The organism is Pseudomonas sp. 50_B (assembly GCF_017491625.1).
Lineage (GTDB): Bacteria > Pseudomonadota > Gammaproteobacteria > Pseudomonadales > Pseudomonadaceae > Aquipseudomonas > Aquipseudomonas danubii.
In genome coordinates, this window is sequence record NZ_JAFGYX010000007.1 from 1 (window position 1) to 56,491 (window position 56,491).

At 61.2% G+C, this 56,491-nt stretch carries 52 protein-coding genes, 1 tRNA gene and 2 pseudogenes; 19 read left to right on the top strand and 36 right to left on the bottom strand.

Annotation, left to right across the window (positions count from 1 at the left end; genetic code table 11):
• A partial coding sequence (locus J5M73_RS11620) for an alpha/beta fold hydrolase (protein WP_207815715.1) occupies nt 1-470 on the bottom strand: 470 nt, incomplete at its 3' end.
• A 102-nt stretch (nt 471-572) separates the two neighbouring features.
• Nucleotides 573-2,948, bottom strand: a complete 2,376-nt coding sequence (ppsA, locus tag J5M73_RS11625) for a phosphoenolpyruvate synthase (protein ID WP_102863850.1) — start codon at nt 2,946-2,948, stop codon at nt 573-575.
• Between the two features lie 174 nt (nt 2,949-3,122).
• Between ppsA and J5M73_RS11630 the strand changes: the two genes are divergently transcribed.
• Nucleotides 3,123-3,941: a pyruvate, water dikinase regulatory protein gene (locus tag J5M73_RS11630; RefSeq protein WP_102863851.1), complete on the top strand. Its 819-nt coding sequence runs from the start codon at nt 3,123-3,125 to the stop codon at nt 3,939-3,941.
• 73 nt (nt 3,942-4,014) lie between these two features.
• Here the strand turns inward: J5M73_RS11630 and J5M73_RS11635 are convergent, their stop codons facing one another.
• The gene (locus J5M73_RS11635) at nt 4,015-5,439 is read right to left on the bottom strand and encodes a PLP-dependent aminotransferase family protein (protein ID WP_102864104.1); all 1,425 of its coding nucleotides are present in this window, start codon (nt 5,437-5,439) and stop codon (nt 4,015-4,017) included.
• A 93-nt stretch (nt 5,440-5,532) separates the two neighbouring features.
• Between J5M73_RS11635 and J5M73_RS11640 the strand changes: the two genes are divergently transcribed.
• The gene (locus J5M73_RS11640) at nt 5,533-6,486 is read left to right on the top strand and encodes a DMT family transporter (protein ID WP_102863852.1); all 954 of its coding nucleotides are present in this window, start codon (nt 5,533-5,535) and stop codon (nt 6,484-6,486) included.
• Nucleotides 6,487-6,610: 124 nt separating this feature from the next.
• Here J5M73_RS11640 and prpD read toward each other — a convergent pair whose 3' ends face one another.
• The 6 genes from prpD to J5M73_RS11670 form a co-directional block, all read right to left on the bottom strand.
• Nucleotides 6,611-8,095, bottom strand: coding sequence for a 2-methylcitrate dehydratase (prpD, locus tag J5M73_RS11645; protein ID WP_102863853.1), 1,485 nt, complete (start codon nt 8,093-8,095; stop codon nt 6,611-6,613).
• A gap of 164 nt (nt 8,096-8,259) precedes the next feature.
• Complete coding sequence (prpF, locus tag J5M73_RS11650; protein WP_102863854.1) at nt 8,260-9,450, bottom strand: 2-methylaconitate cis-trans isomerase PrpF; 1,191 nt, start codon at nt 9,448-9,450, stop codon at nt 8,260-8,262.
• A gap of 61 nt (nt 9,451-9,511) precedes the next feature.
• A complete protein-coding gene (gene acnD / locus J5M73_RS11655) occupies nt 9,512-12,106 on the bottom strand; it encodes a Fe/S-dependent 2-methylisocitrate dehydratase AcnD (RefSeq protein WP_102863855.1) in 2,595 nt (864 codons plus the stop codon).
• A 202-nt stretch (nt 12,107-12,308) separates the two neighbouring features.
• Entirely contained in the window at nt 12,309-13,436 is a 1,128-nt protein-coding gene (prpC, locus tag J5M73_RS11660; protein WP_207815717.1) for a 2-methylcitrate synthase, read from the bottom strand.
• 69 nt (nt 13,437-13,505) lie between these two features.
• Nucleotides 13,506-14,399, bottom strand: coding sequence for a methylisocitrate lyase (prpB, locus tag J5M73_RS11665; protein ID WP_102863857.1), 894 nt, complete (start codon nt 14,397-14,399; stop codon nt 13,506-13,508).
• The gene (locus J5M73_RS11670) at nt 14,396-15,118 is read right to left on the bottom strand and encodes a GntR family transcriptional regulator (protein WP_102863858.1); all 723 of its coding nucleotides are present in this window, start codon (nt 15,116-15,118) and stop codon (nt 14,396-14,398) included. Before J5M73_RS11670 ends, prpB begins: the two co-directional genes overlap by 4 nt.
• A gap of 267 nt (nt 15,119-15,385) precedes the next feature.
• On the opposite strand from J5M73_RS11670, the gene J5M73_RS11675 reads away from it, so the two are divergent.
• The 4 genes from J5M73_RS11675 to pabB all read left to right on the top strand — a co-directional run bounded on the left by J5M73_RS11675 (nt 15,386) and on the right by pabB (nt 19,953).
• Nucleotides 15,386-15,922: an ATP-dependent zinc protease gene (locus J5M73_RS11675; protein ID WP_102863859.1), complete on the top strand. Its 537-nt coding sequence runs from the start codon at nt 15,386-15,388 to the stop codon at nt 15,920-15,922.
• A gap of 5 nt (nt 15,923-15,927) precedes the next feature.
• Nucleotides 15,928-17,460 carry an inactive transglutaminase family protein gene (locus J5M73_RS11680; RefSeq protein ID WP_102863860.1) on the top strand — a complete coding sequence of 511 codons (1,533 nt, stop codon included), beginning with the start codon at nt 15,928-15,930 and terminating at the stop codon, nt 17,458-17,460.
• Entirely contained in the window at nt 17,460-18,446 is a 987-nt protein-coding gene (locus J5M73_RS11685; protein ID WP_102863861.1) for an alpha-L-glutamate ligase-like protein, read from the top strand. Before J5M73_RS11680 ends, J5M73_RS11685 begins: the two co-directional genes overlap by 1 nt.
• A gap of 163 nt (nt 18,447-18,609) precedes the next feature.
• Complete coding sequence (gene pabB / locus J5M73_RS11690) at nt 18,610-19,953, top strand: aminodeoxychorismate synthase component I (RefSeq protein ID WP_102864105.1); 1,344 nt, start codon at nt 18,610-18,612, stop codon at nt 19,951-19,953.
• A gap of 114 nt (nt 19,954-20,067) precedes the next feature.
• Here the strand turns inward: pabB and thrH are convergent, their stop codons facing one another.
• On the bottom strand, nt 20,068-20,685 hold the full coding sequence (gene thrH / locus J5M73_RS11695; protein WP_102863862.1) for a bifunctional phosphoserine phosphatase/homoserine phosphotransferase ThrH: 618 nt from the start codon (nt 20,683-20,685) through the stop codon (nt 20,068-20,070).
• Nucleotides 20,686-20,860: 175 nt separating this feature from the next.
• Here thrH and J5M73_RS11700 point away from each other — a divergent pair, with 175 nt between their 5' ends.
• From J5M73_RS11700 to J5M73_RS11710, 3 genes are all read left to right on the top strand, one after another.
• Nucleotides 20,861-21,595, top strand: coding sequence for a phosphoadenylyl-sulfate reductase (locus tag J5M73_RS11700; RefSeq protein ID WP_102863863.1), 735 nt, complete (start codon nt 20,861-20,863; stop codon nt 21,593-21,595).
• A gap of 526 nt (nt 21,596-22,121) precedes the next feature.
• The gene (locus J5M73_RS11705; RefSeq protein ID WP_102863864.1) at nt 22,122-23,669 is read left to right on the top strand and encodes an NCS1 family nucleobase:cation symporter-1; all 1,548 of its coding nucleotides are present in this window, start codon (nt 22,122-22,124) and stop codon (nt 23,667-23,669) included.
• A 55-nt stretch (nt 23,670-23,724) separates the two neighbouring features.
• Complete coding sequence (locus J5M73_RS11710; RefSeq protein ID WP_102863865.1) at nt 23,725-24,453, top strand: aspartate/glutamate racemase family protein; 729 nt, start codon at nt 23,725-23,727, stop codon at nt 24,451-24,453.
• Between the two features lie 36 nt (nt 24,454-24,489).
• On the opposite strand, the gene J5M73_RS11715 is transcribed toward J5M73_RS11710, so the two are convergent.
• Nucleotides 24,490-25,413: a LysR family transcriptional regulator gene (locus J5M73_RS11715; RefSeq protein WP_102863866.1), complete on the bottom strand. Its 924-nt coding sequence runs from the start codon at nt 25,411-25,413 to the stop codon at nt 24,490-24,492.
• Between the two features lie 126 nt (nt 25,414-25,539).
• Here J5M73_RS11715 and J5M73_RS11720 point away from each other — a divergent pair, with 126 nt between their 5' ends.
• Nucleotides 25,540-26,286, top strand: coding sequence for a 3-oxoacyl-ACP reductase family protein (locus J5M73_RS11720; RefSeq protein ID WP_102863867.1), 747 nt, complete (start codon nt 25,540-25,542; stop codon nt 26,284-26,286).
• 133 nt (nt 26,287-26,419) lie between these two features.
• On the opposite strand, the gene J5M73_RS11725 is transcribed toward J5M73_RS11720, so the two are convergent.
• The 4 genes from J5M73_RS11725 to J5M73_RS11740 all read right to left on the bottom strand — a co-directional run bounded on the left by J5M73_RS11725 (nt 26,420) and on the right by J5M73_RS11740 (nt 28,750).
• Complete coding sequence (locus J5M73_RS11725; RefSeq protein ID WP_102863868.1) at nt 26,420-27,115, bottom strand: HAD-IA family hydrolase; 696 nt, start codon at nt 27,113-27,115, stop codon at nt 26,420-26,422.
• Nucleotides 27,116-27,274: 159 nt separating this feature from the next.
• A complete protein-coding gene (locus J5M73_RS11730) occupies nt 27,275-27,436 on the bottom strand; it encodes a hypothetical protein (protein WP_180988586.1) in 162 nt (53 codons plus the stop codon).
• A 110-nt stretch (nt 27,437-27,546) separates the two neighbouring features.
• Entirely contained in the window at nt 27,547-27,912 is a 366-nt protein-coding gene (locus tag J5M73_RS11735; protein ID WP_102863869.1) for a glycine zipper domain-containing protein, read from the bottom strand.
• A 397-nt stretch (nt 27,913-28,309) separates the two neighbouring features.
• A complete protein-coding gene (locus J5M73_RS11740; RefSeq protein WP_102863870.1) occupies nt 28,310-28,750 on the bottom strand; it encodes a hypothetical protein in 441 nt (146 codons plus the stop codon).
• A 1,209-nt stretch (nt 28,751-29,959) separates the two neighbouring features.
• Between J5M73_RS11740 and J5M73_RS11745 the strand changes: the two genes are divergently transcribed.
• The gene (locus J5M73_RS11745; RefSeq protein WP_102863872.1) at nt 29,960-30,229 is read left to right on the top strand and encodes a hypothetical protein; all 270 of its coding nucleotides are present in this window, start codon (nt 29,960-29,962) and stop codon (nt 30,227-30,229) included.
• 436 nt (nt 30,230-30,665) lie between these two features.
• Here the strand turns inward: J5M73_RS11745 and J5M73_RS11750 are convergent.
• A tRNA-Ser gene (locus tag J5M73_RS11750) sits at nt 30,666-30,755 on the bottom strand.
• Nucleotides 30,756-31,074: 319 nt separating this feature from the next.
• Between J5M73_RS11750 and J5M73_RS11755 the strand changes: the two genes are divergently transcribed.
• From J5M73_RS11755 to J5M73_RS11765, 3 genes are all read left to right on the top strand, one after another.
• Nucleotides 31,075-31,764, top strand: coding sequence for a crotonase/enoyl-CoA hydratase family protein (locus J5M73_RS11755; RefSeq protein WP_102863873.1), 690 nt, complete (start codon nt 31,075-31,077; stop codon nt 31,762-31,764).
• Between the two features lie 212 nt (nt 31,765-31,976).
• Complete coding sequence (locus tag J5M73_RS11760; protein WP_102863874.1) at nt 31,977-32,699, top strand: 1-acylglycerol-3-phosphate O-acyltransferase; 723 nt, start codon at nt 31,977-31,979, stop codon at nt 32,697-32,699.
• A 158-nt stretch (nt 32,700-32,857) separates the two neighbouring features.
• A complete protein-coding gene (locus J5M73_RS11765) occupies nt 32,858-33,829 on the top strand; it encodes a magnesium and cobalt transport protein CorA (RefSeq protein ID WP_102863875.1) in 972 nt (323 codons plus the stop codon).
• A 41-nt stretch (nt 33,830-33,870) separates the two neighbouring features.
• On the opposite strand, the gene J5M73_RS11770 is transcribed toward J5M73_RS11765, so the two are convergent.
• From J5M73_RS11770 to J5M73_RS11780, 3 genes are all read right to left on the bottom strand, one after another.
• Nucleotides 33,871-34,593, bottom strand: coding sequence for an amidotransferase (locus J5M73_RS11770; protein WP_102863876.1), 723 nt, complete (start codon nt 34,591-34,593; stop codon nt 33,871-33,873).
• A 105-nt stretch (nt 34,594-34,698) separates the two neighbouring features.
• Nucleotides 34,699-36,843, bottom strand: coding sequence for a 3-hydroxyacyl-CoA dehydrogenase NAD-binding domain-containing protein (locus J5M73_RS11775; RefSeq protein ID WP_102863877.1), 2,145 nt, complete (start codon nt 36,841-36,843; stop codon nt 34,699-34,701).
• Between the two features lie 25 nt (nt 36,844-36,868).
• Nucleotides 36,869-38,074 (bottom strand): acetyl-CoA C-acetyltransferase, encoded by a 1,206-nt coding sequence (locus J5M73_RS11780; protein ID WP_102863878.1) that lies wholly within the window; start codon nt 38,072-38,074, stop codon nt 36,869-36,871.
• An 855-nt stretch (nt 38,075-38,929) separates the two neighbouring features.
• Here J5M73_RS11780 and J5M73_RS11790 point away from each other — a divergent pair.
• Complete coding sequence (locus J5M73_RS11790) at nt 38,930-39,736, top strand: cytochrome c (RefSeq protein WP_102863879.1); 807 nt, start codon at nt 38,930-38,932, stop codon at nt 39,734-39,736.
• 82 nt (nt 39,737-39,818) lie between these two features.
• Here the strand turns inward: J5M73_RS11790 and J5M73_RS31855 are convergent.
• The 15 genes and pseudogenes from J5M73_RS31855 to J5M73_RS11865 all read right to left on the bottom strand — a co-directional run.
• Nucleotides 39,819-40,101: pseudogene (locus J5M73_RS31855) on the bottom strand (transglutaminase N-terminal domain-containing protein); the annotation flags it as partial.
• Entirely contained in the window at nt 40,098-41,048 is a 951-nt protein-coding gene (locus J5M73_RS11800) for an alpha-E domain-containing protein (RefSeq protein ID WP_207815719.1), read from the bottom strand. The gene J5M73_RS11800 and the pseudogene J5M73_RS31855, both read right to left, overlap by 4 nt.
• A gap of 11 nt (nt 41,049-41,059) precedes the next feature.
• A pseudogene (locus tag J5M73_RS11805) lies at nt 41,060-41,209 on the bottom strand (circularly permuted type 2 ATP-grasp protein); the annotation flags it as partial.
• Nucleotides 41,210-41,552: 343 nt separating this feature from the next.
• Entirely contained in the window at nt 41,553-41,894 is a 342-nt protein-coding gene (locus tag J5M73_RS11810) for a ribonuclease E inhibitor RraB (RefSeq protein ID WP_102863882.1), read from the bottom strand.
• Nucleotides 41,895-42,108: 214 nt separating this feature from the next.
• Nucleotides 42,109-42,342, bottom strand: coding sequence for a hypothetical protein (locus J5M73_RS11815; RefSeq protein WP_102863883.1), 234 nt, complete (start codon nt 42,340-42,342; stop codon nt 42,109-42,111).
• A 145-nt stretch (nt 42,343-42,487) separates the two neighbouring features.
• Complete coding sequence (locus J5M73_RS11820; protein ID WP_102863884.1) at nt 42,488-43,096, bottom strand: START domain-containing protein; 609 nt, start codon at nt 43,094-43,096, stop codon at nt 42,488-42,490.
• 38 nt (nt 43,097-43,134) lie between these two features.
• The gene (locus tag J5M73_RS11825) at nt 43,135-43,389 is read right to left on the bottom strand and encodes a YkgJ family cysteine cluster protein (RefSeq protein ID WP_102863885.1); all 255 of its coding nucleotides are present in this window, start codon (nt 43,387-43,389) and stop codon (nt 43,135-43,137) included.
• 169 nt (nt 43,390-43,558) lie between these two features.
• Nucleotides 43,559-44,062, bottom strand: a complete 504-nt coding sequence (locus tag J5M73_RS11830) for a translation initiation factor 2 (protein ID WP_102863886.1) — start codon at nt 44,060-44,062, stop codon at nt 43,559-43,561.
• A 76-nt stretch (nt 44,063-44,138) separates the two neighbouring features.
• Nucleotides 44,139-45,578, bottom strand: coding sequence for a PLP-dependent aminotransferase family protein (locus J5M73_RS11835; protein ID WP_102863887.1), 1,440 nt, complete (start codon nt 45,576-45,578; stop codon nt 44,139-44,141).
• Between the two features lie 205 nt (nt 45,579-45,783).
• Nucleotides 45,784-46,596, bottom strand: coding sequence for an OmpA family protein (locus tag J5M73_RS11840; RefSeq protein ID WP_102863888.1), 813 nt, complete (start codon nt 46,594-46,596; stop codon nt 45,784-45,786).
• The gene (locus J5M73_RS11845) at nt 46,593-46,949 is read right to left on the bottom strand and encodes a DUF4398 domain-containing protein (RefSeq protein ID WP_102863889.1); all 357 of its coding nucleotides are present in this window, start codon (nt 46,947-46,949) and stop codon (nt 46,593-46,595) included. Before J5M73_RS11845 ends, J5M73_RS11840 begins: the two co-directional genes overlap by 4 nt.
• A 9-nt stretch (nt 46,950-46,958) precedes the next feature.
• Nucleotides 46,959-47,783, bottom strand: coding sequence for a transporter substrate-binding domain-containing protein (locus tag J5M73_RS11850; protein ID WP_102863890.1), 825 nt, complete (start codon nt 47,781-47,783; stop codon nt 46,959-46,961).
• An 80-nt stretch (nt 47,784-47,863) separates the two neighbouring features.
• Nucleotides 47,864-48,793: an FAD-binding protein gene (locus tag J5M73_RS11855; protein ID WP_102863891.1), complete on the bottom strand. Its 930-nt coding sequence runs from the start codon at nt 48,791-48,793 to the stop codon at nt 47,864-47,866.
• A gap of 2 nt (nt 48,794-48,795) precedes the next feature.
• The gene (locus J5M73_RS11860; protein ID WP_015634720.1) at nt 48,796-49,545 is read right to left on the bottom strand and encodes an electron transfer flavoprotein subunit beta/FixA family protein; all 750 of its coding nucleotides are present in this window, start codon (nt 49,543-49,545) and stop codon (nt 48,796-48,798) included.
• Nucleotides 49,546-49,802: 257 nt separating this feature from the next.
• Nucleotides 49,803-49,994, bottom strand: a complete 192-nt coding sequence (locus J5M73_RS11865; protein WP_102863892.1) for a hypothetical protein — start codon at nt 49,992-49,994, stop codon at nt 49,803-49,805.
• Between the two features lie 99 nt (nt 49,995-50,093).
• Between J5M73_RS11865 and J5M73_RS11870 the strand changes: the two genes are divergently transcribed.
• Nucleotides 50,094-51,758, top strand: coding sequence for an electron transfer flavoprotein-ubiquinone oxidoreductase (locus J5M73_RS11870; protein ID WP_102863893.1), 1,665 nt, complete (start codon nt 50,094-50,096; stop codon nt 51,756-51,758).
• A gap of 163 nt (nt 51,759-51,921) precedes the next feature.
• Here J5M73_RS11870 and J5M73_RS11875 read toward each other — a convergent pair whose 3' ends face one another.
• On the bottom strand, nt 51,922-52,818 hold the full coding sequence (locus J5M73_RS11875; RefSeq protein WP_102863894.1) for an AraC family transcriptional regulator: 897 nt from the start codon (nt 52,816-52,818) through the stop codon (nt 51,922-51,924).
• A 180-nt stretch (nt 52,819-52,998) separates the two neighbouring features.
• Here J5M73_RS11875 and J5M73_RS11880 point away from each other — a divergent pair, with 180 nt between their 5' ends.
• Nucleotides 52,999-54,051 (top strand): NAD(P)-dependent alcohol dehydrogenase, encoded by a 1,053-nt coding sequence (locus J5M73_RS11880; RefSeq protein ID WP_102863895.1) that lies wholly within the window; start codon nt 52,999-53,001, stop codon nt 54,049-54,051.
• A 114-nt stretch (nt 54,052-54,165) separates the two neighbouring features.
• Here the strand turns inward: J5M73_RS11880 and J5M73_RS11885 are convergent, their stop codons facing one another.
• Nucleotides 54,166-54,645 carry a GNAT family N-acetyltransferase gene (locus J5M73_RS11885; protein WP_102863896.1) on the bottom strand — a complete coding sequence of 160 codons (480 nt, stop codon included), beginning with the start codon at nt 54,643-54,645 and terminating at the stop codon, nt 54,166-54,168.
• Nucleotides 54,646-54,849: 204 nt separating this feature from the next.
• Here J5M73_RS11885 and J5M73_RS11890 point away from each other — a divergent pair, with 204 nt between their 5' ends.
• Together J5M73_RS11890 and J5M73_RS11895 are read left to right on the top strand one after the other, a co-directional pair.
• Nucleotides 54,850-56,067, top strand: a complete 1,218-nt coding sequence (locus tag J5M73_RS11890) for an MFS transporter (protein WP_243433775.1) — start codon at nt 54,850-54,852, stop codon at nt 56,065-56,067.
• 83 nt (nt 56,068-56,150) lie between these two features.
• On the top strand, nt 56,151-56,477 hold the full coding sequence (locus J5M73_RS11895; protein ID WP_102863898.1) for a hypothetical protein: 327 nt from the start codon (nt 56,151-56,153) through the stop codon (nt 56,475-56,477).
• Nucleotides 56,478-56,491 lie beyond the last annotated feature (14 nt).

Here is a 56,491-nt window from a genome sequence, read left to right on the forward strand (position 1 = left end):
CCCAGATACTGCCCACCCAAAGCCGCCGCCAGGGTGGTCCCCCCCAGGGAATGGCCAATCCAGTGGGGTATTTGCGCACTTTGCTCACGAACGAAGGCAGCAATCGCCGGCAGATCGTAACGCGCGTAGTCAGCCACCCGATTCTTGCGGTAATCGGCATTGCGTCGCGACAGACCGTGACCGCGCATCTCGGGAATCCACACATCAAAGCCCGCTCGGGCCAGATAGGCCCCGAGGCCAATGCCCTTGGGCGAGTACCAGAAACGCCGGTTGGAAAAACTGCCGTGAAGCAAGACCACAGGCACACCCCGGGCCTCGGGCTCATCGGCCAGCCCCAGGCGGGTCACCGCCAGCTCTACGGAGCTGTCCGGACTGTTGCCGGGTTTCAAGCGATAGACATCTTCGCTGAGGTCGCCTCGACGCTCGGCACTGATCAAGGCGACGGGAAATAGATTGCTGCTGCTTTGCATATTCTTCTTGCACAAAAAAGGGCGGCATCCAGAAGAAGCACGCCCTGCTTGAATCTTCAAGAGCCGGCCAGCCTCACGAGCGACCGGCTCTTCGTTCACCGATTACGCCGCGCCCTGGCCTTCAGCCAGGAAGAACCAGGTTTCCAGCACCGAGTCCGGGTTCAACGAAACGCTTTCAATGCCCTGCTCCATCAGCCACTTGGCCAGATCCGGATGGTCCGAAGGCCCCTGGCCGCAAATGCCGATGTACTTGCCAGCCTTGTTACAGGCGGCAATGGCATTGGCCAGCAGTTTCTTGACCGCAGGATTACGCTCGTCGAACAGGTGGGCGATGATCCCGGAGTCGCGGTCCAGGCCCAGGGTCAGCTGGGTCAGGTCGTTGGAACCGATGGAGAAACCATCGAAGTACTCGAGGAACTCGTCAGCCAGGATGGCGTTGGATGGCAGTTCGCACATCATGATCACGCGCAGGCCGTTTTCGCCACGCTTGAGGCCGTTTTCAGCCAGCAGATCAACCACTTGGCTGGCTTCGCCCAAGGTACGCACGAACGGCACCATGATTTCGACGTTGGTCAGGCCCATCTCGTTGCGCACGCGTTTCAGCGCGCGGCACTCGAGCTCGAAGCAGTCACGGAAGGATTCGCTGATGTAACGCGAAGCACCGCGGAAGCCCAGCATCGGGTTTTCTTCTTCCGGCTCGTAGAGCTTGCCGCCGATCAGGTTCGCGTACTCGTTGGACTTGAAGTCCGACAGACGCACGATGACCTTCTTCGGCGTGAACGCTGCCGCCAGGGTGCTGATACCCTCGACCAGCTTGTCGACATAGAAGTCCACCGGATCGTGGTAACCGGCGATGCGCTTGTCGACGCTGTCCTTGATCTCCTGCGGCAGCCCGGCGTAATTCAACAGCGCCTTGGGGTGCACGCCGATCATGCGGTTGATGATGAATTCCAGGCGAGCCAGGCCCACGCCGGCATTGGGCAGTTGGGCGAAGTCGAAGGCGCGATCCGGGTTACCGACGTTCATCATGATCTTGAACGGCAGCTCCGGCATGGCATCCACAGAGTTCTTCTTGATGTCGAAGCCCAGTTCGCCTTCGAAGATGAAACCGGTGTCGCCCTCGGCGCAGGAAACGGTCACGCCCTGGCCATCTTTCAGCAGCTCGGTGGCGTTGCCGCAACCGACCACCGCAGGAATACCCAGCTCGCGAGCGATGATCGCCGCGTGGCAGGTACGGCCGCCACGGTTGGTGACAATGGCGCTGGCGCGCTTCATCACCGGCTCCCAGTCCGGGTCGGTCATGTCGGAGACCAGCACGTCGCCCGGCTGGACCTTGTCCATCTCGGAAACGTCCTTGATGATCCGCACCTTGCCAGCGCCGATGCGCTGGCCGATGGCACGACCTTCCACCAGCACGGTGCCGGTTTCCTTGAGCAGGTAGCGCTCCATGACATTGGCCTGGGTGCGGCTCTTCACGGTTTCCGGACGGGCCTGGACGATGTACAGCTTGCCGTCGTCGCCGTCCTTGGCCCATTCGATGTCCATCGGGCACTGGTAGTGCTTCTCGATGATCATCGCCTGCTTGGCCAGCTCGCTGACTTCCGCATCGGTCAGGCAGAAACGCGCGCGATCGGCCGCGTCCACGTCGACGGTCTTCACCGAACGCCCGGCCTTGGCTTCATCGCCGTAAATCATCTTGATCGCCTTGCTGCCCAGGTTGCGGCGCAGAATGGCCGGACGACCGGCTGCAAGGGTGTTCTTGTGGACGTAGAACTCGTCCGGATTGACCGCACCCTGAACCACGGTTTCACCCAGGCCGTAGGCGCCGGTAATGAATACCACGTCACGGAAGCCCGACTCGGTGTCGAGGGTGAACATCACGCCGGCGGTGCCGGTTTCCGAACGGACCATGCGCTGCACACCCGCAGACAAGGCCACCAGCTTGTGGTCGAAACCCTGGTGCACGCGATAGGAAATGGCGCGATCGTTGAACAGAGAAGCAAACACTTCCTTGGCCGCGCGAATCACGTTATCCACGCCACGGATGTTGAGGAAGGTTTCCTGCTGGCCGGCGAAGGAGGCGTCCGGCAAGTCTTCAGCGGTAGCCGAGGAACGTACGGCTACGGCGATGTCCGGGTTGCCCGCCGACAAAGCGGCGAAAGCGGTGCGGATTTCGGTGTTCAGGCGCTCGGGAAACTCGGCTTCCATGATCCATTGACGGATCTGCGCGCCGGTCTTGGCCAGCGCATTCACGTCATCGACATCCAGCGCATCGAGGGCGGCATGGATCTGGTCGTTCAGACCGCTCAACTCAAGAAAATCACGATAAGCCTGAGCTGTCGTGGCGAAGCCACCAGGGACCGATACGCCCGCACCTGCGAGGTTGCTGATCATCTCGCCCAGGGATGCGTTCTTGCCCCCCACATGCTCAACATCGTGTTTGCCGAGCTTATCGAGGGAAACTACGTACTCTACCAAGGTGATCTCTCCACTAACTGTGTTGGAAAAGCTCAGAAGCCGGCTGCTCTTTGGAGCGTTTGCCCGCTATATGGCCTGGACCTGGAAAATAAGTGAGAATGCGGGCCATTCCCGGCCGACAAATCGCGCCTATCATATCCAAGAATCGTCACTAGCTTAAGGCCCAAGCCGCAAATGAAACGATCTGCTTTCTTTATCTCCGACGGTACCGGCATCACAGCGGAAACCCTCGGCCAGAGCCTGTTGGCGCAGTTCGAAAACGTTACCTTCAGCAAATTCACGCGGCCGTATATCGACAGCATGGAAAAAGCGCGGGCCATGGTACAACAAATCAATATAGCCGCCGAAAAAGACGGCTATCGGCCGATTATCTTCGACACCATCGTCAATCAGGACATTCGTGAGATCCTCGCCACCTCCAATGGTTTCATGATCGACATCTTCTCGACCTTCCTCGCTCCCCTGGAACAGGAACTCAGCGAGCACTCCTCCTACTCCGTCGGCAAGTCCCATTCCATTGGCCATAACTCCAACTACATGGAACGGATCGAGGCGGTGAACTTCGCCCTGGACAACGACGACGGTGCCCGCACTCACTATTACGACAAGGCCGACCTGATCCTGGTGGGCGTGTCGCGCTGCGGCAAGACCCCGACCTGCCTGTACATGGCCATGCAATTCGGCATCCGTGCGGCCAACTACCCGCTGACCGAAGAAGACATGGAGCGCCTGCAACTGCCCAACGCCCTGCGCGCCCACAAGCACAAGCTGTTCGGCCTGACCATCGACCCGGACCGGCTCACCGCGATCCGCAACGAGCGTAAGCCCAACAGTCGCTATTCCAGCTACGCCCAGTGCGAGTTCGAAGTGCGTGAAGTGGAAAATCTGTTCCGCCGCGAAAACATTCCCCACATCAACTCCACGCATTTCTCGGTGGAGGAGATCTCGGCCAAGATCCTCGTGGAAAAAGGCGTGGAGCGGCGCTTCAAGTAAGCATCGACGCCACTTCAGCCGATCCGATGTGGCAAGGACGCACCCTTGCCACATCCACACCGCCTTCAGCGTCTCACCACCCCGGCAATCCAGGCTCCTGGCTTAACGCCGCAGCCAGCGCAGCAAAGCCCTCAGTCAGTTTCCGATCATCGGCCGTGGTATTGCAGACACTGGCACGAATGAACTGTGGCACCCCTGCCTGGCCTACGGCAAAGGCCTCGGCCGTGGCCACCAGATAGTGCTGCTGCTTCAGATGCGCTTCGATCTCCGAGGCCCGCCAGGGCTCGGGAACCTGAATCCAGAAATGCGGGCATGCCTGCGGACTGCGCCATTCCAACCCTTGCAGCAAACCCGCCACCAGCCCCTTGCGGCGAGTGATCTCGGCCATTTGCTGCTGACGCAGGCGTTCGGCAATACCGTCGTCGATCCACCCGGCAGCCAGCTCCAGGACCAACGGCGTGGCCATCCAGCAGGTTGCCCGCAGCGCTGCGGCCAATCGTCCCACCAGTGGCGGCGGCCCGCACAGGAAACCGACCCGCAACCCAGCCGCCACAGCCTTGCTCAGGCTGCTGATCAACACCGTGCGCTCCGGGGCAAAATGCGCTAACGGCGCCGGGCGCCGATCCATCAGCACGGCATGGGTTTCGTCTTCAAGAATCAACAGATTGTGTCGCCGACAGACCTCGGCAATGGCCTCCCGCCGCGTCGGGGACTGCACCGCCGTGCTGGGATTCTGCAAGGTCGGCGTGCAATACAGGGCCGCCAGCCGGTGATGCCGGCACGCCTCCTCCAGCGCCTCGGGCAACAGCCCCTGCTCATCCATGGGCAACCCCAGCAGCTTGATCCCCAGCATCCGTGCAGTGCTGATCAGACCCGGATAGGTCAGGTGTTCGGTAGCCAGGGTATCCCCGGCCTTGAGCAGCGCCAGCAAGGCGACATGCAAGCCGTGCTGAGCCCCGTTGACGCAAATGACCTGCTGGGGATCAACCTGCAATCCCTCTTGGCTCAGCCAGCGGGCGCCGGCCTCGCGATAGCGCGCCAGCCCGGCTTCCGGACTGTAGCGAGCCACCTCCAGCAACCCCTGAGGATCGTCAGCCAAAGCCCGCAGACTCTGGGCGATGAAACGGCTCTCCGGCCCGGGGATATGGGTGTTGCGGCTCATGTCGAACAGCTCGGGCGACTCCGCACCCACATGACGAAAGCCGGTGTCGCGCTGACGCTGCAAACCGTCCTGACGTACGTACGTACCATCACCGACCCGCGCCACCACCTGCCCCAGGCGCTCCAGTTCGGCATAGGCACGGCTGATGGTGCCGATGGTCACGCCCAGTTGATCGGCCAGCAGCCGGTGGGGAGACAGTTTGCTACCGGGCGCCAGCAGGCCTTGCTCGATGCCCTGGTCCAGGGCCTCTGCCAGCCGCTTGTACTTGGGCCCCGAGCCCTCCTGCAACGCGGAACGCAACATTGACACCATGTCAATACTTACTTTGACAGCCATCATTTACCCCAATAACGTGCTTTACAGGTTCAATCACCGGAAATGACTCGCCAAATATAGGGGTCAATTGCCAATCACGAAAGGAATGTCAGTGTGAACACCCTCACGGCAGCACCTAACACGCCTGTGTCATCGCGCCAGTGGCTCGCCACGCTGGTGACCTGCACCCTGTTCCTGATTGTCTGCCTGAGCTGGGGCACCACCTGGCTGGGCATCAAGATTGCCGTGGAGAGCGTGCCGCCGCTGACCGCCGCCGGGCTGCGCTTTCTGATCGCCTTCCCGCTGTTCGCCTGCTTTGCCTGGCTGCGCCGCGAACCACTGATGTTTCCCAAAGGCAGCCGCGGTTTCTTGCTGTTCGTCACCCTGTGCTACTTCAGCCTGCCCTACACCTTGCTCAACTACGGCGAGGTCCACGTCTCCTCGGGCCTGACCGCGCTGCTGTTCAGCTGCATGCCGGTGTTCATCCTGATTTTTTCCGCCTTGCTGTTGCGCGAGAAGATTCATCTGGCACAACTGCTGGGCATCGCTGTCGGCTTCGCCAGCCTGTTCCAGATCATCCGCGGCCAGGGCCTGCTCAGCGATCACAACGAACTGTCGGGGGTACTGGCGATTCTCGGCGCGGCGCTGCTGCATGCACTGTGCTACGTGGTCACCAAGAAACACGGTAGCGCCATCAGTGTCATCACCTACAACACCTTGCCAATCGGCATCGCCGGTTTACTGCTGTGCCTGGCGGGGCTGGGGATTGAGCAACCGGACTTTGCCGCCATCAGCCCGCGTTCCTGGGGCGCCTTGCTGTATCTGGGGCTGGCCGCTTCGGTGGGCGGGTTCATTGTCTACTTCTTCCTGCTCAAGCGACTGAACCCGGTGATCCTGTCCTTCGTGTTCATCATTTTCCCGGTGTTCGCGGTGATCATCGGCGCCTGGTACGAAGGACAGAGCCTGTCCCGGGACTTGCTGCTGTACTCCGCCACCCTGCTCGGCGGCTTTGCCATCACCAAATTGCCATTGGATAAATGGCTGTCCAGAACACCTGCCCAAGACTAAAGGAACTCAGTAGCGGCGAGTTTGCTCACCAACCCCATCGGAACGCCGGGTCCGCCCGGCGAACCGGTGTCATCACTGACATTCATCGCGAGCAAGCTCGTCCCTACAAAGGGAGAAGGTTGCCTCAGATCACCAGCAGATCGACGAACCTATGCACCGGTGTTGCCTCCAGGCGTGCCGGGTCCTTGCACAGTTGGAAAATCTGCGTCGAACGCTGGGCGGTGAAGCGCGTGGCCAGGTTGGCCTTGAACTTGTCCTCCAGCAATGGAATGCCTTCGGCGCGGCGACGACGGTGACCGATGGGATATTCCACCGCCACCTGCTCGGTACTGGAGCCGTCCTTGAAGAACACCTGCACGGCATTGGCGATGGAGCGCTTGTCGGCCTCCAGGTATTCCCGGGTGTAACGCGGGTCTTCGACGATCTCCATCTTGCCCCGCAACTGATCGATGATCGGATGCGCAGCGTGAAAATCATCTTCATAGTGCTCGGCCACCAAGTTACCGAACGCCAGGGGCACGGCGGTCATGTATTGCAGGCAATGATCACGATCGGCGGCATTGGCCAAGGGGCCGACCTTGGAAATGATGCGGATCGCCGATTCATGGGTGGTGATGACGATCCGGTCGATCTCGGGCAAGCGATTGCGCACCAGGGGATGCAGAGTCACCGCCGCTTCACAGGCGGTCTGAGCGTGGAACTCCGCTGGGAAGCTGATCTTGAACAGTACGTTTTCCATCACGTAACTGGTGTACTTCTGCGGCAGGCTGAAACAGCGCTGCGCCTCGGGCTTCAACGCCAGGTCCTTGTTGGTGTGACTGAACAGCACGTCATAGAAGCCCCATTGCGGCGCCGTCAGGACACCGGGAATCCCCATCTCGCCACGCAGGGCGATGTCCGCCAGGCGCACCCCACGGCTTGAAGCATCGCCCGCCGCCCAGGATTTGCGCGAACCGGCATTGGGGGCATGACGATAGGTCCGCAACGCCTGGCCGTCGACAAAGGCATGGGACAGCGCCGCCAGCAACTGCTCGCGGTTGGCGCCCATCAACTTGGCGCAGACCGCTGTGGAGGCCACCTTTACCAACAGCACATGATCGAGACCGACCCGGTTGAAGGAGTTTTCCAGGGCCATCCCCCCCTGGATCTCATGGGCCATGACCATCGCTCGCAACACATCGCCCATGGTCAACGGCGCTTCACCATTGGCCACACGCTTTTGCGAGAGATGGTCGGCCACCGCGAGAATGCCGCCGAGGTTGTCCGAAGGATGCCCCCATTCGGCCGCGAGCCAGGTGTCGTTGTAATCCAGCCAACGCACGATGCAGCCGATGTCCCAGGCCGCCTTCACCGGGTCCAGACGATAGCTGGTGCCGGGAACCCGGGCACCGAAGGGCACCACCGTGCCTTCGACAATCGGTCCCAGGTGCTTGGTGCATTCAGGGAAACGCAGGGCCAGCAAGCCGCAGCCCAAGGTATCCATCAGGCAATTGCGGGCGGTATCGAGGGCTTCCCGGGAGTCGATGACGTAGTCCAGGACATAGTCGGCAATGTCCTGCAAAACCGGGTCGTAATCGGGACGGTTGTTCAGGTCAACGTTGGCGCTCATGAGTGCTTCACTCCTGTTGCAAGGTTGTGGGTGGCGGTGATTCCTCAGGTACAGGTCAATAACGGCATGGCAGGTCTGCGCCTGCTCAGCGATTCAATAACAACATCACGACTGGCGGTGGTGGCGAGGGAGCAAGCCCCACCGCCACGCCAGCGTGGCTCTGCTTAGAAACTGTCGCCAGGCACTCGCACCCAGCCTTCCATCAGCACTCGGGCGCTGCGGCTCATGATGGCCTTGACCACCGTCCAGTCAGCGCCGCTTTGAGTGGCTTCGGCGCCGACACGCAAGGTGCCCGAAGGGTGACCAAAACGCACCGCGCTGCGCGCACCGCCACCGGCCGCCAGATTGACCAGGGTCCCGGGAATTGCCGCCGCGGTGCCAATGGCCACCGCGGCGGTGCCCATCATCGCGTGATGCAGCTTGCCCATGGACATGGCCCGCACCAGCAGGTCGACGTCCCCGGCCTTGATCGCCTTGCCGCTGGAAGCCTGGTAATCCGCCGGCGGCGCCACAAAGGCCACTTTCGGCGTGTGCTGACGCTGGGCGGCTTGGTCCAGGTGCTGAATCAGGCCCATACGCAGGGCGCCGTGGGCGCGGATGGTCTCGAACATCGCCAGGGCCTTGGGGTCGCCATTGATGTCGCCCTGCAGTTCGGTGCCGCGATAACCGATGTCCGCCGCGTTGACGAAGATCGTCGGAATCCCGGCATTGATCAGAGTCGCCTTGAAGGTGCCGACACCGGGGACTTCCAAGTCGTCCACCAGGTTGCCAGTGGGGAACATCGAACCACCGGCGCCCTCTTCCTCGGCCGCCGGATCGAGGAATTCCAGCTGCACTTCGGCCGCCGGGAAGGTCACCCCATCCAGCTCGAAATCACCGGTTTCCTGAACCTCGCCATTGGTGATCGGCACGTGGGCGATGATGCTCTTGCCGATATTCGCTTGCCAGATGCGCACCACCGCCACGCCGTTCTGCGGAATGCGCGCCGGGTCCACCAGGCCGCTGCTGATGGCGAAGGAGCCCACCGCCGCCGAGAGGTTGCCGCAGTTGCCGCTCCAGTCGACGAAGGCCTTGTCGATGGCCACCTGGCCGAACAGGTAGTCGACGTCGTGATCGGCCTTGATGCTCTTGGACAGGATCACCGTCTTGCTGGTGCTGGAGGTGGCACCGCCCATGCCGTCGATCTGCTTGTCATAGGGATCGGGGCTGCCGATCACCCGCAGCAGCAGGGCATCGCGGGCCGCGCCCGGCAACTGCGCGGCCTCGGGCAGGTCCTGCAGGTTGAAGAACACACCCTTGCTGGTGCCGCCACGCATGTAGGTGGCGGGAATCTTGATCTGCGCTACAAATGCCATGAATTTCAGGTCCCGATAATGACCGGGGGCGGTGCCTTGCGACCCGCCCCCGGTACGTTGCTTAGCTGGCTACGGCCGATTCCAGGAAGTCCTGGGCGAAGCGTTGCAGCACCCCACCCGCCTCGTAGATCGACACCTCTTCGGCGGTGTCGAGGCGGCAGGTGACCGGCACCTCCAACCGCTCGCCGTTGCGGCGGTTGATCACCAGGGTCAACTGCGCCCGTGGCGTGCGTTCGCCGATCACGTCGTAGGTTTCGGTGCCGTCGATGCCCAGGGTCTTGCGGTCGGTGCCCGCCAGGAACTCCAGGGGCAGCACCCCCATGCCCACCAGGTTGGTGCGGTGGATGCGCTCGAAGCCTTCGGCGACGATCGCCTCCACACCCGCCAGGCGCACGCCCTTGGCCGCCCAGTCGCGGGACGAGCCCTGGCCATAGTCGGCGCCGGCAATGATGATCAGCGGCTGCTTGCGCTGCATGTAGGTTTCGATGGCTTCCCACATCCGCGTCACTTTGCCTTCCGGCTCGATGCGCGCCAGGGAACCCTGCTTGACCTTGCCGTTTTCCTCGACCATTTCGTTGAACAGTTTCGGGTTGGCAAAGGTCGCGCGCTGAGCGGTCAGGTGGTCGCCACGGTGGGTCGCGTAGGAGTTGAAGTCCTCTTCCGGCAGGCCCATTTTCGCCAGGTACTCACCCGCCGCGCTGTCGAGCATGATGGCGTTGGACGGCGACAGGTGGTCGGTGGTGATGTTGTCCGGCAGCACTGCCAGCGGGCGCATGCCCTTGAGGCTGCGCTCGCCGGCCAGGGCCCCTTCCCAATACGGCGGACGGCGAATGTAGGTGCTCTGCGGGCGCCAGTCGTACAGCGGCTCGACTTTCGGACCGGTGTCTTCGTGGATGGCGAACATCGGAATGTAGACCTTGCGGAACTGCTCCGGCTTCACCGCGGCCTTGACCACGGCGTCGATTTCTTCGTCGCTCGGCCAGATGTCCTTGAGGCGGATTTCCCGGCCGTTGGCGTCCAGGCCCAGCACGTCCTTCTCGATATCGAAGCGGATGGTGCCGGCAATCGCGTAGGCCACCACCAGCGGCGGCGAAGCCAGGAACGCCTGCTTGGCATAGGGGTGGATACGCCCGTCGAAGTTGCGGTTGCCCGACAGCACGGCGGTGGCGTACAGGTCGCGATCGATGATCTCTTTCTGGATCACCGGGTCCAGGGCGCCGGACATGCCGTTGCAAGTGGTGCAGGCAAAAGCCACCACGCCAAAGCCCAGCTGTTCCAGTTCATGGCCCAGGCCGGCTTCTTCCAGGTACATGGCCACGGTTTTCGAACCTGGAGCCAGGGACGACTTGACCCACGGCTTGCGGGTCAACCCCAGCTTGTTGGCGTTGCGCGCCAGCAGGCCGGCGGCGATCACGTTGCGCGGGTTGCTGGTGTTGGTGCAGCTGGTGATGGCGGCGATGATCACCGCGCCGTCGGGCATCTGCCCCGGCACTTCGGACCACTGCCCGGCAATGCCCTTGGCCGCCAGGTCGCGGGTGGCGACCCGGGCGTGGGGGTTGCTCGGCCCGGCCATGTTGCGCACCACCGACGACAGGTCGAACTGCAGGCCGCGCTCGTAACGCGCGCTCTTCAGGCTGTCGGCCCACAGGCCGGTGTGCTTGGCGTAGCTCTCCACCAGGCGCACTTGTTCGTCTTCACGACCGGTGAGCTTGAGGTAGTCGATGGTCTGCTGGTCGATGTAGAACATCGCTGCAGTGGCACCGTATTCCGGGGCCATGTTGGAGATGGTGGCGCGGTCGCCCAGGGTCAGGGCCGCGGCGCCTGCGCCGAAGAACTCCAGCCAGGCCCCCACCACTTTCTGTTTGCGCAGGAACTCGGTCAGCGCCAGCACCATGTCGGTGGCGGTGATCCCCGGTTGCAGCTTGCCGGTGAGCTCGACACCGATGATTTCCGGCAAGCGCATCCACGAAGCGCGACCGAGCATGACGTTCTCGGCTTCCAGGCCGCCGACGCCGATGGCGATCACACCCAGGGCATCCACGTGCGGGGTATGGCTGTCGGTGCCGACGCAGGTATCCGGGAAGGCCACGCCGTCGCGCACCTGGATCACCGGGGACATTTTCTCCAGGTTGATCTGGTGCATGATGCCGTTGCCCGGCGGGATCACGTCGACGTTCTTGAAGGCTTTCTTGGTCCAGTTGATGAAGTGGAAACGGTCTTCGTTGCGCCGGTCTTCGATGGCGCGGTTCTTGTCGAAGGCGTCCGGATCGAAGCCGCCGCACTCCACGGCCAGGGAGTGGTCGACGATCAACTGGGTCGGCACCACCGGGTTGACCAGCGCTGGATCACCGCCCTGGTCGGCGATGGCGTCGCGCAGGCCGGCCAGGTCCACCAACGCAGTCTGGCCAAGGATGTCATGGCACACCACGCGGGCTGGGAACCACGGGAAGTCCAGGTCGTCACGACGTTCGATCAACTGGCCCAGGGACGCCTTGAGGGTCGCCGGATCACAGCGACGCACCAGGTTCTCCGCCAGCACGCGGGAGGTATAGGGCAGGCTGTCGTAAGCGCCTGGCTGAAGCGCATCGACCGCCGCACGGGCGTCGAAGTAGTCCAGCTGGCTGCCGGGCAGCGTCTTGCGAAATTCAGTGTTCATGGTCAGGGGACTCGATCACGGTAGTTTCAAAGGGAGCGCCTGGCACCGTGTTGAATGGACTTCTATCCCTTGTCGGAGCGAGCTTGCTCGCGATGACTGAATCAGATCCGACATTGCTGTCGGCTGATCCATCGCTATCGCGAGCAAGGTCGCTCCTACAGGTTTGTGGTTCATTCAAGCCACAGTGCCGGCGCCCTCCCGGTCAGCGGCGTTCGATTGGCACGAACTTGCGCTGGTCAACGCCGATGTACTCGGCGCTTGGACGGATGATGCGGTTGTTGCCACGCTGTTCGAACACATGAGCAGCCCAGCCGGTCAGGCGCGAACACACGAAGATCGGCGTGAACAACTTGGTGGGAATGCCCATGAAGTGGTACGCCGAGGCGTGGTAGAAGTCGGCGTTGGGGAAGAGTTTCTTCTGCTCCCACATGGTCTTGTCGATGGCTTCGGATACCGGGAACAGCACCTTGTCGCCCACTTCGTCGGCGAGCTTCTTCGACCAGCCCTTGATCACCTCGTTGCGCGGGTCGTTGTCTTTGTAGATCGCGTGACCAAAGCCCATGATCTTGTCCTTGCGCTCCAGCATCCGCAGCAACTCGGCAGTCGCCTCCTCGGGGCTCTGGAAGCGCTCGATCAGCTCCATGGCTGCCTCGTTGGCACCACCGTGCAGCGGGCCGCGCAGCGAACCGATGGCTGCAGTAATGCACGAGTACAGGTCCGACAGGGTCGAGGCACAGACCCGGGCGGTGAAGGTGGAAGCGTTGAATTCGTGCTCGGCGTAAAGGATCAGCGAGACGTTCATCACCTTGACGTGCAAGTCGCTGGGCTTCTTGCCGTGCAGCAAGTGCAGGAAGTGGCCACCGATGGTCTGCTCGTCGCTGACACAGCTGATGCGCACGCCTTCGTGGCTGAAGCGGTACCAGTAGCACATGATCGCCGGGAAGGCCGCCAGCAGGCGGTCGGTGACGTCATGCTGTTGGGAGAAGTCCTTCTCCGGCTCGATGTTGCCGAGGAACGAGCAACCGGTGCGCATCACGTCCATCGGATGGGCCTGGGCCGGAATCCGCTCCAGCACTTCCTTGAGCGCCTGAGGCAGGTCCCGCAGCTTGCTCAGCTTGGCGCTGTAGGCGGCCAAATGTTCCTGGGTCGGCAGATCGCCGTACAACAGCAGGTAGGCCACTTCCTCGAACTGCGCATCGGCCGCCAGTTCGCGCACGTCATAGCCGCGATAGGTCAACCCGGCACCGGCCTGGCCCACGGTGGACAGCGCGGTTTGCCCGGCCACCTGGCCGCGCAGACCTGCGCCACTCAATACTTTTGCTTCGGCCATTGCTCTCTCCAATCTTGAATTTGTTAGGGACTTGGCAACTTCATCAACGGTTTGTTCGTGGTTCGCGAATCAACCTTTCTTCTGCGCGAACAGCGCGTCGAGCTTCTGCTCGAAGCTGTGGTAGTCGATGCGCTCGTAGAGCTCCATGCGGGTCTGCATGGTGTCGATCACGTTCTGCTGGGTGCCGTCGCGACGGATCGCGGTATAGACGTTTTCCGCCGCCTTGTTCATGGCGCGGAACGCCGACAGCGGGTACAGCACCAGGGAAACATCCACGGATTTCAGTTGTTCGGTGGTGTACAGCGGGGTCGCGCCGAATTCGGTGATGTTGGCCAGGATCGGCGCCTTCACCCGGTCGGCGAAGATCTTGTACATCTCAAGCTCGGTGATGGCTTCCGGGAACACCATGTCGGCACCGGCCTCGATGCACGCCGCGGCGCGCTCCAGGGCCGACTCCAGGCCTTCCACCGCCAAAGCATCGGTACGCGCCATGATCACGAAACTGTCGTCGGTGCGAGCATCCACCGCAGCCTTGATGCGGTCGACCATTTCCTGCTGGGACACGATCTCTTTATTAGGACGGTGACCGCAGCGCTTGGCGCCGACCTGGTCCTCGATGTGGATCGCCGCCGCGCCGAACTTGATCATCGACTTGACAGTGCGGGCCACGTTGAAGGCCGAGGACCCGAAGCCGGTGTCCACGTCCACCAGCAGCGGCAGGTCGCAGACGTCGGTGATGCGGCGCACGTCGGTGAGGACGTCGTCGAGGCCGGTGATGCCCAGGTCAGGCACGCCGAGGGAACCGGCGGCGACCCCGCCGCCAGACAGGTAGATCGCCTTGAAGCCGGCGCGCTTGGCCAGCAGGGCGTGGTTGGCGTTGATCGTGCCCACCACTTGCAATGGCTGTTCGCTGGCGACCGCATCGCGGAAACGCTGGCCTGGAGTGCTCTTGTTGGAACTCATGACTCACCTCGTGGAGTGGCTGTCTGATGGGCGCTGTCCTGGTAGTGACGCGCGATGTTGCGTTTCGAGGCGCCGATGTGGCGGCGCATCAGTAGCTCGGCCAGTTCGCCGTCGCGATCGGCAATGGCGTCGAGAATCCGGTGGTGTTCGGCAAAGGCCTGGTGCGGGCGGTTGGGGGTCGCGGAGAACTGGATGCGATACATGCGCACCAACTGATACAGCTCGCCACAGAGCATTTGCGTGAGGGTGCGGTTGCCCGCGCCCTGGATGATCCGGTAGTGGAAGTCGAAATCCCCTTCCTGCTGGTAGTAGCCGACCCCGGCCTGGAACGCCGCATCGCGCTCATGGGTATCGAGCACCCGGCGCAATTCGTCGATTTCCTCGCTGGTCATGCGCTCCGCCGCCAGGCGACAGGCCATGCCCTCCAGGGATTCGCGGATTTCGTAGAGTTCGATCAGCTCGGCGTGGCTCAGGGATACCACCCGGGCCCCGACATGAGGCACACGCACCAACAGGCGCTGGCCTTCCAGGCGGTGGATGGCTTCGCGCAGCGGGCCGCGACTGATGCCGTAGGTTCGGGCCAGCTCAGGCTCGGAGATCTTGCTGCCCGGGGCGATCTCGCCCTTGACGATGGCGGCCTGGATGCGCCGGAAGACGTTTTCGGACAGGGTCTCAGAATCGTCCTGTGTCGGCAGCGGATGTTCCAGTTGATCCAACATATTGTCGACACCTTTAAAATCAATGAGGCAAAAACTAGCCAATACCCCCAAAACAGTCAAAGGAAAAATTGAGATTGTCGACAATCGTCTAATAACCCTTTGCACCCAAACGAGACAAAAGGCCCGCCCCCGACGCTGGCGCCATAAAACCAGCATGCTAGAATGCTGCCCGCATTGGCCTGTCATCTTTTTATGACACGCATACGAGGGAGCTTGCGCAGCAATGCCGGTCGCCTTGAACTGAAGAACCCAAGCCCATCAGGATCTATGAGACTCAAGGCCCTTCCCCTACTCCTCTGTCTGCCTGCCCTGCCCGGTCTCAGTGCCGCCGCCGGCAAGACGGTCTACGGTTTGAACGAGTACGCGCATCTATCAGGTATCGACCTGGAAGTTGCTGCCAAGCTCGACACCGGCGCCAAGACTGCGTCCTTAAGTGCCCGCGACATCAAGCGCTTCAAGCGCAATGGCGAGTCCTGGGTGCGTTTCTACCTGGCCATCGACACCGCCCATTCCCACCCCATCGAACGGCCACTGGCCCGGGTCAGCAAGATCAAGCGCCGCGCCGGCGACTATGATCCCGATGAGGACAAGAACTACACCGCGCGCCCGGTGATCGCTCTGGATGTCTGCATGGGCAGTGCCTTGCGCAGCATCGAAGTGAACCTGACCGACCGCAGCACTTTCCAATACCCGCTGCTGATTGGCTCCGAAGCGCTGAAACGCTTCGATGCGCTGGTCGACCCCAGTCTTAAATACGCTGCTGGCAAACCCGCCTGCGCCACCGACGCTCATACCGCAGAGTAATTCCAATGCGCTCTCTTACCCTTCATCTGAAAGTCCTGATCGCCATCCTGGTGGTGCTGGGCATTTCGATCACGGCCTATCAGATCTTCGTGCTCGGCATTCCGGTGACCGAAGACGCCACCGACGATCTGTGGAACATCGACGCCAAGGTCGAGTTCGTCGCCAACGGCAAGGACCCGATCAAGATCCAGATGTTCGTGCCGCCCCTGAGCCGCGACTACGTGAGCCTCAACGAGAGCTTCATTTCCAACAACTACGGGGTGGCGGTCAACCGCGTCGACGGCAACCGCAAGGTCACCTGGTCGGCACGCCGGGCCAAGGGCAACCAGACCCTGTACTACCGCCTGGTGCTGACCAAGCGCTACAGCGCCGAGAAGTCCAAGGTCAAGGGCCCGACCTTCCGCGACAGCATGGCCGTGGAAGGCGCGGAAAAGATCGCCGCCGAAGCCCTGCTGGCGCCAATCCGCCAGCACTCGGCGGACGTCGAGACCTTCATCAGCGAAGCCATCAAGCGCGTCAACAACGCCAATGACGACAACGCCAAGTTGCTGCTGGCCGGCGACCCCTCCAGCGCCAACAAGGCCAGGATCGTCGAGCTGCTGCTGTCCATCGCCCACGTGCCGATGGAGAAGGTCCACACCATCCGCCTGGTGGCCGATCAGCCGCAGACCCCGGAACTCTGGCTGCGCAGCTTCAACGGCACCGACTGGCTGTACTTCAACCCGGAAACCGGCGAACAGGGCATGCCCAGCGACCGCCTGCTGTGGTGGACCGGCGATGACAACCTGATCACCGTCGATGGCGGCAAGAAGGCCAACGTCACCTTCAGCCTCAACAACAGCGAAATGAACGCCATTCGCCTGGCCAAGCTGACCGACGAGAACACCGACGCCAACTTCCTCGAATACTCGCTGTACGGCCTGCCGCTGCAGACCCAGCAGACCTTCATGATCATGGTGATGATCCCCATCGGCGTGCTGGTGATCCTGGTGTTGCGCAACCTGATCGGCCTGCAGACCCTGGGCACCTTCACCCCGGTGCTGATCGCCCTGGCATTCCGCGAGACCCAGTTGGGCTTCGGTATCGTACTGTTCACGGTGATTACCGCCCTGGGCCTGTCCTTGCGCTCGTACCTGGAACACTTGAAGTTGCAGATGCTGCCGCGGCTGTCGGTGGTGCTGACCTTCGTCGTGGTGCTGATCGCCGCCATCAGCCTGTTCAGCCACAAGCTGGGCCTGGAGCGCGGGCTGTCGGTGGCGCTGTTCCCGATGGTGATCCTGACCATGACCATCGAACGCCTGTCCATCACCTGGGAAGAACGTGGCGGCGGCCACGCGATGAAAGTCGCCATTGGCACCCTGTTTGCCGCGTCCCTGGCGCACCTGATCATGAGCGTGCCGGAGCTGACGTACTTCGTCTTCACCTTCCCGGCAATGCTGCTGATCCTGGTGGGCTTCATGCTGGCGATGGGTCGCTACCGCGGCTACCGCCTGACGGAGCTCGTGCGTTTCAAAGCCTTCGTCAAGGCTGACTCCTGATGTTCGGCCTGTGGAAGACCTGGAAAGCCCTGGAAGCGCGGGGAATCATGGGCATCAACCGGCGTAATGCCGACTACGTGCTCAAGTACAACAAGCGCAGCCTGTACCCCATCGTCGATGACAAGATCATCACCAAGGAGCGGGCGATCAAGGCCGGCATCCATGTGCCGGAACTGTACGGGGTAATCTCCACCGAGAAGGAAATCGACAAGCTCGACGAGATCATCGGTGGGCGCAACGACTTCGTGATCAAGCCGGCGCAAGGCGCCGGTGGTGACGGCATCCTGGTGATCGCCGACCGCTTCGAAGGCCGCTATCGCACGGTGTCCGGGAAGATCATCAGCCATGAGGAGATCGAGCATCAGATCTCCAGCATCCTCACCGGCCTGTATTCCCTGGGCGGCCACCGCGACCGGGCACTGATCGAATACCGGGTGACCCCCGACCAGATCTTCAAGAGCATCAGCTACGAAGGCGTGCCGGACATCCGCATCATCGTGCTCATGGGCTACCCGGTGATGGCCATGCTGCGCCTGCCAACCCGCCAGTCCGGGGGCAAGGCCAACCTGCACCAGGGCGCCATTGGCGTCGGTGTCGATCTGGCCACCGGCCTGACTCTGCGCGGCACCTGGCTGAACAACATCATCACCAAGCACCCGGACACCACCAACGCCGTGGACGGCGTGCAACTGCCCTACTGGGACGGTTTCATGAAGCTGGCAGCCGGCTGCTACGAGCTCTGTGGCCTGGGTTACATCGGCGTGGACATGGTGCTGGACCAGGACAAGGGCCCGCTGATTCTCGAGCTCAACGCCCGGCCAGGGCTGAATATCCAGATCGCCAACGACTGCGGCCTGACCCAGCGTACCCACGCGATTGAAGCCCACCTTGAGCAACTCAAGGCCCGGGGCATCAAGGAAACCGTCGAAGAGCGAGTGCGCTTCGCCCAGGAGCTGTTCGGCCACATTCCGCCGGTGGAAGGCTGATAACGGCTGCCGCGGGGTGCGAAGGCAATTTTCGCAGCCTGCGGCAGCGGCTACAGGTCGGTGAATGCGCCCTGAATCAGGCAATCGCCGACATACCCTCTAGGAGCAATTCCTGCACAGGCATACAATCGCCAACCGCGCTCCGATGGCTGATTTGCCCCGCATGTTGACCTGTTCCGTACACCCGCTTCCTTATCGCGCCAACCCCGCCGAGTATTTCGCGGCAATCGAACACGCCCCCGGTGCCGTGCTGCTGGACAGCGGCCGGCCCAGTGCCGAGCGCGGTCGCTATGACCTGCTCAGTGCCTGGCCACTGGCCGAGCTGACAGTGGCCGACGACGAACGTGGCGGCGACTTCCTCCAGCGTCTGCGGCACAACCTGCAGCAGCTGGGCCCGGCCGAGGTCCCGGCGCCCTATGAACTGCCCTTCGCCGGCGGCCTGATCGGCTACCTCAGCTACGACTTCGGTCGGCATCTGGAGCGCCTGCCGAGCCAGGCCCGGGATGACCTGCACCTGCCGGACGCGCGCTTTGGCCTGTATGGCTGGGCGCTGATCAATGACCACCAGACGGGTACCAGCCAACTGCTGTTCCACCCCAGCCTGGACGCCGCCGAACGCCAGCGCCTGATCCAGCTGTTCAACCAGCCACTGCCCGCGTCGCAGTCGGCATTCAAGCTGACCAGCGCCATGCAGCCTGATCTGAGCGCCGAGGATTACCGCCAGGCCTTCCAGCGCATCCAGCACTACATCCAGGCCGGCGACTGCTATCAGGTGAACTTCGCCCAGCGCTTTCGCGGCCAGTACCAGGGCGATCCCTGGGTCGCCTACTGCGCGTTGCGCGCGGCCTGTCCGACGCCCTTCTCCGGTTTTCAGCGCCTGCCGGACGGTGGCGCGGTGCTCAGCCTGTCGCCGGAGCGCTTCGTCCACGTCAGCCAGGGCCGGGTGGAAACCCGGCCGATCAAGGGCACTCGTCCCCGGGGCCGGGACGCCGCAGAAGACGCCGCCAACGCCGCCGAGCTGCTGGCCAGCCCCAAGGACCGCGCGGAAAACCTGATGATCGTCGACCTGCTGCGCAACGACCTGGGGCGCACTTGCCGCACCGGCTCGGTGCGCGTGCCGGAGCTGTTCAGCCTGGAAAGCTACCCCAACGTGCACCATCTGGTGAGCAGCGTGACCGGCGAGCTGGCGCACGACAAGGACGCCCTGGACCTGATCGCCGGCAGCTTCCCCGGCGGCTCGATCACCGGCGCGCCGAAGATCCGTTCGATGCAGATCATCGACGAACTGGAGCCCACGCGACGGGCGCTGTACTGCGGCTCGCTGCTGTACCTGGACGTGCGCGGGGAAATGGACAGCTCGATCGCCATCCGCAGCCTATTGGCCAAGGACGGGCAGATCTGTTGCTGGGGCGGTGGCGGAATCGTCGCGGATTCGGACTGGCAGGCGGAGTACCAGGAATCCATCACCAAGGTGCGGGTGCTGCTGGAAACGCTGCAGGGGCTCTGAACCCCTGTAGCCGCTGCCGCAGGCTGCGATCGACTGCGAAGCAGGCGCCGCTGTTGAGGCCATGAAGCCCCTGCGGGGCTTGTCGCAGCCTGCGGCAGCGGCTACAGGTGCGGTTTACAGGCTCAAGGTGCGGTTGGAAGCCTTGATGAATTCCTGCTTCAGCTCGGCAAAACTGTGCACCGCGGGGAACTGCGGGAACTCGCGGATCACGTTGTCCGGGGCATGGAACAGGATGCCGGCATCGGCCTCGCCGAGCATGGTCGTGTCGTTGTAGGAATCCCCCGCCGCGATCACCCGGTAGTACAGGCTCTTGAAGGCCAGCACCGATTGACGCTTGGGGTCCTTCTGGCGCAGCTGATAACCGGTCACCCGACCAGCGTCATCGGTGATCAGGCGGTGACACAGCAAGGTCGGGAAACCCAGCTGGCGCATCAAGGGCTGGGAAAACTCATAGAAGGTGTCGGAGAGGATCACCACCTGGAAACGCTCGCGCAGCCAGTTGACGAACTCCACCGCGCCGTCCAGGGGCTTGAGGGTGGCGATCACTTCCTGGATGTCGGACAGCTTCAGGCCGTGCTCGTCGAGAATCCGCAGGCGCTGCTTCATCAATACGTCGTAGTCGGGAATATCCCGGGTGGTTGCCTTGAGGGATTCAATCCCGGTTTTTTCGGCAAAGGCGATCCAGATTTCCGGGACCAAGACACCTTCCAGATCGAGACAGGCAATTTCCACAAGACACTCCCATTGGTTCTGATTATTGAAGTTGAGCGAGCAAAAGGACTGCCGAACTCTAGCGATTCGCCTGCGCAGGCGCAACGCAGAGGAGCGCGCCAGGGCCGGGTGGATTTTGTTAAGATCGCCCCCCTATAGAGCGCACAGCGCCACCGACCTGTAGGAAACCGCCCTGATGACCCCATCGTTCGACGTCGCTGAACTCGCCGCGACCTATGCCAACAAATCCGCCCAGGACATTCTCAAGCTGGCCTTTGCCCAGTTCGGTGACGACCTGTGGATCTCCTTCAGCGGCGCCGAGGATGTGGTGCTGGTGGACATGGCCTGGAAGCTGAACAAGAACGTCAAGGTGTTCAGCCTGGACACCGGTCGCCTGCACCCGGAAACCTACCGCTTCATCGATCAGGTGCGCGAACACTACAAGATCGACATCGAACTGATCTCGCCGGACCACAGCAAGCTCGAACCCTTCGTCAAGGAAAAGGGCCTGTTCAGCTTCTACAAGGACGGCCACGGCGAATGCTGCGGCATCCGCAAGATCGAACCGCTGCGACGCAAACTGTCCACCGTCAGCGCCTGGGCCACCGGCCAGCGCCGCGACCAGAGCCCGGGCACCCGCAGCCAGGTGGCGGTGCTGGAGATCGACAGCGCCTTCTCCACCCCCGAACGCCCGCTGTACAAGTTCAACCCGCTGGCGCAGATGAGCAGCGAAGAGATCTGGGGCTACATCCGCATGCTCGAACTGCCGTACAACAGCCTGCATGAGCGCGGCTTCATCAGCATCGGCTGCGAGCCCTGCACCCGCCCGGTACTGCCCAACCAGCACGAGCGCGAAGGCCGCTGGTGGTGGGAAGAAGCCACCCAGAAGGAATGCGGCCTGCACGCCGGCAACCTCATCAGCAAAGCCTGACCCTCCCCCTTCTCCACTGGAACCGGCTTGCCGGCGAAAGCCCCTCACCCTGAGGACGCGTTCGCCGGCAAACGGAACGCCAACCGACGCACCCGCAAAACCTGTACACATAAATGTCACCAAGGGTGCCATTTATGTGTGCACTTTCAGCACCCTCCGCCCCAAAAAGTGACAGGCCTTTCTGCCGTCAACATTCATACGACAGCCAATCGCATCCGCCGAAAAATAAATACCTGTTCAAACGGTCAATTTTTAATCCATCTGTTTCATACAGTTAGGAGCAGACCATAACAAAACAAAATCAGCAGCCGATTTCATAGCTTCAAAACTGGCACAGAAGTGGCTTTAGTCGACCTATGTTTTGTATACAAAAATAGCAAAACATACATACACTAACCGTCCGCACGCCTGATCCACGACTCAAGCTGCAGATGCCCAGAACCCAGTGATTCCGCCCCTGCGACGAAGATTGTCGAGCCTTGCGCTCAAGCACAGTCATCCGGGGCCGGAATCAGGAGCCGCCGGAATGCACACCAGCCCTTCCAACAACATCGCACTGGATCTGCCCTCCTCGCCGCACTCGCACCACCTGCAACAGCCCATCGCCACAACCGACCCGGACAGCGTCATCCTCAGCCCGCGCCTGCACAACCGCGACCTGGCGCCAACCAAGGTCGAAGGCCGGCGCTGGGGTGGCTACAGCATCTTTGCCCTGTGGACCAACGATGTGCACAACATCGCCAACTACTCCTTTGCCATCGGCCTCTACGCCCTGGGCCTGGGTGGCTGGCAGATCCTCCTGTCGCTGGGAATAGGCGCGGCGCTGGTGTACTTCTTCATGAACCTGTCCGGCTACATGGGACAGAAGACCGGGGTGCCGTTCCCGGTGATCAGCCGCATCAGCTTCGGCATCCATGGCGCGCAGATACCGGCACTGATCCGCGCGGTGATCGCCATCGCCTGGTTCGGCATCCAGACCTACCTGGCCTCGGTGGTATTTCGCGTGTTGCTCACGGCCATTCATCCGGGGTTCGCCGACTACGACCACAACTCGATCCTCGGCCTCTCGACCCTGGGCTGGGCCTGTTTCGTGGTGATCTGGCTGGTGCAACTGGTGATCCTCGCCTACGGCATGGAGATGATCCGCCGCTACGAAGCCTTCGCCGGGCCGATCATTCTGCTGACCGTGGCCTGCCTCGCCGGGTGGATGTACACCCAGGCCGACGGGCAGATTGCCTGGTCGATTCGCGAACCTTTGACCGGCGGAGAAATGTGGCGGCAGATCTTCGCCGGCGGCGCATTGTGGCTGGCGATCTACGGCACGCTGATCCTCAATTTCTGCGACTTCGCGCGCTCCTCGCCGTGCCGCAAGACCATCAAGGTCGGCAACTTCTGGGGCCTGCCGGTGAACATCCTGGTGTTTGCCACCATCACCGTGCTGCTGTGCGGCGCGCAGTTCCAGATCAACGGCCAGGTCATCGAAAGCCCGACCCAGATCATCGCCTCGATCCCCAATACGCTGTTTCTGGTGCTGGGCTGCCTGGCCTTCCTGATCGTCACCGTGGCGGTGAACATCATGGCCAACTTCGTCGCCCCGGCCTTCGTCCTCAGCAACCTGGCCCCCAAGTACCTGACCTTCCGCCGCGCCGGGCTGATCAGTGCGGCGCTGGCGGTGCTGATCCTGCCGTGGAACCTGTACAACAGCCCGCTGGTGATCGTGTACTTCCTCTCCGGCCTGGGCGCCCTGCTCGGCCCGTTGTACGGGGTGATCATGGTGGACTACTGGATCCTGCGCAAAGCCCAGATCCACGTGCCGCAGCTGTACAGCGAAGACCCGCAAGGCGCGTACTTCTACAGCCGCGGGGTCAATCTGCGAGCGGTGGCGGCCTTCGTGCCCGCGGCGCTGATTGCCATTGTGCTGGCCCTGGTGCCGGGCTTCGCCAGCGTCTCGCCGTTTTCCTGGCTGATCGGTGCCGGTATCGCCGGCCTGCTGTACCTGATCATCGCCAAGCGCCAACCCGGGTACGCCGATGTCAGCGGCGAATCCATCGCCGTGGACAACATCAGTCATTGAACCTGAACGGCCCGGTGCGCCGGGCCTTGAACTGCCCAACCAGCAAGGAACCCCCATGCGCATTCTCGTGGTCAACGTCAACACCACCGACTCCATCACCCAGGCCATCGCCCGCCAGGCGCAAAGCGTGGCGGCACCGGGAACGGAAATCGTCGGTTTGACCCCCTACTTCGGCGCCGAATCGGTGGAAGGCAACTTCGAAAGCTACCTGGCGGCCATCGCCGTGATGGATCGGGTGCTGGCCTACGACCAGCCCTATGACGCAGTGATCCAGGCCGGTTACGGCGAGCACGGCCGCGAGGGCCTGCAGGAGTTGCTGAATGTGCCGGTGGTGGACATCACCGACGCCGCCGCCAGCACCGCGATGTTCCTCGGCCATGCCTACTCGGTGGTGACCACCCTGGATCGCACCGTGCCGCTGATCGAGGACCGGCTCAAGCTGTCCGGCCTCTACGAGCGCTGCGCTTCGGTACGAGCCAGCGGCCTCGCGGTGCTGGAATTGGAGGAAGACCCGCTGCGGGCGGTGGAGTCCATCGTGCACCAGGCCGAACTGGCGGTAACCCAGGACAAGGCCGAGGTCATCTGCCTGGGCTGTGGCGGCATGGCCGGGCTGGATGAACAGATTCGCCAGCGTACCGGAGTGCCGGTGGTGGATGGGGTCACGGCGGCGGTGACCATCGCCGAGTCCCTGGTACGCCTGGGGCTGTCCACCTCGAAGGTGCGGACCTATGCGACGCCGCGACCGAAAAAGGTGGTTGGCTGGCCGCTGCGTTTGGGGCGCTGAGTTAGCCAGCGCCCGGGATTGCCAGCCAGACGGCGCCTACAGGGCGCTGAAGGTTTGCGCCAGGCCCTGTTCGGCGAACTGCTCGATGACGAAGTCGACAAAAGCCCGGGTCTTGCCCGGGAGCATCTTGTGCTCGGCGTAGTAGATCGAGGTGTAGCCATCATCGACGTACCAATCCGGCAAGACCCGTTGCAGCGCGCCGGAACGCAGGTAGTTGACGGCAAACGGCATGCTCACCAGGGCCAACCCCAGGTCCTGGGCGGCCGCCACGCAGGCGGCTTCGGAATCGCTCATGGTCATGCTGGCCTTGAGCTCCAAAGGGCGCACGCCACCGCCGCGCCCGCTGAGTTGCCAGGGACGGATGCGGCCGGTCTGCGGAGAACGGATCAGGATCCCCCGGCAATGCTGCAGGTCCTCCGGATCACGGATCGGCGCTCGCCCCGCGAGATAGGCCGGGCTGGCCACCAGCACCCGATGGGCCGGTGCCAGGCGCCGGGCGACCACACCTTGTGGCAACTCGAAACCGCCACCGATGGCGGCATCGAAGCCCTGGCCGATCAGGTCCACCTGGCGATTGTCGAAATGCCAGTCCGGCTGGATGTCCGGGTAACGCTGCAGGAAGCTTGCGAGCATCGGCACGATGTAAAAACAGCCAAATACCGTTCCCATGCTGACCTTGAGCGTGCCTGCCGGGCGCCCCTGGACGGTGGACAGGCTGCTCACGGCATTCTGGATGGTCTGCAGGCTGTCGCTGACTTCTGCCAGGAACAAGCGTCCGGCCTCGGTCAGGGTCAAACGCCGGGTACTGCGCTGGAATAGACGCACACCCACCCGCGCCTCCAGCTTGGCTACGCTCTTCCCCACCGCGGCCGGGGTCAATCCCAGGCGTCGCGCCGCCTCGGCAAAGCTGCCGACTTCAGCGCTGCGGACAAAACATTCGATACTGCCGAAAGCTTCCATCACCGACCATTCCATACTTTTGGTTTACACAGAGTATAGGAATTACCCGCTACACAGCGGCCAATCAGCAGTCGATACTCGACGCCAAGCACAAGGCAACCCGACCTTGAATCTCTGGAGAAACACATGAGCAAGCACAACCTCAGCGGCAAAGTGGCCTTGATCCAAGGCGGTTCCCGCGGTATCGGCGCCGCCATCGTCGAGCGCCTGGCCGCCGAAGGCGCCAGCGTCGCCTTCACCTATGTCAGCTCCGCGAGCAAGGCCCAGACCCTGCAGGACAGCATCATCGCCAAGGGCGGCAAGGCCCTGGCCATTCAGGCCGACAGCGCCGACGCCGACGCCATTCGGGAGGCCGTGCAACGTACCGCCCAGGCCTTCGGCGGCCTCGACATCCTGGTCAACAATGCCGGGGTCCTGGCAATGGCCCCGCTGGACGAGTTCAAGCTGGAAGACTTTGACCAGACCCTGGCCATCAACATCCGCAGCGTGTTCATCGCCACCCAGGAGGCTGCGCGGCACATGGGCGAAGGCGGACGCATCATCAATATCGGCAGCACCAATGCCGAGCGCATGCCCTTCGCCGGTGGCGGTCCCTACGCCATGAGCAAGGCCGCGCTGGTGGGCCTGACCAAAGGCCTGGCGCGGGACCTGGGACCACGGGGCATCACCATCAACAACGTCCAGCCCGGCCCGGTGGACACCGACATGAACCCGGCCGACGGCGCCTTTGCCGAAAGCCTGCTGGATCTCATGGCCGTGCGTCGCTATGGCCGCGCCGAAGAAATCGCTGGCTTCGTGGCCTATCTCGCCGGGCCCGAAGCGGCCTACATCACTGGCGCCAGCTTGAGCATCGACGGCGGTTTCAGCGCCTGATCCGTCAACGCAAAAAAACCGGGCCACCTGTAGCGGGTGGCCCGGTTGCTTGCGCGGCATCCGCCAACGGCTGCCGCAGAGGGCGAACCGGCTGGCAACGCCTTCCTTTCTCCCTACCCGTTTCCTTGCGACCTCAGGCCCACACCAGATGCGGCAAACCACAGGCGGCGGGCTGAAACCCCGTGAGCGAGCGCAGAATCCCGTCAGCGTGGGCGAACTTGCTATCCGCCATGGCCGGATCGGGCACCGCAAGCACCCGCATCCCTGCGGCCTTGGCAGCCGTCACGCCGAAGGGCGAGTCCTCGAACACCAGGCACTCCCCTGGGGCTACCCCCAGGCGCCGGGCCGCGGTGAGGAAGATATCCGGCGCCGGCTTGGCCGCCGTCACTTCCGGGTCATCGGCGGTGACAGTGGTGTCGAACAGCGCAAACCAATCGCCATGGCGGGTGATTTTCTCGCCGAAGGACTTCTGCGACGAGCTGGTGCCCACTGCGATTGGCACCTGGTGCTGCTTCAAATGGCGTACCAGTTGCTGAGCCCCCGGCATGGCCTCGGCGCGAGGAAAGCGCTCACGCATCAAGGGCTCGCGCATGACCAGGAACTCTTCGGCGCTGATGGGCAGGTCCAGGGCCTCGACCACGTAACGCGCCAGATCGGCGGCACCGCGTCCGATGATGTTTTGCTTGATGGTCCAATCGTAGGTGCGGCCATAACGCTCGGCGATCAACTGCGTGATCTCGGTGTAGATACCTTCGGTATCCAGGAGCAGACCGTCCATATCGAAAATGACCGCCTTGATCGGTCCCAAATCATTCAACTGTGCATTCATCGCATCTGATCCGTTAGCAAAAGTACATTCCAGGGAGCGGCTCAGGTACGGCCCGTTATGTTCGGCAACGCGTCAATTAAAGGATTCAGCAGCATAGCGGCGGGGCTGGGTCAGGAGCAACCGAGGGGCAAGGCACAGAGTGCGAGAGGCGGGATAGTTTCAGTCGCCAGGATCGAGCTCGCGCTCTCCTTCTTCAGGCCCTTCCTGCAGTGGCACCAGCGCATCATCCATCAAGGAGCCGGGATCTTCATTCCCCGGGTCGTTGATCACCAACGGTGACGCTGGGCCGGGCTCGACATTAGCGGGCATTTCACGGGGCATGATCCTCTCCTTAAACAGCGGGACGGGCTGCGTCAAGTATGGCGAAGCCCTGAGCAACGCGCACAAAAAACCCGGCGCGGGGCCGGGCTATTTTTGAACGAGAGCCTAAATCAATGACGCTTCTTGTGCCCCATGCTGCTCCCCAGGGCACCACCCGCTGCACCACCAATGCCGGCACCCACGGTGGACCCAGTGCTGCCGCCCAGGCGATTGCCGATCAGCGAGCCACCAGCCGAGCCCAGGCCACCGCCAATCGCAGCCTTGGTCCGGCTGCCCTTGCGCGCACCCGCCGCACTACCGGCCGCCCCGGCCACACCCGCACCAATAGCCGCCCCGGTGCTGCCGCCGAGCTGTTGCCCGACCACATTGCCCAGCGCACCGCCAAGACCACCACCAATGGCGGCAGTGCCATCGCCAGCCATCGCACCTTGAGCCAGCAGAAGTCCTACAACCAGGGCAGGTAAAGTTGAACGCATGACTTGAACCTCAAAAAAAGACTGTCGAACTGACACAAAAGCCCAGCGCGCGCCACCCGCTGCGGAGCGTAACGGCAACACCCGGTTGCTCTCCGGTGGGTTGGACCGCGGATTCTAAAAGAGTTTTATCGTCGCGCAAAAAAAAGCCCGCTGGGGAACGGGCTAGGGGTACTGCTTTTAACGGATGGTTTGAGCGTACGCAGGCAGATGTGAAGATTCTGTGAAAAGTACCCGCGACTGGGAGCAACAGACGCGGATCACAGAATTTCCCATCCTGCCAACATCTTCAGTTCACCTTCTGAAGATGCTCGAAGCCGATCAATACAGGCCAGCCCCTTGGTTGGCTACCCCGCCACTGCTTCGATAACGGCCTGATCGCTCACTGGCAACAGTGATCTCAGCGAATGCTGCGAATGCTGCCCTTGTTGCCTTTGACAGTGACCGAGACTTTCTTGAAGACGAAGTAGTTTTCTTCGCTGACTTCATAGCGTGGAGCCACGATCAGGTCGGCACCGGAAGACTTGACTGCCTTGAAGGCAGCAGCCGACTTGACCGCACTCACTGGATCCAGGCCCAGACCACCCAGGCCGCCGCCAGTATCGCCACCGTAGGTCACGCCATCAGCAAACTGGCTATCGCCACCAAACTGCAGGAAACCAAAGAGGATATTCACCGACGACTGGCCCGAGATTGCCTCGCCCACTGCTACATCTGCTTTCAGGTCAGCCTTGACCTGGCTATCGATGGGCGACGATGGCTGGCTGATGTTGTAGCTGGTGCAACCAGTGGCTGCGGCTACGAGAGTGGACAGTGCGAGGAGTTTGAAAATAGCTTTCACGTTTATTTCCTTATCGCTTTTCATATAAAGGCATCATCGCTGGATGCGCAGCCCCGTTTGAATCGGGATAAGGAACATATCGCCAGTTATAGCCAATTGAGATAAGAGATTTCCCAAAAACACAAAGGATCTCTCTTTACTTAAGCCATCTCACTGGCGACAAACAATTAATACGACTACCCAAAATCTAAAAAAAGATTAATACACAAACAATGACAAGAAAGTTATGACCTCAACCAACCACCGCAAATGGACCGGGCTGCTTGGCGACCAGCCCTCAGCTCTAGCAGCGCGACAGAAAACCCATCACAGAGTATCGCGCGGTGCAAACGGGAAACTTTATCGCCAACAGGACTATTGGCAATATCTGGACCTCTCTCAAATCACCCATCTTTTCGGATTACAACTATCAATCCTGATAGACATCCAGATTTAACATTTTGCGGGCAATAAAAAGCCCCGCATCTAACGGGGCACTCAAAACTTAAAATCACTTTCTCTTTGGCGTTGCCTTGGGAAAGAACATGGTATTACTGGCTACCGGCAGCGGCGCAGTTTTCTTTCTGCTACTGACTCGGGATTGTTCTTCGACTTCAAATGCGGCCTGACCGCAACGCACCAAGTTGTTGATTGGGAACTCATCCCCGTTGTCTTCGATATAGGCAAGACTCCTCATATCCCAGCTCCCTCCAACAACCGATCAGTACCGGCAAGCTCCTGATTGCCTGGAAAATACTGACCGTCACGGCAATTCAGACTAGCCAGTCATTTGTCGACCTGCCCTCCAAACCAGACAAGTGCCGACGAGTGGCAAAGCATCAGAGGAAAAAATGATCCAGAGCACATTTCCGGGCTCATGAACCCGACGACCGCTTGATATGGCAGCACGTCCATTCAGAAATTAGCGGGGGCTTGGCATCCAATTGCCTTATGAAGTGGTGGCGTACAAGTCTAGAAATGGAGACATTTTCAGGGAGAGCATCAACACCAGGCTCGTCAAATTCGAACCCTTGGGCTGCTCTTTCCATGAGAAAAATCCAGACCATTACCAGCTTGTCAATAGTGCTGTTGAGCGACTGAACAGGAGGTCGCGCGGTGGTAGGCTTTCATGGCGTCACATTACGCGCGTGCCCGATCTGTTCGGATTACTGATAAAGGCAGGTCAGGCTATGCATAAGCCGCATATCAGCCAACTGAAAGGATTCGAACATGAAAAATTCCATAACTGTTCTGGCCGTTTCCGCGACGCTCGCTTTCACCGCAACTGTCGCGAACGCCTCCGTGCATCAGGCCCCAATCAAGGCTCCCCAGACCGTCAATCAGATGACAGCCTCAGTTGACACTCCTTTCGGACCCCATCAGACAACTGGCGAAATCCAGATGGCCAGCCTGGCCAGTAGTTGCTCTGATGATCGATATTCCTGGTGGGAATACAGCGGCTGGGAAATCGTCGGCTGTCTCATAAGCGGTCAGTGGTAACTATTCTGACAGGCCTGGTGCGCGACTTACGCGGTCAGCACGCACCAGAGCCTGTCAGCCCAGCCACACACGACTTCGAAGATACAGACGCCCTCATACTTTTTACCCGGCAATAGCCCTCGCCAGCAGACAATTGCTTCTGGTTTAGAGGCACCCCTTGTTGCGTCTTCGAAATGGGACTTGAGCAACAAAATACCTTTCCATGTGTATGCTGCCGCGGACATCGCTCGGTGAATTCGACCTCGGCCATTTCGCCGAGATATATACAGCTCATTCACTGCACAAGGGGCAACGCTTAACCAGTTGTTATCCACCCGACGCCACTGAAAAACACCCACCGGCCCCATGCGGGTTCCAGAGGGAGATTTTTCAGACGCCAAAAACCACAAACCCCCGACTTCCTCTAGGAAAATCAGGGGTTTGCGTTTTCAGAATGTGGCGGTGAAGGAGAGATTCGAACTCTCGATACAGTTTCCTGTATACACACTTTCCAGGCGTGCTCCTTAAGCCACTCGGACACTTCACCGTATCTCTTCAAACCGATTCAGTCTGTCGAGGCGCGCTAATGTAGTCGATAGCTTTTCAGATGGCAAACTTTTTTTTCAGAATTTTCATGCGCTTAAGGCCGATCCCTGCTTGAAGGGGATTCGCCCTCCATCGACGACAAGGCAAACCGGCCATTCTCCAGCCTTGCCTACAGCTATATAGAAGAAACCACCCGTTACCCGCAGCGCCATACAGGCCGATGTCAGGTCCCAAGCCTGACTCACCAGTCAGTCACGGCGCTTTACCAGATCTATCGTGGTGAGTAACTTCTGCTGCACTTCAATACAAGGAATTGCGTCATGAGTGAGTTGATTTCCTACCATCTCGAAGACGGTATCGCGACCCTGACCTTGAGCAATGGCAAGGTCAATGCCATCTCCCCGGACGTGATTGCCGCTTTCAATGCCGCGCTGGATCAAGCAACGGCCGATCGCGCAGTGGTGATCATTACCGGTCAGCCAGGGATTCTTTCCGGTGGCTACGATCTCAAAGTGATGACTGCCGGCCCTAAAGAAGCCGTGGCGCTGGTGACCCTGGGTTCGACTCTGGCTCGCCGCCTGCTGTCCCACCCCTTCCCGGTGATCGTCGCCTGCCCCGGCCACGCTGTGGCCAAGGGCGCGTTCCTGCTGCTGTCGGCGGACTACCGTATCGGCGTCGACGGGCCATTCAGCATCGGCCTCAATGAAGTACAGATCGGCATGACCATGCACCACGCGGGGATCGAGCTGGCCCGTGACCGTCTGCGGCGCTCGGCCTTTCATCGCTCGGTGATCAATGGCGAGATGTTCGATCCCCAGAGTGCTGTGGATGCCGGCTTCCTCGACAAGGTGGTGAGCGCCGAGGAACTGCAAGGCGCCGCCCTGGCTGCCGCGCGTCAACTGAAGAAAATCAACATGCTGGCCCACAAGAACACCAAGCTGAAAGCGCGCAAGGCGTTGCTGGAGACTTTGGACAACGCCATCATCCAGGATCAGGAACACCTGGGCTAAAACACCTGCCTTCCCCGATCCAGCCCGACCTGCGTGTCGGGCTTTTTGCATCGGCCTGAACACCCAGCGCCCACCGCTCTAGACTGCTGCCAGCCATCGCAGTCGGAAACATGCCCTTAAACATCGCCCATCTCCCGGCTGAGAACGGTAATTGCCGAAAACAGTGCACATCCGTACACTGCGCCACCTTTTGTCCCCGGTGGGCCGTTTAGATGCTGTATCTGTTTCGTATGTCGTTGATGGGCCTGCACTTTATCCTGGCCGGCAGCCTGGGCCTGCTGCTGGGGCTGTGCCGCCCGTTCAACCCCGACAACAGCCGCCTGTGCGCCCGCCTCTACGCCTGGCCGGCGATGTGCATTCTGCGCCTGCGGGTCAAAGCCGAAGTCGGGCCACTGATGGACAAACCCGAGAGCTGCGTGATCATCGCCAACCACCAGTCCAACTACGACCTGTTCGTGTTCGGCAACGTGGTACCACGGCGCACCGTGTGCATCGGCAAGAAGAGCCTGAAATGGGTGCCTTTGTTCGGCCAACTGTTCTGGTTGGCGGGCAATGTTCTGATCGATCGCGGCAACCCGCACAAGGCCCGACGCTCGATGCTCACCACCACCCACACCCTGCAGCACAAGAACACCTCGATCTGGGTCTTCCCGGAGGGCACGCGCAACTTCGGCGAAGACCTGCTGCCCTTCAAGAAAGGCGCCTTCCAGATGGCCATCGCCGCCGGCGTGCCGATCGTGCCGGTGTGCGTCAGCAGCTACATCAAGCACATGCACCTGAACCGCTGGAACAGTGGCAAGATCCTTATCCGTTCGCTGCCGGCTATCCCCACGGCCGGGCTGACCATGGACGACATGCCCTTGCTGATTGCCCAGTGCCGCGAGCAGATGCGCGAGTGCATTGCCAACATGGATCGCCAACTGCAAGCGGCCTGAAGCTGCCGGCCCATCTGTGACGCCACCAAGCCCGCCTCGTGCGGGCTTTTATTTGTCGCCGAACTCAAGCTGCGCCAGTGACTCTGATGCTGCATTGCAGGCTAAGCTGCTGCTGATCTGTCATCGCCACCATTGATAAGAAGAAGTGAACCGCAACCATGGGTAGAGTTGTTGCTGCCGCCGTTTATAGCGGCGGGAAGAAAGTCGCTGATATCAGCCTCGACGAAGGGGCTGCCTGGGCCGCAAAACCCGGCCACTTCGTCTGGATCGGCCTGGAAGAACCCAATGCCCACGAGCTGGCCAATCTGCAGCGCCAGTTCAACCTGCACGAACTGGCCATTGAGGACGCCCTGGAGAAACACAGTCGGCCCAAGCTGGAAACCTTCGGCGACGCACTGTTCATCGTCACCTACTCCCCCGTGCGGACCGACGGCAAGCTGGAGTTCATCGAAACCCACATCTTTGCCGGCAACGGTTACATCATCACCGCCCGCAACGGCCAATCGGCTTCCTACGGCTATGTCCGCCAGCGCTGCGAGGCGCGCCCACTGTTGCTCGAGCACGGCGAAGACTTCGTCCTCTATGCCTTGCTGGACTTCGTCACCGAGAACTACCAGCCGGTCAGCGAGGCCATCCACGGGGAAATCGACGAGCTGGAACGCAATGTGCTGAGCAACTCACTGAACGAGCGCGATATCCAGAACCTTCACGGCCTGCGCCGCGACGTGCTGCGCCTGCGCCGTTATGTGGCGCCCATGGTGGAGATCAGCGAGGAGTTGCAGAAGCTCAGCTTTCCGTTCATCGACAAGAACATGCGCCCGTACTTCCGTGATGTGCAGATTCATGTCACTCGGCAGATGGAAGACCTGTCGACCCTGCGCGACATCGCCAGCCAGACCATCGAGATCGGCGTGCTGCTGGAGGCTTCCCGGCAAAGCATCGTGCAACGCAAGTTCGCCGCCTGGGCGGCGATCCTGGCGTTTCCAACAGCGGTAGCCGGGATCTACGGGATGAACTTCCAGAACATGCCGGAACTGAGCTGGCACTACGGCTACTTTGGGGTATTAGGCTTCATCAGTGTCGGCTGTGTCGGTCTCTGGGCCAGCTTCAAGCGCTCAGGCTGGCTCTGAGGGACGATGGCCCTGCCCTTGCGGCAGGGCCACAGACGCACTCAGGCGGCTTCAGGCTTGTGAGCGACGAAGCGCATCATCCACTCCGCAACGGTGGTGCCGTGATGATCGTGCTCAAGGCTGGCCACGCCTTTCTGGTAGATCTGCTCGCCGAGAAACTCCTGGCGCAGATCCAGCAGGGCCCGGGAGTAATCGTGGATGAACTCGGGATGCCCCTGGAAGCACAGCACCTGGTCGTTGATGTGGTAGGCCGCGAAGGGGCAGAAATCGCTGGAGGCGATCACCGTGGCATTTTCCGGCAACGCGGTGACCTGGTCCTGGTGACTGATCAACAGGGTCAGTTCCTCCACCACCGGGCTCATCCACGGGGCCTTGGCCGCCAACTTGTAGCTGTGGGTTCCCACGCCCCAGCCCTGAACCGCCCGCTCGCTCTTGCCCCCCAGGAGCAACGCCAGCAACTGATGACCAAAGCAGATGCCCAACAGCTTGTCGCCGCGCTCGTAGCGACCCAAAAGGTAGGTCCTGAGGGTTTCGATCCAGGGATCGGTACCGAAGGAATCGGCCTTGCTGCCCGTCACCAGATAGGCATCGAACTCCAGCTCATCGCCGGGATACTCGCCCTGGACCACGTTGTAGACGCTGAACTGGGCGGCGATGGGCTGCTGGGAAAACAGACGCTGGAACATCTGCCCGTAACCCTGATATTGATCGACCAGTTCGGGACGCAGGATATCGGTTTCAAGAATGCAGATGCGTAGCGACATAAAAAATTCCTGACAAGGCGATGGCAATAATGAACACCCCAGAGCCTGCCTTGAAATACCACGGCAAGGCAAGCCCCGGGGCGGGTCATTTACTGCATGTCTGCGTCAGAACAACTGGCCCTGGCGGGCCTTTTCCAGAAGCAGCGTCGGCGGAGTGAAACGCTCGCCGTACTGCTCCGCCAGGTACTGCGCACGAGCGACGAAATCCTGCACCCCGTACTGATTGATGAACTGCAGGGCACCACCGCTCCAGGCCGCAAAACCGATACCAAAGATCGAACCGATATTGGCGTCAGCGGTGGACTGCAACACGCCCTCCTCCACACAGCGCACAGTTTCGATGGCCTGGATGAACAGCAGGCGGTCGCGCACATCCTGGGGCGAGATCTGCCCGTCGGCCTTGTAGAAGCGCGTGTGCAATTGTGGCCACAGGTGCTTCTGGCCGCCGGCCGGGTAGTCGTAGAAGCCGCCTCCGGCAGCCTTGCCCGCTCGCTTGTATTCGTTGAGCAACAAATCGATCACGGCAAATGCCGGATGCTCGATGGCGGGCCGGCCTTCGGCCTGCAAGTCCTTGGTGGTCTGCTGGCGAATATGGCTCATCAGGCTCAGGGAAACCTCATCGGAGATTGCCAGCGGTCCGACGGGCATCCCGGCCTTGCGCGCCTCGGCTTCGATCATCGGTGCCGCGATGCCTTCGCCCAGCATGGCGATGCCTTCGTTGGTAAACGTACCGAACACCCGGGAGGTGAAGAAACCGCGGCTGTCATTGACCACAATCGGGGTCTTCTTGATCTGCAGGACGAAGTCGAAACCTCGAGCCAGGGTTTCATCGCTGGTCTTCGCCCCTTTGATGATTTCCACCAGAGGCATTTTCTCCACCGGGCTGAAGAAATGCAGACCGATGAACTTGTCCGGATTGGGTACTGCGGTGGCCAGCCCGGTAATGGGCAAGGTGGAGGTGTTGGAGGCAATCACGGCGTCCGCGCCGACCACCTGCTGGGCAGCCCTGGACACCTTGGCCTTGAGTTCTCGATCCTCGAATACGGCTTCGATGATCAGGTCGCAGCCGGCCAGGTCGGTCTCTTCAGCCGTGGTGAGAATCCGCGCCAAGATTGCCTCGCGCTGCTCGTTGCTCATGTGTCCGCGCGCGACTTTTTTCTCCAGTAACGCTGCCGCGTGGGCCTTGCCCTTCTCCGCCGCTTCGCGGCTTATATCCTTGAGCACCACCTCGATGCCTGCGACGGCACTGACGTAGGCAATTCCCGCGCCCATCATCCCGGCACCGAGTACCCCGAGTTTGTTTGTGGTCTGCGGCGCTATGCCTTGAGGACGTGAACCGCCGGCATTGATCTCGTTGAGCTGGAACCAGAAGGTGCCGATCATGTTCTTCGCCACCTGGCCGGTGGTCAGCTCGGTGAAGTAGCGGGTCTCGATCAGTTGCGCGGTGTCGAAGTCCACCTGGGCGCCTTCAACGGCGGCGCAGAGGATCTTCTCCGGTGCCGGGAAGCAGCCCTGGGTCTTGTTCCGCAGGATCGACGGGGCGATGGCCAGCATTTGCGCCACTTTCGGGTTCGCCGGCGTGCCTCCGGGAATCTGATGACCGCGCAGATCCCAAGGTTGCCTGGCGGCCGGGTTGGCCTGAATCCAGGCCCGAGCCTTGGCCAGCAGGTCGTCGCGGTCTGTCGCCAGTTCATCGATCAGGCCAGCCTGCAGCGCCTGCTGCGCACGCACTTTCTTGCCCTCCAGCAAATAAGGCAAGGCCTTCTCCAGGCCCAGCATGCGCACCATGCGCACCACGCCACCGCCACCGGGCAGCAGGCCCAGGGTCACTTCCGGCAGACCGATCTGTAGCGACTTGTCGTCCAGTGCGATTCGGCGATGGCAGGCCAGACAGATCTCCCAGCCACCGCCCAGGGCGGCGCCGTTGATCGCGGCGACCACGGGCTTGCCCAGGTTCTCCAGGGCACGCAACTGGCCCTTGAGGGTCAGCACCATGTCGTAAAAGGCCTTGGCCTGCGGCTTGCCGACCTTGATCAGCTCATTGAGGTCACCACCGGCAAAGAAGGTCTTTTTCGCCGAGGTAATGATCACCCCGGCAATGGAATCCTGTTCGGCCTGCAGCCGGGCCACGGCAGCGGCCATGGCATCGCGGTACACCGCGTTCATGGTATTGGCGCTCTGGCCCGGCATATCGATGGTCAGGACAACGATCTGGTCCTGGCCCTTTTCGTAACGGATGGCATCGGTCATGAAGGAAATTCCTTGAAGTCGGGGCTCAGAGGCGTTCGATGATGGTGGCGATACCCATACCGCCGCCGACACACAGGGTGGCCAGGCCATAGCGCTGGCGCCGGACTTCCAGCTCGTCGAGCAAGGTGCCGAGAATTGCGCAACCGGTGGCGCCCAGTGGATGGCCCATGGCGATGGAGCCGCCGTTGACGTTGACCTTGGCCGGATCGATGGCCATGTCCTTGATGAACTTGAGCACCACCGAGGCAAAGGCTTCGTTGACCTCGAACAGGTCGATGTCCTCGACTCGCAGCCCGGCCTTGGCCAGGGCCTTGCGAGTGGCCGGTGCCGGGCCGGTAAGCATGATGGTGGGATCGGTGCTGGTCACCGCAGTGGCAACGATCCGCGCCCGGGGCTTGAGTCCCAGCTCCCGGCCCTTGGCTTGCGAGCCGATGAGCATCAGCGCCGCACCGTCGACGATTCCTGAGCTGTTGCCCGGGGTGTGCACATGGTTGATGCGTTCCACATGGCTGTAGACCCGCAGCGCAGTGGCGTCGAAGCCCATCTGCCCCATCATCTCGAAACTCGGCTTGAGGTTACCCAGGCCTTCCAGGGTCGAATCGGCACGAATGAACTCGTCGTGGTCCAGCAGCACGATGCCGTTCTGGTCCTGAACCGGCACCAGGGACTTGCCGAAGGCACCGCTGGAGCGCGCACGGGCAGCCTTCTGCTGGGATTGCAGGGCAAAGCGGTCGACGTCCTCGCGGGAGAAACCTTCCAGGGTCGCAATCAGGTCGGCACCTATCCCCTGGGGCGTGAAATGACTGTGCATGTTGGTCTCTGGGTCCAGTACCCAGGCGCCGCCATCACTGCCCATGGGGACCCGCGACATGGACTCGACGCCACCGACCACCACCAGTTCCTCGAAGCCCGAGAGCACCTTCATCGCGCCCAGGTTGACCGCCTCCAGCCCCGAGGCGCAGAAGCGATTGATCTGCACCCCCGCCACGCTCACATCCCAGTCCGCTGCCTGGACGGCGGTCTTGGCGATATCGGCCCCTTGATCGCCGATGGGGGTCACGCAGCCCAGGACCACGTCGTCCACCTGGCTGGTGTCCAGCTCGCAACGTTGTTGCAGGGCCCGCAACAGGCCGGCTACCAGATTCACCGGTTTCACACTGTGCAAGGCGCCATCAGCCTTGCCTTTGCCACGGGGCGTGCGTAACGCATCGAATATCAAAGCTTGGGTCATGACGTCCTCGAACCGCTATCCAGGGGGGAAAAGTCGAGCTCCCACATTAGGCGCGGCAGCGACGGATTCAATGACCGATGCGCTCAGCCGCCTTGACGGTGACGCTCAGACGAACGGTAGGCAGCTAAGCGATCCACCGATGAAGGGTCGCGAGCTGTCTAGCCAAAGGGCGGCCACCCGGTATGCGGGCGGATTTATAGCTTTTTCAGGAAGTGCAGCTATAACTTCATACGAATTGGATCTAAGCCAGAGGATTCAAGGCCCCTAAGGTAGAAACTGTAGGAAGTCCCAGACGGATTCTGCGCCGGGACAGATCAGAAAAAGGACACATAGCCGGCTCATCGTAAAAAGAACAGCGGCCGGCGTGCATAGATGCTCAGGAATAACAACAAAAGGCATTCAGCCATGTTCAAACATTCGAAAGTACGCCAGGCGGGGCTCATTCTCTTTGCAACCACACTGCTGCTGATCTTGCCGAACCTCACCAAAGTGATCGGCTGATCTGTGGCTGCTCGACCAACGAGATAGAAAATCGCCCCCCGGTTCCTACCGGGGGACAGTTTTGCGTGCCAGTCTTCCCGAGGAACTGGAGGACGTTAACAGCATCGGTGCCGAGGGCCTGGCCCAGCAGTTGCGCAACGTGGTGCTGGCCCCCAACGCCACGGTGGTGAGCTAAAGCGACACTGGCCAGCATGCCCTGGAAGCCGAAGATACGCTGGCCAAACGCGGCCATTTCGGTATCGTCAACGGCGGTAACCATGAAAAACTCCGGGCTGCCCTGTTCGACCATGTGTCGCAACCAGAGGATGTACTCCCCGGCGACGAACCCACTGACGACGATCCGATGGACATCAATTGAAAGCTCTCATCCTTTGCGCTGCTCTGTTGTCGAGCAGTCCGCTACACGCTGCGCAACTGCTGATCGACCTGGGCTCAGACAGCCGCACCTGGCAAACCGAAGAACTGCTCAAGCACCCCGAAGCCCGGGACATCCGCATCAAGGACGATGTGTCCTACAAGCGCGAGATGCAGTACCGAGCCGTGCCCATGGCGGCCCTGCTCAAGGGCCTCAAGGCCGAGGACCATCTGCAAGCCGTGGCTCTGGACGGCTTTGCCGCAGAGTTGAACGCCGCGCCCCTGCTCAATCGCAAGGGCGCCCAGGCCTGGCTGGCCATTGAGGCCCCTGACAAACCCTGGCCGTCACTGGCAGCGGACAAGCCCAGCGCCGGACCTTTCTACCTGGTATGGAGCAATCCTGCGGCCGGGCACATCAGCCCCGAGCAATGGCCGTTCCAGGTTGCACGCATTCAGCGCCTGGCGCCGGTGGCGGAGCGTTTCCCGGCCCTGGGCCCGGACCCGAAGCTGGCGGTCGATGATCCAGTCAACCAGGGGTTCGCCCTGTTCCAGAAAAACTGCCTGGCCTGCCACCGACTCAATGGCGCTGGCGACTCTCAGTTCGGACCGGACCTGAACATTCCCTATAACCCCACCGAGTATTTCGGCAGTGATTTTCTCAAGCGCTATATTCGCGATCCGCAAAGCCTGAGGCGCTGGCCCCAGGCGAAAATGCCTGGGTTCAGCAACAGCGTCCTGCCGGATGGGGAGCTGGAATTGTTGCTGGAGTACCTCCGGCATATGGCGGGGCGCAAGCAGATTCCTTGAGTCCCTTTCGCCAGCGAGCCGGCGCTTGCAGAAGTGACTGCTGCTTGCACCATCCTGGTATGCATCTGTTCGCCGGCACCGCCCCGGCGAAAGCCTCGGCCGCGCAGGTAGCCACATCCATTGCCCTCAATGTGTAGGCCATGAGCTGGTTAAGCCCTGCATCAGCTCGACCAGAGCGGCACGATCACAGCGCCTTGCGCATTGCTGACTGGCAAATTCACGCAACGCTTCATCAGCCTCGCTCAGGCGAGCACCTGCTGGCGCTCACTGTCGTGGGGCGTCAGGCTCAAGTAGTGGGTGCTGGTTCGTACCGGATGCTGGTGCTGGTAGCGATAGGCGGTTGCGTGGCTGATGGAGAGTCTCACGCCGCCTCCAGGTAGGCACGGTGAATGGCATCGCCCAACTGGCGCACCCGGGGAATGAAGTCGGTGAGCCAGGCATGCAGGCCCTCGTCGAGAATTTCATCAATGCCGATGCAGCGCAGACGCGCATTCATCTGCGCCGCAAGACGCTGGGCCGGAAGCCCGTTGTCCCCTGGCAGGCTGGCGAGGATCTGGTCGATCTCCTCGATGCAGGCGCGCAACGAGCGCGGCACATCGGCATGCAACAGCAGCAACTGGGCGACATGCCGGGCTCCGGGAGCTTCGCGGTAGATCTCGGTATAGGCCTCGAAGGACGACAGGGCGCGAAGCAAGGCGCTCCATTGGTAATACGCACGGGCGGTACCGTCACCGACCGCATCAACCTGGTCGCCAGTCATCTCGTAGCGTGCATCCAGCAGGCGCAGGGTGTTGTCGGCCCGTTCGATAAAGGTGCCCAGGCGGATAAACCGGAAGGCATCGTTGCGCATGATGGTGCCGTAGGAGGCTCCGCGAAACAGGTGGCAGCGCTCCTTGATCCATTCGCAAAAGCGGTTTATGCCGTAGGTACTGAGACCTTGGCGGGCAATCTGTTGAATATCCAGCCAGGTGGCGTTGACGTTTTCCCACATATCGGCGGTGATCCGCCCGCGTACCGCGTGGGCACAGGCCCGGGCCGAACCCAGGCAACTGTAGATACTGGCCGGATTGGCAGCATCCAGGGCAAAGAACTGCAACAGCCGCTCGGCAAGCAGCGTCTCATGGCGAGCCTGGTAGTCTTCAAGGGTGCCGGTGATCAACAGCGGCATGGCCAGTTCGTGCAGGCCGTCACCGTGACCATCCTGGGGCATCAGCGACAGCGAATAGCTGACGTCGAGCATCCGCGCGAGGTTTTCCGCGCGCTCCAGATAACGGGACATCCAGTACAGGTCTGAAGCGGTTCGACTCAACATGGCAGGCGTCCTTAATCCTCCACTACCCAGGTGTCCTTGGTGCCGCCAACCTGGGAGGAGTTCACCACCAGGGAGCCTTCACGCAGGGCCACACGAGTAAGACCACCGGACACCACACGGGTTTCGCGATCGGCGAGGACAGGCCGCAACCTGGCGTGTCTACCCTCGCTGCGCGAAGCCGCTGCCCCTCCTTTGTACGTAATGGCCAGGCGCAGGTTTTGGCTATCACCAGCATAGTCAGAGTTGATTTCACCGCCGGGGGACACACGGGGATAATCGCCCCATCGAGCAAACACTTCACCAAGCCTGATGAAGTTGCTGCTGCAACCTTGATGACGCCGATGACAACCGGGTCCGGGCTCTCCCGACCGGTTCCCTCTCCTGACCGGTCTTCCCTTTTAGCCACCCTATCGGGTGGCTTTTTTTTGCCTTTGCGGCCCCTGAAAACACAATTGGCCGACCCGCAGGTCAGCCAATTGTCAGTCTCGATGCACACAACCTTAGCTATAACAGACGCCCACGGATCTCCTGTTTCACCCCCCAGCCTTCAATGATACCGCCCAGGGGTTCGACCACTGCCTCGAAGTCCTGTTCAAAATCCCCGATGCCGCCATGGGTGGCGTACATCACCTTGCTCAACTCCAGATACCAGGCGCCGTCGTCACGCACGCTGACCTGGGCATTCAAGGATTCACCGCGAAACTGTCCTGCCGCCCTGCGTGCCCGCTCCTCATCCGGGAAAATGGCGTAGAACTCGATGGGATGGAATCGTGAAAAGTCAAAACCGCCTTCTTTCATGCGGCGCAACACACTGCTGCTGAGGTCTTCTTGAAAGGCTGTGCTCATGAAACGTCCTCCTCAAACCGATGGATAGACTTTCCGTGCTTCCCGACCCGCCGGCCAAAAGTGACCGACATCACGACCCGGGGCGGGTCGTCAGGAAACAAGCATGGAGCTGACAAGATCAGAGCTTAGCGAAGAATTCGCTGATCTCGTTTGCAGATTAGCGCCAACACCTGGACGACGCCAGAAATTGCTGTCGGAGCCCTCTCTGCTCTCATTACATCGGCGTAATGCTGAGAATCTGAATGCTGTTCTGCTCTTTCAAGCTCTTGAGGGTGGGGGCATCAGTGCGCCCATCCAGATCATTGAGATCCAGTTCGGCACTTACTGGCAGCAACCTGGCCCGGACCAATTGTGCGGCGCGTTCCAACGTCGGTTGCTGATCGCAATCGAACTGCTCGACGGACTGGACGCCATGATCATCCACGAAAGTGACTTGCCACTTTTGCATCAACGCCTCCTTGATAGCTCCATGAGTGGACCTACAGCATCTCGACCTTGAGTGCGAGGCAAACGTTCCACAGTGCTGGCGGGAACAAACCAATTAAAAGACCGCCCGGAGGCGGCCTTGATGAATCCCGTGGACAATCAGCCGATTACGGCTTTTCGGCACGGGCCTTGAGCGCCTTCAAAGTATTGAAGGGCGCGTCCACCACGAACTTGTTGGCCAGCCAGGACGGCACGCTGCCACCCGGCTCGGTATGCACCTGGTAGGTCACTTCCACCTGATCGGCCCCTTTGGGCACAAACTTCCAGTAACCCTCAACCTGGGACACACGCACGAAGCCTTTCTCTTCGGGAATGTAGGTGGGCACGCCTTCCAGCTTACGGGTCAGACTGCCATCGGCGGCCTCGCTGGAGGTAATGTGCAGCACCGAGTCACGGGCAGTCACTGGCCAGGGGGTATTGAACTGAGTGTAGGTCCAGCTTTGATCGCCCTCATGCTTGAGCAGCTTCTGGCTCTTGCACTCATGAATCCAGGAGCAGGCACCGGCCACGTCTTCCTGCAGCGCGCGAAGCTTGGCGATGGAGGTCTTCATGGTGGTGACGCCGCGATAGGCCTTGTATTTGGAACCGGCCACTTCACTCAAGGAAATCTTGATGCCGTCTTCATCCTTGGCCGTTTGCCAATCTTCGGCGTGGGCCGTTGCCGACAGCAGCACGGTTAAACCACAGAGCACAGCAATTCGATGCAGCGAACCCATTGTCTTATTCCTTATTGTTGAAGTTCCGTTCATTAAAACTAAGCAGCCGTCACTTGTTCCCACCAACCGAGCAAACGGATGGCGTCTTCTCGACTTTCGCCACACACCTCAGGGTCCGCCTGAAATGCCCCACAAACCGCTGGCCGCTCCGGCCTGCCGAAAAGACCGCACAGGTGTTCGACAGAAAGGTGCAGGCAACGTTCTCCCGCCGGCTTGCCATTGGGCATTCCGGGAATCGGCGTACTGATAGAAGGGGCAATGCAGCAAGCGCCACAACCTTCACGGCAGTTCATGACGAAAAGCTCCTCGCGACAAGCATAGTGTTGAATGAGGCCGGACAAGAGTAACCGCTAAAACAGCCGTTTAAAATTACTCAAAGAACGGATTTGACGCACAACCGTGCGTGACTGATCAGTCTCCGACAAAGTGCCGGTCAACTCGGTCACAGAGTGGTTGATGAATTTACTGCTTGAACTCGAAATCCAGGGCAGCACCCTCGATATCCCGACGCTCCTCGTTGCGTAACTGCAGCTGCATTTCGTTGCTGAGCAATCGACCGTTGAGTTGGAACGGACTGCTGTCCTTGGGCTTCTCGCCAAACATCTGTGGCAGCAGAGGCTCGCGCTTGGGCAGCGGCAGCGCTCCCACAGGCTGCAAGTGCTTGACCATTTCCGGTGGCAGGCTCAAGTCGAGCTTGGGGCTGGCCAGAGGTGTGTTGATATCTTGATAGGCCCACTTGGACTTGGCCTTCTTGGGCGCAGGCTTGGTCTTTTTCTTGGGCTGGGCTTTGCTGGCATTGGCGGACGGCTTGGTCTTGCTCGCTGGAGCCTGCTTGGTGCTGGAGGCCTTGCTTGAATGAGTAACGCTGGCAGCCGGTTTATCCGGGGTCGAGGCCGCCTGGACAGGCGCCGCAACGACTCCCAAGAGGCAGGCACTCAACCAGATGGCAGGAAAAAAGGCTTTCATAAAGGCAGGTAGATCGACAAAAGGTGCCCTATGCTCGCTTGTTGCAAGCCCCATGACAAGCATGGGACCGCACTGTCTAGAATCCGCCGGACGCTTCTTGGCATAACTGACTGGCGAGCATGCCCAGGGTCATCAAGGCTCGCTCGGCCTCGCGGTTCCAAGGTGTCCCGCAATTCAGGCGCACGCAGTGGTTGAACTGTTCGGTGTTACTGAAGATCAACCCCGGAGCGATGCTGATGCCCTGCTGCAAAGCCCGCACGTGCAGTTCCTGGGTGTTGACCCGTCCCGGCAGGCTGACCCAGAGAATGAACCCGCCGTTGGGCCGGGTAATCTGCGTACCTTCCGGAAAATGCTGCTGCACCGCCAGTTGAAAGGCGCTGAGGTTCTTGCGGTATTCCTGGCGGATGTAGCGCAAATGACGGTCATAACCACCGTTCTCCAGATACGCCGCAACCCCCATCTGCGTCACGCTGCATGCGGAATGGGTACTGAAGGTCTGCAGGCGCTGGATCTCCTGCTGATACTTGCCAGCAATCATCCAGCCGATACGCACTCCCGGCGATAGGGTCTTGGAGAAGCTTGAGCAGTAGATCACCCGGTCCAGGCGGTCATAGGCCTTGAGGGCCTTGGTGCGCCCCACTTCGAACATCAACTCGCCGTAGATATCGTCCTCGACCACCTGGATATCGAAGTCCGAAGCCAGGCGCAGCAGTTGCTTCTGCCGCTCCTCCGGCATGGTTCCACCCAGGGGGTTGCTCAGGCGCGTAGTCAGTACCAGGGCCTTGATCGACCATTGGTTGGCCGCCAGCTGCAGGGCCTCAAGACTCATGCCCGTAGAGGGGTCGCTGGGAATCTCGATGACCTTGAGCCCCAGCAGGTCCGCCAGTTGCAGCAGCCCGTAATAGGTCGGCGATTCCGCGGCGATCAGATCACCCGGCCGGGTCAGGACCCGTAGGGACATCTGCAAGGCATCGACGCATCCGTGGGTAATCACCACTTCCGAAGGGTCGACCACGACCCCGGCATCGCGCATGCGAATCGCCACCTGACGCCGCAAGGGCTCGAATCCCGGGCTGAACATATAGCTGAACGCCCGCGGACTGTGAAAACGCGTGACCTTGGCCAATTGCTGGTGCAGCGCCCGCACCGGCAAATAGTCAACGCTGGGCACTGCCGCCCCCAGGGGAAACACTCCCTCGCGACGGGACTCCACCAGCACCTGCTGAATAATGCTGCTGCGCGTGACCAGTCCTGGACGTTCGACCCGGGCAATATCCGGGGTCGGCGCGGTCAGAGCCGGAGTCTGGTGCACGTAGTAACCCGATTGGGGACGCGCGCGGATCAGTCCCTGATCTTCCAGATTGGCGTAGGCCTGGAGCACCGTGGCGTGGCTGACATTGAGCTGCGAGCTCATCTTGCGCACCGACGGTACGCGCTCCCCCGGCTGGTAGACACCACGGCGAATATCCTCAGCCAGTTGCTGAGCGATACGTTGATAGAGCAAGAGATTGGTCATGGCGCAGCACTCGATTTCACGGCGTTTTATTCTTGTGTGAAACAATACCGGCACAGTTTAGAAGTGTACTGGGACAGTTTCTACAATAGTCGAGGACACAGGGCAGTGAAAAGTAGAACTGTCGAGTTTTTGCGACACCCTCAGACATAAAAAAACCCAACACTTGCGAGGCGTCGGGCTTTTCAGGGGCAAAAGGATCAGTGTTTCAGCGAGCAGCGCCGAGTTGGCCCTTGTCGTCGGAGAAGACGATTTCCACCCGACGGTTCTGCGCCCGGCCCCGCTCGGAGGCATTGGCTTCCACTGGGTACTCGTCACCATAGCCCTGGACATGGACACGCTTTTCGTCGATTCCCAGGTCCACCAGCACATCGGCCACCGCCTGGGCACGATCGCGAGACAGCTGCAGGTTGCTCTGACGCTCCCCGGTGTTATCGGTGTAGCCCTCGATGCGCACCACGCGCTTAGGGTTCAGCTGGAGGAACTGCACCACCTTGAGCACCGTGCGGTTCGCCGAACTCTTCAACTCGGCTTCACCGGTGTCGAACAGCACGTCTCCCAGAGTCATCACCAGACCACGATCGGTCTGGGTGGTGGCCAGGCTGATGATCTGCTCCTCGAGCCATTTGCCCTGCTGCTGCACACTCAGCAACTTGGCCTCACGCAGGGCCAGTTGCAGACGTTGACGCTCCAGCTCGAGCTTGGCCGCACGCTCCTGATTCAGCGCCTGTTCGGTGTGCTCACGGGCGATTTCGCTGTAACGACGGCTCAGGTAGGCATAGTGCTCCACGTCGCCACCGCTGCCCCAGTAGGTCGACAGACGATCAGCGCGAGCCAGGGACTCACCCGCACGTATCACGTCCTTGGGCGCGATACGCAGCACATTGGAGTCTTCCTTGACCTTCTGGAAGTCGTTGCCGGCTTGCTGCAAGGCCTCCTCACTGTGCTGGCCGGCGCAGCCATAGAGACCGGCGCAGGCCAACAGCACAGCGCCGCCGAAGATACGGATAGAGAGGCTCATTGGGCGTCTCCCAACTGCTTGCGCAGGCGCGTAATGCGGGTATTGAGCACATTCACCTGCTCCTGGCTTTTCTGAGTCAGGACCTTGGCTTCTGCCAGACGCGCATCCAGTTCGGCCTGCTCGGCGCGCATCCGCGCCTTCTTGTACGACTCATCCTGCATATTGCCCTGGGCACGGGCGAACTTGTCTTCGGCCAGTTTCAACTCAGGCATGTCCTCGGCCGAAGCCCCCACGGCCTTGGCTTGTTCCAGGGCCTGGGCAGTAAGGCGCATCTGCTCGTTGGGCGCCGGATCGGTTGCACAACCCGCCAAGGCCAACAGGGCCAGGGCAGCGAAAAGAGGTCGAATAGTCACACGTGATTCCTACGGTTTTGGGCTGCTGACGGGTTGCTGCAACTGGGCCTTCCAGCGCTCCAGATTGCGCTGCAGCAAGGCCTCCGTCAGACCGGACGCGGGCAATTCTGTCATCTTTTTTGCCAACTGTCCGCGCAACCATGGATCATTGCAGGCGGAGTTGTGGGACAAGGCCAGGAACAGCCCCGGTTTGTCGACAGGCTGGGGAAAGGACACCAGATCCGCCGCCATCCCCAAGGACTGGGCCATGGCCATGCCCGCGTAACGCGGCGCCAGAACATAGTCCACTTCCCCCAGGAGCAAGGTCTGGAAAACCTGGGTCAGATTCGGTAAAGGCTTGAGTTGCAGATGCTCCTTGGCCATAGCCTGAAAGGGCTGGGTCAGCCTGGCCTTTTCCGATACCGCGCCGGGATGGCCGACAAGATCCAACGGCTGGGTGTAGCTCAGGGTGGAGTCCTTGCGGGTCCACACCAGGTAGTCGTTCTGCACCAGGGCCGGATGGATGTAGTCCAGGGACTCCAGTTCGTTCAAGGTCAGGGGCGCGTCGGCTAGCAGATCCATGCGCCCACTGCGCACTTCATCCAAGGCCTCGGAACGTTTGCCGGCGTACAGCAACTCGATCTTGAGCCCCAACTCTCCCGCCACCTGCTGCAATAGATCGGCACTGGCCCCTATCAGGTGCTTGGGATTCTGCGGATCGCGCCACAGGTAGGGTGGTGCATCCGGGCTGCCGGTGACCACCAGGCGTTCGCACTTGCCCGCAGCCATCGACAGCGATGGCAACAACGCCAGACCCAACAGCGCTGACCAGCCCCTCATGCGGCGCAGATCCATGGCGAAATTCTCCCCAACAAAAAACAGACAAAAAAAAGCCCGGCCAAAGGGCCGGGCTCTTTATAAGTGAAGCCGCCGGATTAGACCAGCTTCTCCAACTCAGGTACGGCTTCGAACAAGTCCGCCACCAGACCGTAGTCGGCCACCTGGAAGATCGGAGCTTCTTCGTCCTTGTTGATCGCAACGATCACCTTGGAATCCTTCATGCCTGCCAGGTGCTGGATCGCGCCGGAGATACCGACGGCGATGTACAGCTGTGGCGCGACGATCTTGCCGGTCTGGCCGACCTGCATGTCGTTGGGCACGAAGCCTGCGTCCACGGCTGCGCGGGAGGCGCCAACCGCTGCGCCAAGCTTGTCGGCCAGGGCGTACAGGTGCTTGAAGTTGTCACCGTTCTGCATGCCACGGCCGCCGGAAACGACGATCTTGGCAGCGGTGAGTTCAGGACGATCGGACTTGGCCAGTTCTTCGCCAACGAAGCTCGACTTGCCGGCATCGTGAGCAGCGCCAACGGCTTCAACCGCAGCCGAACCACCTTCAGCAGCAACGGCGTCGAAGCCGGTAGCCCGCACGGTGATGACTTTCACGGCAGCCGAGGACTGCACGGTAGCGATGGCGTTACCGGCATAGATCGGACGCTTGAAGGTGTCAGCGCTTTCTACCGAGATGATCTCGGATATCTGGTCAACGTCCAGCTGAGCGGCAACCCGCGGCAGGATGTTCTTACCGTTGGAGGTAGCGGCAGCCAGGATGTGGCTGTAGCCAGCACCCAGCTCGGCCACCAGCGGCGCAACGTTTTCCGGCAGTTGGTGAGCGTAGGCGGCATTGTCCGCCACCAGCACTTTGGCCACGCCAGCGATTTTTGCAGCGGCTTCAGCCACCGCGCCAACACCCTGGCCGGCTACCAGTACATGAACGTCACCACCGATTTTGGCGGCGGCGGCAAAGGTGTTCAGGGTGGCCGGAGCCAGCGCCTTGTTATCGTGTTCGGCGATTACCAAGATAGTCATGATCAGATTACCTTCGCTTCGTTTTTCAGTTTCTCGACCAGTTCAGCCACCGACTTGACCTTGATACCTGCGCTGCGTGCAGCCGGCGCTTCGACTTTCAGGGTCTTGTTAGTGGAGGCGGTGGAAACACCCAAAGCATCAGGAGTCAGCGTTTCAAGCGGCTTCTTCTTGGCTTTCATGATGTTTGGCAGAGACGCATAGCGCGGCTCGTTCAGACGCAGGTCGGTGGTGACGATGGCTGGCAGGTTCAGCGCAACGGTCTGCAGGCCGCCGTCGATTTCGCGAGTGACGTTGACCTTGTCGCCGGACACTTCGACCTTGGAGGCGAAGGTGCCTTGAGCGTAACCGCTCAGGGCCGCCAGCATCTGGCCGGTCTGGTTGTTGTCGCTATCGATGGCCTGTTTGCCGAGGATCACCAGCTGTGGCTGCTCCTTGTCGACCACAGCCTTGAGCAGCTTGGCCACAGCCAGGGAGTTCAACTCTTCAGCGGACTCGACGAGGATTGCGCGATCGGCACCCAGTGCCAGGGCGGTACGCAGTTGCTCTTGAGCAGTAGCAGGACCGATGGAGACGACGACGATTTCAGTCGCTACACCTTTCTCTTTCAGGCGTACGGCTTCTTCCACTGCGATTTCGCAGAAAGGGTTCATCGACATCTTGACGTTGGCGAGGTCGACGCCGGAGTTGTCCGCTTTGACGCGAACCTTGACGTTATAGTCGACCACTCGTTTGACAGCTACAAGAACCTTCATGGATTCCTCGTTACTCTCCGGTGAAAAGAAAGTCGCCTAGGCGAGAACCTGGCGGTTGATGCTCATCGGCACAAGGGCACCTCCAAAAACGCTGGCGTACATCAGGTTGACCTTGCTCACGGGGTGATGACCGTTCGTCAGTGGTGACCGACGAGTCATTCATTATCGCGGCGTGTAGACTGCGCACTTTCAAGTTGCGCGGTGCGTCACCTTTATTGCCTTTGCCCTGTCTTTAGAGGTGCTCTTGAAACCAACAGTCAGCCTACGGCGAGCGCAAAACCGACCGTATCTTGACCGGAACGCCTTTTCCGGTCAATACGGCAAAATAGCCGTTTATAAGCCGCGCTTCTTTGATTTATCTGGGCTGCGGCAAATTCAAACAAACGTTTGTATTGGACGCTGAGAGTGGTGTAGATATAATGCGCCGCCCAGAGAGAAAGGTCGGCCATCCTCCCCTTCTCCCCCCATTTGTAATGGGAGAAAGCGCGGATGCAACGCCAAACCTCCAATTAGAAAAAACCGTTGAGCCTTGAGTAGGAGATAGCCTAGTGGAACGCGAATACATGGAATTCGACGTGGTCATCGTCGGTGCCGGCCCCGCAGGCTTGTCCGCCGCTTGCCGCCTTAAGCAGAAGGCCGCTGAAGCCGGTAAGGAAATCAGCGTCTGCGTGGTTGAAAAAGGCTCCGAAGTCGGTGCTCACATCCTTTCCGGTGCCGTGTTCGAGCCTCGGGCCCTGAATGAACTGTTCCCGGACTGGAAGGAACTGGGCGCCCCGCTCAACACCCCGGTCACCCGCGACGACATTTATGTCCTGCGTAGCGGCGACACTTCCACCAAGGTTCCAGACTTCTTTGTGCCCAAGACCATGCACAACGAAGGCAACTACATCATTTCCCTGGGCAACCTGTGCCGCTGGCTGGCCCAGCAGGCCGAGAACCTGGGCGTGGAAATCTACCCGGGCTTCGCCGCCCAGGAAGCCCTGATCGACGAAAACGGCGTGGTCCGCGGGATCATCACCGGTGACCTGGGTGTCGACCGTGAAGGACAGCCGAAAGATGGCCTCTACACCCCAGGCATGGAACTGCGCGGCAAGTACACCCTGTTCGCCGAAGGCTGCCGCGGCCATATCGGCAAGCAACTGATCAAGCGCTTCAACCTGGACAGCGACGCCGACGCCCAGCACTACGGCATCGGCCTCAAGGAAATCTGGGAAATCGATCCGGCCAAGCACCAACCGGGCCTGGTGGTCCACACCGCCGGCTGGCCGCTGGACATCATGAGCAACGAGAACACCGGCGGTTCCTTCCTCTACCACCTGGAAAACAACCAGGTCGTGGTGGGCCTGATCGTCGACCTGTCCTATGCCAACACCTACCTGTCGCCGTTCGACGAATTCCAGCGCCTCAAGCATCACCCGGTGCTCAAGCAGTACCTGGAAGGCGGCAAACGCATCAGCTACGGCGCCCGTGCACTGGCCAAGGGCGGTATCAATTCGCTGCCGAAGATGGTCTTCAAGGGCGGGGCCTTGATCGGCTGCGACCTGGGCACCATGAACGTGGCCAAGATCAAGGGCAGCCACACCGCCATGAAGTCCGGCATGCTCGCCGCCGATGCCGTGGCCGACTCGCTGTTCGCCGGCTCCGAAGGTGCCGATGAGCTGAAGAGCTACGTCGACTCCTTCAAATCCAGCTGGCTGTATGAAGAGCTGTTCGCCAGCCGCAACTTCGGTCCGGCCATGCACAAGTTCGGTCCGATCATCGGCGCCGGCTTCAACTGGATGGATCAGAACATCTTCGGTGGCAAGCTGCCCTTCACCCTGCACGACACCAAGCCGGACTACGCCTGCCTGAAGCTGGCCAAGGACTGCGCGAAGATCGACTACCCCAAACCCGACGGCAAACTCAGCTTCGACAAACTGAGCTCGGTGTTCATCTCCGGTACCAACCATGAAGAAGAACAGCCTTGCCACCTCAAGCTGACCGACCCGAGCATCCCTCTGGGCCGCAACCTGCCGCTGTACGACGAGCCTGCTCAGCGTTACTGCCCAGCCGGCGTGTATGAAGTGATCACCCAGGAAGACGGCGAGAAGCGCTTCCAGATCAACGCCCAGAACTGCGTGCACTGCAAGACCTGCGATATCAAGGACCCGGCCCAGAACATCACCTGGGTCACTCCGGAAGGTGCCGGCGGCCCGACTTACCCGAACATGTAAGTCGCCGCGGTACACAAGAGGCCCCCTTTATGGGGGCCTTTTTCATGCCCGGGATTTGCCGGCACAGCCTCCGGCAGGAGCCGACTAGTCGGTGAAGAGCCCCTCAAGCCTTGTACCGACCCAAAGGCGTCGTCGCTGGCAAGCCAGCGCCTACGAACAGCATCTACAGAGCTACGGCCCGCTCATCCCCGGGATTACGCTCAAAGTAGCGTTTGTACTCGCGACTGAACTGCGAGGTGCTCTGGTAACCCACCCGATGCGCTACCTGGGCCACACCCAGCCCTTCTCCCACCAGCAACTGCTGGGCCTTGAGCAACCGCAGGCGCTTGAGGTACTGCACTGGCGACAGCAGGGTGCTGCGCTTGAAATGCTCGTGGAAGGTCGACGTGCTCATGTTGGCGCAACGGGCCAGGGTCTCGACGTTCAACGGCTCGGTGTAATGCTCGTGCAGATGATTGAGCGAAGCCGCGACCCGCGCGAACTGCCCCTGCTGCTCCACCAGTGCCCGCAACGCATCGGCCTGAGGCCCGCGCAGGGCAGCAAAGAGCAGCTCGCGCACCCTGGACGCCCCCATGACCTTGCACTCCAGAGGATCGAGCAGGCAATGCAGCAGGCGCTCCACGCAACCACGCATGACGTCGTCAAGCACCGCCGAGGTCATCGATTCCAGGGTTTGCGCCGAAGCCGCCCGGCCTTCGGCGATCCCCATGGCCAGCACCAGCTCGCTCAGGACTGCCCGGTCGATGGCAATGGAAATCCCCAGCAGCGGTGCATCGGGCAAGGCGAAGGTTTCGCACTCGAAGGGCACCGACAAGGCCTGGATCAGGTAGTGCCCGGCGCCGTATTCCAGGGTCCGCGTGCCCAGGTAGGCCAGTTTGCTGCCCTGGACAATGATCATCAGGCTCGGTTCATAGATCTGTGGACCTCGCGCCACATCACAGCTGGCCCGCAGCACCTGGACCCCAGGCAAGGCGGTGGCAACGAAACCATCTCGGCTGGCAAGGGGCTGGATCAGCGAAACCAGGGTGGCATTGGCGTCAAGGTGACGGGTCAGCAGCATGCAGAAAACTTCACGAAAAAAGGGATGAAAACATCATCGCAGGTCTGCTGGCCAATGCCGCGCAAAAACCGCCAATACCGGAGGAATAGGCATGACATGCCGAGGAATCGCCATGGCCGCCCTCAGGCTCGACGCCGAGAATGCACCGCCTCACTTGTCAGCGCTTTTGCGAGGTTCTTCATGTACACCACCATCGGTTATGCCGCCCAATCGGCCACCACTCCCCTCGCCCCCATGAGCTTCCAGCGCCGCAGCCCACGCGCGGACGACGTCGCCATCGAGATCCTCTACTGCGGCGTCTGCCACTCCGACATCCACCAGGCCCGCAACGAATGGGGCATCGCCGTGTACCCGCTGATGCCGGGCCACGAGATCGTCGGCAAGGTCACCGCCGTCGGCGCCAACGTCAGCAAGCACAAGGTCGGCGACCTAGTGGGCGTCGGCTGCATGGTGGACTCCTGCCGCCATTGCGAAGCCTGTGCTGCGAATCTGGAACAGTACTGCCTGGAAGGTCCGACCATGACCTACGCCACCCCGGATCGGGTCGATGGCAGCAACACCATGGGCGGCTACTCCGACAGCATCGTGGTCAGCGAGCACTTTGTCGTGCGCATCCCGGAGAAACTCGACCTGGCCAGCGCAGCACCGATTCTCTGTGCCGGCATCACCACCTACTCGCCCCTCAAGCACTATGGCGTCAAGGCCGGCGACAAAGTGGGGATTCTCGGCATGGGCGGCCTGGGCCACATGGGCATCAAGTTCGCCAAGGCCCTGGGGGCCGAAGTGACCCTGTTCACCCGCTCGGCGAGCAAGGCCGAAGAAGCCCGCCGCCAAGGCGCGGACCATGTGATCGTATCCACCGATGCGGCGCAGATGCAGTCGGTAGCCGGGCATTTCGACTTCCTCCTGGACACCATCCCGGTGCCCCACGACCTCAATCCCTACCTCGACACCCTGCGCTTTGACGGCGTGCACATCCTGGTGGGCCTGATCGAGCCGGTGGACCCGGCACTGCACGCCGGCAAGCTGGTGATGAGCCGTCGCGTACTGGCCGGATCGCTGATCGGCGGCATTGCCGAGACCCAGGAGGTGCTGGATTTCTGCGCCGAGCACGGCATCACCTGCGACATCGAGATGCTGGATATTCGTCAGATCAACCAGGCCTATGAGCGCATGATCAAAGGGGATGTGAAGTATCGCTTCGTGATCGACATGGCGACCTTGAAGCTCTGAATCTCGATGCCATGACGGCCCGGCTTGTCACGAGGAGGCGCTCCACGCAATACGCCTTCGCCGACAAGCCGGCTCCGGCACGGGCCAGCTGGCGCCAGCCCATGGGGGCTGTCGTCAGCCCCGGGCGAACGCCCGCAGCACTTCGCCGTCCATGCGGTACTTGACCCACTCCTCCTGAGGCTGGGCGCCCAGGGACTTGTAGAACTGGATCGCCGGTTCATTCCACTCCAGCACACTCCATTCGAAGCGTCCGCAATCGTTGTCACAGGCGATCTGTGCCAGATGCCGCAACAGTTGCTTGCCCGCCCCGCCACCGCGTTGTTCCGGGGTGATGTAGAGATCCTCCAGGTACAGACAGTTGCTGCCCAGCCAGGTGGAATAACTGAAGAAAAACACCGCAAAGCCAATCGGCACGCCGTCACGCAGGCAGATCAGGCCGTGGGCCGTAGCCCCCTCACTGAACAAGCTGCGCTCAATATCGGCGACGCCGGCAATCACTTCGTGACGAGCCCGCTCGTAGTCGGCGAGCTCAGTGATGAAAGCAAGAATCTGTGGGGCATCGCTGGGCAGTGCAGGACGGATTACGACGGTCATCGACGGTTCTCTAGGCAGAATCAGGTGGCCATATTAGAACGACAGCCGAAATACATGCACGGCCATTTACGCGCAAAGCTGATTCCCCGGCTCGCGGCTTACTCCGCTGTCGGCTAACCCTGAGGCCTGCAGGATCAGAACAAACAGCGCAGAAGGCCATGCTAGAAAGCCCTCCACGACTACAAGCATAAGAGAGGAGTTTTCATGTCCGTGCGGGCTATGCAGAAATCCAGGGGGCCAGGGCCATTGTTCGGGTTGTTCTGTCTGGGCAGCTATCTGTTGTCACTGTCTTACGGATCGACCTTTCTCCTGTCCTTGCTGATCAGCAGCCGCGGCGGCAATGAGCACGACGCCGGCAGCGTGATTTCGGCAGCGATGCTCAGCACCTTCGTCGCGGTGATCGGTTCCGGGCACCTATCGGACTGGCTTGGCGCCGCACGTTCGGTGGCGCTGTTCGGCTGCCTGCTGGCCCTGGCCAGCCTGGGCTTTGCCCTGACCCCCGGGTTCGGCCACGCCCTGCTGCTCTTCGGCCTGACCCTGGGCCTGGGCTGGGGAGTGTTCTACACCCTGGGGCCAATCATCGTGGCGATGCTGGTGGAGCCCGCGCAACGAGCCCGCTACTTCGCCCTGCTGTCGGGCAGCATGATGACCGGCATCGGTTCCGGGCCGCTGCTGGGACGCCTGGCCAGCGCGCTGGGCTATCCCGTGACCAGTGCTTTTTTCATTGCTGCGGCAGCCAGTCTGGTGGGGGTGCTGATCTTTTGGCGACTGGGCGCCCGCCTGAGTCGCCAGCCCAATCATCTGGGGACTTCAGCGGCCCGGATCACCAGGAGCGGTGCGGCACGCGTACTGTCTTCCAGGGCCCTGTGGCCAATCCTGATGGTGGGCCTGGGTGGCTGTGTGTTCGGCGGGCTGTCGAGTTTCCAGACCAGCTACGGTGTATCCCGAGGCGTGGACTACTCCCTGTTCTTCCTCGGGTTCATGAGCGCCGCCATCGCCAGCCGGATGCTGATCGCCGGCATCGTGGTCAAGCGTGACCCCTATCGCGCATCCTGCCTGCTATCGGGGCTGATGGTGGTGTCGATCCTGCTGTTTCTGTTTGTCGTCGACAGCAGCACCAGCTACCTGTTGGCCGCAGTGATACTGGGGATTGGCTATGGCCTGACGTATTCAGTGATCAACGGCCTGGCCGCCAACGAAGCACCTGCCGGCAGCACCTCGCAAGCACTGCTGTTGTTCAGCCTGTCCTATTTTGTCGGGGTATTCGGCTTTCCCTGGCTGGCCGGGCGGATCATCGTCGAGGCCGGCATGCAGGCGCTGCTGTTCACCGTACTGGCTATTGCTCTGCTGAACTGGCTGATCAGCCTCGGCCGCCTGGGCTGGCGCCGAGCGCTCCAACTGCGTATCGCCCACAACCCGTAGCGCCGTTCGTCGATCATCCGGCACCAACCCCACGCCAGGGCAGACCAATATCAGGTAACGACTCTAACAATGGAGGCGACACCATGATCAAGGTCCAACTCTCAGCCCTGGCCCTGGCCGGACTGTTGTCCAGCGCCGCCCTGGCGGGCACCACAGGCCCCACCAATCCGGTAGAAGGCCCGCAATCCCCTGCCCCCCAGAGCACACCGAAGATCAACATCAACCCACCGGCCATGGACGAAGGCTCGCTGCCGCCGGCCACCGGCACCGACCCGCGAATCCAGGGCAACGACAACGGCCGCCAGGGCGGCGCCGGCACCCTGGATGCCACGACTCCGGACAATGGCAAGACCGGTAGCGGATCGAAAACCACCACCGGCGGCTCAGGCTCAGAGGGCAGCAGTCAGTAACACCCGGCGCCGGC

Bases quoted from the DNA above. Each gene is read 5' to 3' on its own strand.
- J5M73_RS11630 (WP_102863851.1), top strand. From the start codon at position 3,123: ATGAAACGATCTGCTTTCTTTATCTCCGACGGTACCGGCATCACAGCG.
- J5M73_RS11635 (WP_102864104.1), bottom strand. From the start codon at position 5,439: ATGGCTGTCAAAGTAAGTATTGACATGGTGTCAATGTTGCGTTCCGCG.
- prpD (WP_102863853.1), bottom strand. From the start codon at position 8,095: ATGAGCGCCAACGTTGACCTGAACAACCGTCCCGATTACGACCCGGTT.
- prpF (WP_102863854.1), bottom strand. From the start codon at position 9,450: ATGGCATTTGTAGCGCAGATCAAGATTCCCGCCACCTACATGCGTGGC.
- acnD (WP_102863855.1), bottom strand. From the start codon at position 12,106: ATGAACACTGAATTTCGCAAGACGCTGCCCGGCAGCCAGCTGGACTAC.
- prpC (WP_207815717.1), bottom strand. From the start codon at position 13,436: ATGGCCGAAGCAAAAGTATTGAGTGGCGCAGGTCTGCGCGGCCAGGTG.
- prpB (WP_102863857.1), bottom strand. From the start codon at position 14,399: ATGAGTTCCAACAAGAGCACTCCAGGCCAGCGTTTCCGCGATGCGGTC.
- J5M73_RS11670 (WP_102863858.1), bottom strand. From the start codon at position 15,118: ATGTTGGATCAACTGGAACATCCGCTGCCGACACAGGACGATTCTGAG.
- J5M73_RS11675 (WP_102863859.1), top strand. From the start codon at position 15,386: ATGAGACTCAAGGCCCTTCCCCTACTCCTCTGTCTGCCTGCCCTGCCC.
- J5M73_RS11680 (WP_102863860.1), top strand. From the start codon at position 15,928: ATGCGCTCTCTTACCCTTCATCTGAAAGTCCTGATCGCCATCCTGGTG.
- J5M73_RS11685 (WP_102863861.1), top strand. From the start codon at position 17,460: ATGTTCGGCCTGTGGAAGACCTGGAAAGCCCTGGAAGCGCGGGGAATC.
- pabB (WP_102864105.1), top strand. From the start codon at position 18,610: ATGTTGACCTGTTCCGTACACCCGCTTCCTTATCGCGCCAACCCCGCC.
- J5M73_RS11700 (WP_102863863.1), top strand. From the start codon at position 20,861: ATGACCCCATCGTTCGACGTCGCTGAACTCGCCGCGACCTATGCCAAC.
- J5M73_RS11705 (WP_102863864.1), top strand. From the start codon at position 22,122: ATGCACACCAGCCCTTCCAACAACATCGCACTGGATCTGCCCTCCTCG.
- J5M73_RS11710 (WP_102863865.1), top strand. From the start codon at position 23,725: ATGCGCATTCTCGTGGTCAACGTCAACACCACCGACTCCATCACCCAG.
- J5M73_RS11715 (WP_102863866.1), bottom strand. From the start codon at position 25,413: ATGGAAGCTTTCGGCAGTATCGAATGTTTTGTCCGCAGCGCTGAAGTC.
- J5M73_RS11720 (WP_102863867.1), top strand. From the start codon at position 25,540: ATGAGCAAGCACAACCTCAGCGGCAAAGTGGCCTTGATCCAAGGCGGT.
- J5M73_RS11725 (WP_102863868.1), bottom strand. From the start codon at position 27,115: ATGAATGCACAGTTGAATGATTTGGGACCGATCAAGGCGGTCATTTTC.
- J5M73_RS11730 (WP_180988586.1), bottom strand. From the start codon at position 27,436: ATGCCCCGTGAAATGCCCGCTAATGTCGAGCCCGGCCCAGCGTCACCG.
- J5M73_RS11735 (WP_102863869.1), bottom strand. From the start codon at position 27,912: ATGCGTTCAACTTTACCTGCCCTGGTTGTAGGACTTCTGCTGGCTCAA.
- J5M73_RS11745 (WP_102863872.1), top strand. From the start codon at position 29,960: ATGAAAAATTCCATAACTGTTCTGGCCGTTTCCGCGACGCTCGCTTTC.
- J5M73_RS11755 (WP_102863873.1), top strand. From the start codon at position 31,075: ATGAGTGAGTTGATTTCCTACCATCTCGAAGACGGTATCGCGACCCTG.
- J5M73_RS11760 (WP_102863874.1), top strand. From the start codon at position 31,977: ATGCTGTATCTGTTTCGTATGTCGTTGATGGGCCTGCACTTTATCCTG.
- J5M73_RS11765 (WP_102863875.1), top strand. From the start codon at position 32,858: ATGGGTAGAGTTGTTGCTGCCGCCGTTTATAGCGGCGGGAAGAAAGTC.
- J5M73_RS11770 (WP_102863876.1), bottom strand. From the start codon at position 34,593: ATGTCGCTACGCATCTGCATTCTTGAAACCGATATCCTGCGTCCCGAA.
- J5M73_RS11775 (WP_102863877.1), bottom strand. From the start codon at position 36,843: ATGACCGATGCCATCCGTTACGAAAAGGGCCAGGACCAGATCGTTGTC.
- J5M73_RS11780 (WP_102863878.1), bottom strand. From the start codon at position 38,074: ATGACCCAAGCTTTGATATTCGATGCGTTACGCACGCCCCGTGGCAAA.
- J5M73_RS11800 (WP_207815719.1), bottom strand. From the start codon at position 41,048: ATGTTGAGTCGAACCGCTTCAGACCTGTACTGGATGTCCCGTTATCTG.
- J5M73_RS11810 (WP_102863882.1), bottom strand. From the start codon at position 41,894: ATGAGCACAGCCTTTCAAGAAGACCTCAGCAGCAGTGTGTTGCGCCGC.
- J5M73_RS11815 (WP_102863883.1), bottom strand. From the start codon at position 42,342: ATGCAAAAGTGGCAAGTCACTTTCGTGGATGATCATGGCGTCCAGTCC.
- J5M73_RS11820 (WP_102863884.1), bottom strand. From the start codon at position 43,096: ATGGGTTCGCTGCATCGAATTGCTGTGCTCTGTGGTTTAACCGTGCTG.
- J5M73_RS11825 (WP_102863885.1), bottom strand. From the start codon at position 43,389: ATGAACTGCCGTGAAGGTTGTGGCGCTTGCTGCATTGCCCCTTCTATC.
- J5M73_RS11830 (WP_102863886.1), bottom strand. From the start codon at position 44,062: ATGAAAGCCTTTTTTCCTGCCATCTGGTTGAGTGCCTGCCTCTTGGGA.
- J5M73_RS11835 (WP_102863887.1), bottom strand. From the start codon at position 45,578: ATGACCAATCTCTTGCTCTATCAACGTATCGCTCAGCAACTGGCTGAG.
- J5M73_RS11840 (WP_102863888.1), bottom strand. From the start codon at position 46,596: ATGAGCCTCTCTATCCGTATCTTCGGCGGCGCTGTGCTGTTGGCCTGC.
- J5M73_RS11850 (WP_102863890.1), bottom strand. From the start codon at position 47,783: ATGGATCTGCGCCGCATGAGGGGCTGGTCAGCGCTGTTGGGTCTGGCG.
- J5M73_RS11855 (WP_102863891.1), bottom strand. From the start codon at position 48,793: ATGACTATCTTGGTAATCGCCGAACACGATAACAAGGCGCTGGCTCCG.
- J5M73_RS11860 (WP_015634720.1), bottom strand. From the start codon at position 49,545: ATGAAGGTTCTTGTAGCTGTCAAACGAGTGGTCGACTATAACGTCAAG.
- J5M73_RS11865 (WP_102863892.1), bottom strand. From the start codon at position 49,994: ATGGCCGACCTTTCTCTCTGGGCGGCGCATTATATCTACACCACTCTC.
- J5M73_RS11875 (WP_102863894.1), bottom strand. From the start codon at position 52,818: ATGCTGCTGACCCGTCACCTTGACGCCAATGCCACCCTGGTTTCGCTG.
- J5M73_RS11880 (WP_102863895.1), top strand. From the start codon at position 52,999: ATGTACACCACCATCGGTTATGCCGCCCAATCGGCCACCACTCCCCTC.
- J5M73_RS11885 (WP_102863896.1), bottom strand. From the start codon at position 54,645: ATGACCGTCGTAATCCGTCCTGCACTGCCCAGCGATGCCCCACAGATT.
- J5M73_RS11890 (WP_243433775.1), top strand. From the start codon at position 54,850: ATGTCCGTGCGGGCTATGCAGAAATCCAGGGGGCCAGGGCCATTGTTC.
- J5M73_RS11895 (WP_102863898.1), top strand. From the start codon at position 56,151: ATGATCAAGGTCCAACTCTCAGCCCTGGCCCTGGCCGGACTGTTGTCC.